We start from the raw sequence: 57671 nt of genomic DNA on the forward strand, positions 1-57671 counted from the left end.
CCTACTTCTATGTACGCAGCATTCACATTGACTTGCCTTTGCTGCTGTAAGGACTTCTCCGAAAGCAGAACCGTCTCCTTTTTCTCATAGATAAGAAGTGTTTGGAGATGAAACACCGCTACTTTATATTTATGGGTAAAAAGCACAGGCTCCAGTTTCCCTCGTACTGAGGCAGCCTGTGAGGCGACCGTTTTCATACCGTGAAGTTGTAACAGAGCATCCCGCTTCCTTCGATTCTGAGCGCGCATGATCGCTTTAATGGGCTGCAGAGCAAGCTTCTGGGGATATTCATCATGTGCAGCTCCCCAATGAATGATAAGCTGACCTTGCCAATCCACCGGAAGATTGGTTCCACTCGGAATACGGATTCGTTCAGCCAGTTCCCGTGCATCTTTCTCCTGTGCGTGCAGAAAGAAGGTTTCCATTCTTACACCTCCCGTTCACCTATTCCCACTGTTAATAGCACTTATATATGCGAATGCCCAATTGTGCGAATACAACAAAAAAGAGGGCAAATGCCCTCTGCCGAACCTCTTTAGCCCGCATATAATGGCGTATAAAGATCCCCTAATCCAGTTCATCCTCGAGCAGCTCGGCGTCCAGATCCTCAAAATCACCATCGCCACTGTCATCGAAATCCACGTGCTTGTCGTCGAAGTCATTGCAGCCGTTGGTGCAAACGACTACACAGACTTTCGTTTCGGCAATGAGCTCAACTTGAAACTCGCGTTCCACCCGAATGATGACGCTGTCGCCGCTTGAAGAGATGCTGGCCTCTACGCAGTTCGGCTCTTGCGTCGCGACAGCTGATACTTCGGCAGTCGTCGACTTATGTTTTTTGTCTAAGTAGCTTAGTCCAACGATTTCTACATACGATACGGTTTCTTTTGCTACGTCTGTTTTGGTGTTACGATCGTAAGAATACCAGATGTTGATATCGTAAGTACCAACTACCTCTACGCCCTCTCCAGATGAATGGACAGCCTCGAATTGGTTATTAATAATCCAAGCGCCCAAAATACTGGTTGGAGAATAAGGCGGAGTCACGGTATGACTTACATGAGAAAATTTGCGACCTTTACCGCAGACAGCCTTTGTAATGATCTCTCTGCATTGCAAATCTTTATCTAATGACATCCTTTCAACCTCCTCCATACAATCATTCATTACAAGTGTATGCAGGACAGTAGTCTAGAGTGACAATTATTTTATATTATTTTTGAGATTCGAAAATACTGATATCTGTCAGAGTCAACCCGCTTCAGGACGGTGTTTTTTTTGCTTTTTGGCAATATCTAAGTAGTGCATTAACTCTCTGTTAAGCTGTAAAATCGCTGATCTCACTTCGAATTCTTCCCGACTCTCGGGCAATGGCATTCCCTTGTAACGAGCGTTCAGCTCTTGTAATTCTTTCTCTGCTTCTCCTGTATAATAGTCTTCCTTCACAGATTGGCTAATATCTTCGAAGATCGCAGCGACTAACTCTCCTTGCGGTAATGTCTGATACACGCCGGCAACAAGATCAATCATCCGGTGTATGGATTCCAACTGTTCACCTCTCATGTAGAAATACACGCGCCAGTACGGATCCCAGCCAAACAACAACGTATTTTCCATCGACCGTTTCGCCAAGCTCGCCCCGCGTTCAATTTCCTCACTAACTTCGAGAAGCTCTTTTCCATCCCAAATCACCGTATTATCCCGAAGATGCTTTGCAATGTTGACAAAAATGTCGGAAAACAATCCCTCGATTTGTTGTTTATGTGCGATAAGTGTGGAATCAGCCTTCGGCATATAAGCAATATTGATCACCGTAGCTGAACCCAGACCAATGACCAGCAAGATTAGCTCATTAAGTACAGACGGCCAGTTCGCCGATTCATAAGCAAAAAGATGCAGCATCACAACCGCACCTGTTACAGCACCCTCGGTAATCCGCAGCCGAACTAGCACTGGAAACACGATCAGAATAAATATACAAACGACCCAAATATGGAACCCAAGCAAGTTAAATAAGACCGAACCGATGAGTAGTGCCAGAATGGATGCCGCGATACGATGCAAGGCACTTTGGATGCCTTTCTTCTTCGTCACTTCAATGCCCAGAATGGCAAGAAGTCCCGCTGCTCCAGGCGTATGAACCCCTAATATATACGCCAGATACATAGCGATTATGACCGCAACAGCTGTTTTGAGCACACGAAAGCCCATAGTATTTTCCCCTCTTTACAGGTTTTTCTATGGGCTTATTATTTCATTTTGCATAGGTGGTGGCAAGCCTTTCTCTATCGATTACCGATGCTTCGTTAATTTCTTCTCTAGTTTGGCTACAAGCTGATACATCACCGTTGCGACGATTGCGATTACGAACAGGGTAGATATCACTAAGGTGAAATTAAAGACTTGAAAGCCATATATGATTAAGTATCCCAGCCCCTTCTGGGACACTAGAAATTCGCCAACGATGACACCGATCCAGGCCAAGCCCACATTAACTTTCAGCGTAGAAACGATAGCAGGAAACGATGATGGCAGAATCGCTTTGAGAAATACTTTTCGCTGATTGCCTCCAAATAACTTAACGACCTTGATGTAGTTATGATCTACTTCCTTGAAGCTGCCATAAACAACAAGGGTCGTAATAATGACCGTGATCGACAGTGTTGTTGCAATAATAGACAGTAAGCCAGGCCCGAAACCGACAATAAATAAAGGTCCCAGTGCAACCTTAGGCATACTATTCAGCACGACAATGTAAGGATCCAGTACACGCGACAGAAATGGCGACCACCAAATCACAACCGCTAATGCTGTTCCCATAATCGTCCCCAAGAAAAATCCAATAATCGTCTCCTCTACTGTGACCGCTACATGTGGAAGCAGCGTACCGTCGAGAAGTTTCTCCCAGAGTAGTGCGAATACCTTGGTCGGATAGCTAAAAAGCAGGACATCAATCCATTTCAAGCGTGAGGCTAGCTCCCATAGGGATAAAAATAGAAGCAAAATAGCCGCTTGAAAAAGTCGGACCCACTTCGTCTCTCTCTTCCTCGCCTTCAGAAAACGCTGATGTACGTCCAGCTTTAATTTCTCATTGTGTTGATTGGTTTGGATGGACTGGTGGTCATCGTGATTATCCATGCTGCACACCCCCAAACTCCTGCCAAATTTGCCGAAATAGTGTGTGAAATTCAGGCAATTCTCTCGCTTCAAAAGGTATAGCTGCCCTTACCGCCTCTGGCATTAGGAAGGACCTGCGAATTCGCCCAGGATTCGGAGCCAGTACGATAATGCGATCACTCATCGCAATCGCTTCTGAAATATCATGTGTGACCAGAATAGCTGTTTTCTTCTTGGCGCGCAGCGTCTCTACAACCAAATCTTCCAACTGAAGCTTCGTTTGATAATCCAGCGCCGAGAAAGGCTCATCTAATAGAAGCAGCTCAGGTTCTGTTGCCAGCGTTCGAACAAGTGCGACGCGCTGTCGCATACCACCAGACAACTGTGCGGGATAATAATCTTTGAATGCCAGCAGACCCATTTCCTCCAATAAGTGAAGCGCCCCCTGCTTCTTCTCTTTCGTCAAAGTGCCTGCGATTTCCAATCCCATACAAGCATTAGCTTCAATCGTCCGCCAAGGAAATAAGTAGTCCTGCTGCAGCATGTAACCCACTTTGGGCGATGGTCCCTGAACGTGATGCCCTGCCACGATAATCCGACCTGATGTCGGTGGAAGGAGTCCCGCAATGATGGATAAGAGGGTTGTTTTACCACAACCACTAGGTCCAATCAGGCTGACGAACTCGCCACTGGCTATGTCAAACGATATTCCTTGCAGGGCAAGCGTTGCCCGCTCCTCAGTTACATAAACCTGTGTGACATCTCCGACCTGCACAGCTGTGTCCATGGCACCTAACCTCCTCTTATCTTCATCCTGCGGTGACTAGTTCGTTCATGTGTTTATTTCTTAACGGTTGATTTTGCTTTTTCTGCAAAAGAGTTATTCACGAGTTTACTCCATGCCACTCTTTCTTTCAGTTCTCCAGCTGATGTCATCACGTCAAGCAAGTTATTCCATTCTTTCTCATCCACTATGCCGTCCGTTGCGAAGGAGCCTTGATCTTTGTACCGTTTCACAACATTTTTCACAATCGCGACATCGATATCTTTAAAATAAGGCAGTACTGCTTCTGTAATTTCGTCTACGCTTTTCGCGGCAACCCATAGCTGCGCCCGTTGAATCGCATTCGTGAACTTCTGAATGGTCCCTGGGTTGGCTTTGATGAAGCTTTGCTTCGACATAAACACGGTATAAGGCAGCTGGCCGCTCTCTACACCGAATGATGCAAGTACGTAGCCCTTGCCCTCTTTCTCAATGATCGAGGCTTGCGGCTCGAAAAGCTGCACGTATTCACCTGTTCCCGAAGCATAGGCCGATACGATATTGGCAAAATCAATGTTTTGAATCAACTGCAAATCCTTTTGCGGGTCGATATTGTGCTTCTTCAGCGTGAACTCGCCAGCCATTTGCGGCATGCCGCCTTTACGTTGCCCAAGGAACACTTTCCCTTTGAGTGCATTCCAATCCAGCTTATCGACTTTTGTTCGAGCAACTAGGAAAGTGCCGTCCGTTTGAGTCAATTGTGCAAAATTAATGACGGGATCATCCGAGCCTTGTTGTGATACATAAATCGATGTTTCTGATCCAACAAGCGCAACATCGATGGCATTCGAGAGCAGCGCAGTCATCGTTTTGTCTCCACCGGGTGTTGTTGTCAGTTCCACATCGAGCCCTTCATCTTTGAAAAACCCCTGCGATAACGCGACATACTGCGGTGCATAGAACAAGGAACGCGTCACCTCACCAATGCGCACCTTCGTTGTTTCTTCCGTCTTGGTTCCACACGCTGAAGCGATTAAGCTTAAGAGCAGAACGACGGATAATGTGAATCCCCATCTTTTCCGATTATTCATAGGACGTCCCCCCGAATTGAATTGTAATGTATCCTATGCAGGAGCCCAGACGTCGGTTAATGGTTCTTCTAGAAAAGCTAATGGAGTTGATAAGATTTGGGATTAATGACGAAGATGCAGCAGTGTTTGTGCGTGTGCACGAAGACATGTCGAGGGATTGAATGAGATGTTTAAGCGTCTCTCAATCCTAACGCGAGGCGAATCGTCGAAGTCGTGACTTCTCCGGTGGCAAAAGTGCAAATGAGCAACCTTTTGATGCTTTTCGAGGAGCAGATGCGAAATAAGTGCGAAAGTGCAACTATTTTTCATGATTTCTCCCTAAAAGGGTAGGAATCACAAAAATAAGTGCCTATTTGCATCAATTTTGCTCAAACGTTCTAATGGAGCAAATCAAAGATGCCTATTTGCAACTTTGATGCGGAGGGGATGCTTGGTGGCGGTTGGAAACGTTAATTGTGAGCGGGCAGTTGATCGATGGAGTAACTGATGATGGTCGGAAGGAAAGTTAATCGTGAGCGGGCAGTTGATCGAGGGAGTAACTGTTGATAGTCGGAAGGAAAGTTAATCGAGGGAGTAACTGTTGATAGTCGGAAGGAAAGTTAATCGAGGGAGTAACTGATGATGGCGGGATAGTTGATGGGACAGTTGAGGGTAAGATAGTTGGTGAATTAGGTGTGAGACAAATAAGTGTCATGGCGAGGAGGAGCAATTTAGTTGCGAGTCAACTGAATTTCATCAGTGTTATGGTAATTTGGGAGATGGAAGACAAGTAGCGACACGAAAAAACAGCTTCCCCCGACGAAAAAATCGTCAGGAAAAGCTGTTTTATCTCACACTCTTATGGATTAGAACATTGAGCTCTGTAATTACTAAATGCCGTAGACTTCCGAATATTTCTCTTCCAGATACGCGACCAAGTACTCCGGATTCAATGGCTCGCCCGTTACTTGTTGAATGATTTCGTTCGGTGTCAACAGCTTGCCGTGCTGGTACACCTTCTCTGTTAACCAGGCTTTGATCGGTGCTAGGTTGCCTTCAGCAATTAAGCTATCAAAGTTAGGCAATTCTTTGCGAAGTGTGTTCGTGAATTGCGCCGCGTACATATTCCCTAGTGCATACGATGGGAAATAGCCGAACGCACCGCCAGACCAGTGTACATCCTGTAGGACACCTTCGCCATCGTTCGGAGGCGTAACACCCAAATACTCCTCGTATTTGGCATTCCACGCAGCAGGTAAATCCGCTACAGCGATCGTACCGCTGAATAACCCCTTTTCGAGTTCATAGCGAATCATAATATGTAAGTTGTACGTAAGCTCATCCGCTTCAATTCGGATCAAGGAAGGCTCGATATGGTTAATCGCACGATAGAAATCGTCTACGCCAACTTCATCAATTTGTCCGCTAAAAGTCGTCTGAAGTTCACCGTAATAGCGATCCCAGAACTGTTTGCTGCGGCCAATGACGTTCTCCCAGAAGCGGGACTGCGACTCGTGTATCCCCATCGATGTGCCTGAGCAGAGATTCGTTCCGACGAGGTCAGTAGAAATATTTTGCTCATACAGCGCGTGTCCGCCTTCATGAATCGTTCCGAATAAAGCTGATGTGATGTCATTAGGCAAGTAACGTGTCGTAATCCGCACATCGCCTGGGTTCAACGCTGTCGCAAATGGGTGTACCGTCTCGTCCAGACGGCCAGCGTCGAAGTCATATTGCATCTGTTTCAAAATGGCGAGCGAGAATTGCTTCTGCTTCCCAATATCAAATTGTTGATCTAAGAAGGAACGATTCGGCTGATTCGCCGATCCACTAATCCGCGCAAGAAGCGGTACTGCTTTTTCTCGCAGGGTACCGAATACTTCATCCAGCTTCTCAACGGTCATCCCTGGCTCGTACATATCCAGCAAGGTGTTATATTTATGCCCTTCATAGCCCCACAGCTCAATAAACTCCTGTGTAGCCGCCACGATTTTCTCCAAATATGGCTGAAAAGACGCCCAATCCGAATTATGCTTCGCGCCTTCCCATGCGGATTCCGCTTGTGAGGTTAACACGACATAAGCTTGATATTTGTCAGCTGGAATCTTTTTGCTGCGATCGTATTCTTTTTTGCACTCCTGCACCATTTTGCGGGAAATCGGATCTAACTGCTCCAGCTCAGCCGGCTGCATGAAGAAGTTCACATAGTCGCCCATCTCTTCCGATGTAGACATGCGAAATACCTCGGTGGAGAGCTCACCGACAACCTCAGAACGCGTTTCAATCCCTTTTTTCGGAGCACCTGTCCGCATGTCCCAATAGATCAAAGAGATCGCCTCTTCGTACTGCTTCATTTTACGAACATAAGCTTTGAACGATGCCAACTTGGCATTTACAACACTAACACTCATGTGCTCATCTCCTTAAAGTTTTCGATAGAAAACTAACATCGGGAGCTATCGCTCCCAAATGTTTCATAAATATCATACTTCCAACGAGGGTTAGAATCAAATTCCAATCTGAATGTGGTAGAATAAGGACTAGCCTTCATGTAACAGGCTGTTTGTTGTGCAACTAAGTGAGGAGATGACCTTATGAATATTAGATTTACCGATACAGCTAGACAACGATTAACGCCTTGGATGGAGCAAAATAACACCTTACTAAAGCTTGTTTTTGATACCGAAGGCTGTGGCTGCTCCGTGAATGGTGTACCTACTTTGTGGTTGGTTTCTGTGGCAAATGCTGATGATATTTCCGCTGTAACCGATACGTTTCCTTTGATATATAAAGCGAAGGATGAGATCTTTTTCGAGGACAACATGAAAATCGACTTCCATGAAGGCAATAAATCCTATATACTGAAGAGTAATAATCAGATTTACAATGCGGGTATGAGCTTAGTCGATAAACGATAAAGCTGCACAAACATAGACATGCAGCACATCAACTTACCTGGAGGGAATACCATGTCTTTAGTCAATGAGATTTTAAGCTACAACAAGGATTTCGTAGAAACCAAGCAATATCAAGAGTTCCTGACCACGAAATTTCCAGACAAACGTATGGTTGTCATCACTTGTATGGATACGCGGCTTGTCGAATTACTTCCTAAGGCGATGAATCTTCATAATGGAGATGCCAAAATTATTAAAAATGCTGGCGCCATCGTCTCTCACCCCTTCGGCAGTCTTATGCGCAGTATTATTGTCGCTGTCTATCAACTGGAGGCTGATGAAGTATTCGTCATCGGGCATTATGATTGCGGTATGACAGGACTCAATTCGGAAGCCGTTATTGCCAATGCGAAGGCCAGAGGCATCTCCGACGATGTCTTTGAAACACTGGGACATGCTGGTATTGACTTGAAGCGATGGCTGACCGGCTTCAATCATGTTCGAGAGGGCATTGAGAAAAGCGTTAATATTATTCGAAATCATCCATTACTTCCCAAAAACTTACCCGTGCACGGGATGATCATCGACCCAGAAACAGGTCGCTTAGATCTCGTTGATGCGGCATATCCGCCTGCACCAGAGTTGTTGTAGCCTACCAAAAAGAGTAGATCCAGTTCTAAACTGGACCTACTCTTTTTATTTTGGTAACCGTTATGGCTTAATCGTACGGATCAAGCGTTTGGCTTCACCATTCGGAGTAGAGGTAACCTCATAAATGTTGAAGTAGGAGCCTGTATTCAGCTGCTCAGATTTAATATTGGTAAATTCGAGGAACTGAACGCCGGACATTATTCTTTGCTGACCTGTGAAGGTCATTGGTTTGGAGCTCAGTAAGCGTCCTTCCGTATCTACAACCTCAAACACAAGTGAAGAGAAATTCGCATCCGTGATAACTTGAGCTTGTCGCTGAACATCTAGATCCAATCGTAAACGATAACTATACGACCCATCTTTACTATAGGTAGCGCTAAGTGAGTAATCGTCGAAATCGATCGTAAATGGATACACAGAAATTGGTCCCGTTGCTGGGATTGGCTGCACTTCCGTTTTGTAAGAACCGACGGCCATACGATTCGTATCATAGAGATTTAGTGCAAGTTTATCTGCATCCTCACTATCTGGCACCATATAGGAGTAATTCAACACATAGCTCGTGTTTGGTGCAATGTTTTTGGCCACATTGGTTTGACGCACACCTGTATAGGTGTAGCCATCTTCATTCGTCAGATCGGTTTGGAAATCCGGCAAAGCCAATGTTGTCGTGCTTTTATTCGTTAATTTATATTTCGCAACAACCGTCTTATACCCGAAGTCTGTGTTCACACTCATTCCTAGCTCAACGAGCGACATGTCCATATTCGAATCAATGCTATTCGTCGAGGCTAGCTTAAATGGATCACCGATCTTATAGGCTGACGCAGCAGCATAAGTTGTCGCTTTCCCAGCAACACCTGCACCTGCAAGTGAAGTCACGGAAACGGGCAGCGATGCAACTTGCTTCGAATTATCGGTGTTACCTGCAGCACCAGCTCCAGCGCCTCCAGTACCCGTACCCGTTCCGTTTGTTGTCGAAGCAACCGCGCTTTGCTTCTCCAGCACGACCAGTTGTAACGCGTCTGCATTTAGCGAAGCGGGTACAACACCTTGGAAATGGAACGTCGTCGACTCATTCGGAGACAAGTAGGCAGAACGAACTGTATTATCGCTCGATGTCACACCTACATTACTGCGACTCGCCTGGAATTCTCCAGTCAAGTTAGGAACTGTAACAATGCCATCACTTTCGTTCGTCAAGGTCACATTCGCTTGCACATGTAACCCATCGGTTTGCTGAACAGCTGATGCCCATGAGGTCGACATAACTAGTCCGTTTAAAGCATCACTCTCATCTTTATTCGGGTAGGCAATTTTATCATTAAGACGGCCTACTGAGAAAGTTTTCGCAGCATTCAAAGTACCCAGAAGTGTCGTTTTCACTTTTCCTTTTGGGGAGAAAAGCAATGACAAGTGATTCGTATCCAGTGAAGCAGGAACAGCTGCTTGGAGCGTTACTGTCACAGGCTGTTCAGGTAGCAGGGCGCCTACGTTAGCAACAAATTGAGCGCCATACGTCAACCCTTTGCTATCTTGGAAATTGAGTTCTAGACCGTCAGGCAGCTTCACGCTGGCATTGCTTTCATTGGACAACGTCAGATTCGTGTATACCATCCACACGCCATCTTTGTACGCCTTATAGCTTTGTCCTAATTTAGCGGTAACTAATGTTTCCTCAGCAAGGGTCGTATCAATCTCTTTTAAATTAATAACGGCTTGTTGTTCCAACGTTTGACCTGTTTCGACCATCGCTGATTCGACAGAAAGCGCACCGATATCGGATGTCGAGTTATTATTCCATCGGAAAATATCAACTTTCAATTCGGAAGGTGTCAGATTGTTCGGGACTTCCGACGTAAATTTAAAGGTCCCCGTCTCTCCTGCTTTCACACGCGCAACAACCTTCTCATTTAGCTTCGCTGTATACGTAATGCCATTTCCATCAATGACTTTTACGCCATAGTTATTGAAATCGACGATGCCGTCACTATGATTGTTCAAGCCTAATGAGAAACGAAGCGAGCCATCCTCGGCGCCAACCGATAACGACACTTTATCCAAAGTAAAATAGACGGAATCACTGAGAAATACACCTTCCTTGCCTGCGAAAGCTGATGTTGCCAGAGGAAGAGTTAAGAAGCTTGCAGCGGTTAGCAATAAAGCCGAACGGCTGAGCAGTCGTTTCATCTTGCGTTGTTGGATCACTGAGAGTCCTCCTTGTAGTTACATTTAGTCAGAACGCAATGCGTCAATCGGACGCAGTTTAGATGCTTTGTTTGCCGGATATAAACCAAAAATCACTCCGACTAATACCGAGAATAAGAAAGAATAAAGGCCTACATCAAAGGAAAGACTTGTCGATTGCTTCGGACTAAAATATGGCAAGGCATACGAGAATCCGATACCTAGCAGCAGTCCAATTAATCCACCCATACCACTAATAACGACCGCTTCCACTAGGAATTGAAGCAAAATATTACGACGCTTAGCCCCAATTGATTTGCGAATCCCAATTTCACGTGTTCGTTCACTTACCGTAACTAACATAATATTCATGATTCCAATTCCACCGACGAGTAAGGAAATCAAGGCAACCGCCACTAATTGATTCGTAAGGGTGTTCGTTGCTTCAGTCCGTGCTTTCAACAGCTCGTCCTGATTCGTAAGTACAAATCCAGTATCGCTCTTGAATTTATACGTCAGGTACTGCTTCATCGTCTCTTGCGCTGTATATATATCGTCCTTCGTAGGTGCTTCCACATACGTTGTTCGAATTTGACCCAGCTTGAATTGACGTCTAGCAGATTCTAACGGCACGATCACAGAGCTATCTACAGAAGCACCACCAATATTGGAGCCCTTTTCCTTGAGTGTACCGATCACGTTGAAAACAACACCATCAATGTTGATATTTTCACCAACTGGATTCAATGTCCCAAAAAATTTCTTCGTGACCTCACTGCCCAAAATGGCTACATTCGAACGAAATTCAAGGTCTGTAGGCGACAAATTTCGACCCTTGTCGATTGTAGCTTTGATGATGTCGAAATAGCGGTCATTCGTTCCCAATACATTATATTTTTCTTGCGTACGATCATATTTGACATTCGAACCATTCTTGGACATCGTTGGCGCTATGGATTTGAATTCTGGGAAATTCTCAAAATTCATCAAATCCTCGTAACCGAGCTGTGTCGCACGCCCATTCCCCGTCGCCGTTACAACGAGCAAATTTGTTCCCATGTTCTCGTATTGCTTCGCAATAGCTTCCGAAGTTCCCTGTCCGATGGAAACGAGTGTGACAACTGAGCTTACGCCAATAATTACGCCAAGCATGGTCAGAAATGTACGCAGCGGACTTGAAATGATCGTCCGAAGCGACATCCGGATCAGTTCACTTACCTTCATACGCTCACCTCTTGCTGCAACAGAGCCTTCTTCGCGTCATTCCGGTAGTCATCGACAATGACGCCGTCGCGAAGGGCGACGACACGTTTCGCATTATTCGCGATATGATGATCATGCGTGATGAGAACAATGGTGTTACCTTGTGCATTCAGCTGCAGGATAAGCTCCAGTACTTCCTCACCTGTCCGCGAGTCCAAAGCACCTGTCGGCTCATCCGCTAGAATCAGCGAAGGTGAAATGGCCAACGCACGTGCAATGGCTACCCGCTGCTGTTGACCGCCTGACAGCTCACTTGGCCGGTGATGACCACGTTCGCCCATGCCGAGCATTTTCAACATCGCATTCGCACGTTCCTTGCGCTCTTTCTTTGAAATGCCAGCATAGATCATCGGGAGCTCAACATTTTCCATCGCGGTTAGTCTAGGAAGCAGATTAAATTGCTGGAAAATAAAGCCGATTTTCTGATTTCTAAGCTCAGCCAATTCATTATCACTCATACGCTCCGTAACGACACCGTCCAGGGTATAGCTGCCTGATGTTGGCACATCCAACAAGCCGATCGTATTCATTAATGTCGATTTGCCGGATCCACTGGGACCGATAATGGCAACGAAATCGCCATCGGCAACTGTTAACGATATGTTACGCAGAATGGGAAGATCTTCCTCACCGCGCCTATAAGTTTTCGTTATATCTTTCAGTTCAATGATATTCTTCAAAGCAATAGCTCCTTTCAGGGGCAGCCTTATCTGTTACCGCCACCGGCATTACCGCCAACTTGCGTACGCTGTGCAGCTCCGCCTCCGGCATTGCCACCACCGGCAGCGCCGCCTGCACCGCCTGCACCACCTTGTTGGAAGCCACCAGCTCCACCACCGCCAAAGCCACCTGCTCCGCCGGCACCGCCGCCTTGCTGGAATTGCTGTCTTAAGCGATTAATCTCGTCTTGGCTTAAATTTTGCTGTCTTTTAACAGCCGCAGGCAATACGACTTTATCGCCTTCTTTAAGACCATCCGTGATTTCGATTTGTGTTGTCGAACGAATACCAATTTTCACTTCATGTTCTGGTTCTGACGTTCCATCTGCTTTCTTCACCGTTACAACACGTTTACCACGTTGCAGCTGAAGCGCTTCTGGCGGGATATAAAGGACATCTTTCTTATCTTGGATCAGAATTTCGCCAGTTGCCGTCATCCCATATTTCAACACATTATCTTTATTTTCTGTGGCTAAGATAACATCGTAGAACGTTACACCGTTCGTCGTTGTACCTACCGTAGAAACTTGTGTCACTTCTGCTGGGAATGTGCGACCTGGGAAGGAGTCAACTTTAATTTCCGCCTTCATTCCAACTTTAATGTTCGGCAAATCAAGCTCATCCACTTGGACAGGAAGCTGCATTTTGGCAAAACTTGCTACTGTACCAAACTGAGTTCCGCTTGTAACCCTTGTTCCTGGTCGGAAGTTGCTAAGAATATCCACTTTTTTATTCACGAAATCTGTGGAGAATACACCATCGAAAGGAGCGAGAATTTTCAGAGCAGTTACGCGATCTTGTGCCGCATCCACCTTCAACTTCTGACGTTCTAGTGCAGCTTGCGCCGTCGTTATATCATCGTCTAAGGTGTCATTCAGGAAGGAGGCTAGCAGATCACCCTGATGTACAATTACCCCGGTTTTGAAAGGCATTGTGGAGATACTGCCTGTCGTACCTGCCAGTATTGTAGCAACCTGCACGTACTGAAGTGCGGCTTTCCCTTGAGAGTCAACCGTACGTCCGCCAATCGTTGCAGATCCCATGGCATTCAATCCTGCATCCATGGAATTGTCATTCTTAATTTGAATATCGATATCGACAAGCTTGCCACCCTTACCATCCGATTTCGGGTCTTTGGAAATGGCCGCTATCGTTCCTGTTTTGGTTATCATGAAACCATCTACGGTTATGTCTATGATATCGCCTTTATGTAGTTGTGCAGCATCCTCCACAAAAAATGGCAAGCTTACTGTTAGCGTACTTGCATCGCCAATCGTAGCGATTTTCGTAGATTTATTAATCGTTGCGCCAACATCAATATTGGCATACGTTAATTTGCCGCTAATTGGCGCCTTTACGCCTGTTATTCCTCTTTGTTGCTGCTTCGTGTTCAAATCTTTCTCCAATTGCTCATAAGTCACTTTGGCATCTTGAAGATCGTTTTCCAAGTTTGAACTTGTCAACTCGATCAGCACGTCTCCCGCTTTAACTGCTTGATTACGTGTCAGGTTAATCGATTTAATGCTAGCATTTTCCGTCGACGAAATGGTTTGGGTATCTTTCGGCTCAAATTGAGCTGTTCCCGAAACGGAGGAGCGAATGTTCCCTTTTTTAACATCAACCGTAACTTCTTTGGTCTCTGCTGCTTTCGTTTTCTTCCCTTTGGCTAGATACGCATAGGAACCACCAGCGCAAACGAGAATTGCCACAATCAAAATGAACCATTTACTGCGAAAAAATTTCATTCTGTTACTTCCCCCTTAGCATTTGTGCGCTTGTACATGACCTTACAACTTCGAGATCAGCAAATCGATTAATTGCTGTTCAATACTGGTCCCCATTCCTCGTGTATCCAGAGATGGCACAACATTGTTTACATGCTCTGTCACACCAGCTTCAACCCGCTGCTCAGACTTCCTCCTTTTTTCGAAAGCGTTTACAAATCGTTCCCTCTCCGCCGCCGTTAACGCTTCCTTGTGAGTTTTCACTCGTTCCGCGATACGTTGCCTCAATAGTTTCGATTGTTCATCCAKGTAATCTTTCTGTTCATTCGTTAACACTTGGATGATTGCTTTACGTTCGGATTCGTCGATGCTGCCTTCTTCTTCACTTTTGCGTACGATGGGCAAAATGGATCGAGATTGCTCTGCAGTCAATGCTAATAACGGTTGTCGATCCATCACGATTAACCCTTGAAATAGCATAACCAGCCGCTGTTCTGTTGCATTCTGTACATCTTCAGCCATAGGGAGCTCTTGCGAGACTTGGGTGGAAGCAGGCATAGTCGGGTTCCCAGTTGCAGAGGATTCGGCTTGTCCAATATCCTGTTTGGTACATCCGACTAACAAGAAGGTCGTGAGGATCAAACACAGCAAACTACTGCGAGTACGAATGATCAACTAACATACACCTCCACAAAAAAACCTATCCATCAGCAACAGGATAGGCGATAAATGTGTATGAAGTATGATACTATTGTGACGATTTTGTGAACATTTCTTTTTTCCTTGGAAAAACGATGCGAAACTCCGTACCTTCACCAATTCGGGAGCGAACGGAAACGTTGCCTTTCATCCCCGTGACCAGATGTTTGACAATGGTGAGTCCTAACCCAGTTCCCGAAATAGCATCCGAATCGGATGTTCTAGCTTCATCCGCTTTATAGAATCGATCCCAGATTCGTGATAATTCGGTTTCCGTCATCCCAGTCCCTGTATCTCTAATATACAAATGAACCTCTTTCTCAAGCTCTTCTAATGCGACAGTTAAAGTCCCCCCTTCTGGGGTGAATTTCAACGAATTATACATTAAATTACGAATGATTTGGGCAAATCGATCGGGGTCTAACTGCACGAAACAACCATCCGTATTTTCATCAGGCAAAATGAGATGCAATGAAATGTTCTTTTCCGCAATAGCAGGCTTCAATAACTCGAGTGAGTCCTCTACGGATTCGATGATGTCAACAGGGCGTAATCGAAATACATCCACCCCATTTTGTATCTGAGCAAGGTCCAGAAGATCTGTGACAAGTCGTTGCAGCCGCTGTACCTCTTGATCACATATATGTAAATAATGCGGATACTTCTCTTGCGGAATAATATGATCATTCATGGCAACGATGAAACCACGTAAGGATGTCAAAGGTGATCTGAGCTCATGAGAGACATTAGCCAGAAACTCTTGCCTCGTCTCCTCCCACTCCTCTAATTTCTCCACCATAAAGTTAAAGCTTCTAGCCAGCTGCCCAACTTCATCCTGTGAATTGACAGGTACACGCGTCTTGAAATCTCCATGAGCCAATTCTAAAGCTGCACGATTCATTTGTTGCAGCGGCCCTGCAAGTTTCCTGGAAACAACGAACAGGATAATGCCAACTGCGATGAGAGAAAACAGTAAAGGTAACCAGAGGTTCAGACGTACTGCAGAGATAACCTCACGAATATCACCTGCAGGGAAATGAAGAATGATGACCATCGGTTGTTCGTTCAATTGATAGGGCGCATAGTAAGCAAATAAATTTCGCGTCCCATCCGGCGTTACTAAACTTATCATGCTATGTCCTGAACGGCCGTGCAAACCATCAATGAACAAAGCATCCATCTGCTTCGGAATCGCTCTTCCTTCACTATCCGAAGAACCATTAGAAATGTTCCCTTTCTCATCTACGAGCCAGACTTGTCCATTAATGCTTCTGGCTAAAATCCGAACCGTATATTTCAACTCACGTGTAGAAATCGTGCCATCCTGAACCGAATCCAATAATCGGATAATTTCCGTATTTCTTTTGTCAAGAAGTTCGATTTTATCCTTATAAAAAAGATCGGTAAAATAAGAATTCCAAAACACGAATAGCGCAATAAAAAAAAGCACACAGGTCGCGAGAAAAGAAAGGAATAGTTTAATATATAAGCTATTGTACTTCCCCATGACCCAACGCTTAAACATGCTGAACAACCTCAAATGAGTATCCAATCCCCCATAGTGTTTGAATATTCCAAGTCTCATGCTGGCCTAACTTCTTCCTAAGGTTTTTCACATGTGCATCTACAGTACGCGTGCCTCCTGTAAAGTCAAAATTCCACACATACCCCAGTAAATCCTCACGAGTAAATACTCGACCAGGGTTRCTCATTAAGAAAAACAATAGTTCAATCTCCTTAGGCGTTAATTCAATACGATTGCCTCCAACCGTAACACGATATTGCTCTAAGTCGATCATAATATTACCCATTTCCAACCATTTACGCGGAGAGCTTTGAGGACCTGTCATCTCAGCAGGCGGTTGCATCGTTCTCCGAAGTACGGCCTTAATCCGCGCAATGAGCTCGTTCGGGTCAAAAGGCTTCACTAAATAATCATCTACACCCAAATTAAAACCTCTCAGCTTGTCCAAGGACTCCCCTTTCGCAGTTAAGAAAATAATCGGTGTATGATGAAAAGGAGCGTCCATTTTTCGAATTTCCTCACACAACTCGTAGCCTGAAATATCCGGCAGCATAATGTCAAGCAGCACCAAGCTAGGTCTCTCATTTATGATGGTCTTCAGTACATTACCGCCGCGAAACAATTGAATAGCTTCAAAATTCGAATGCTCCAAATATAACTTAACAACTTCAGAAATATTAGGTTCATCTTCAACGACTAAAATTTTACCTTCCGAATTCATCGGTTTTCACCTAATTCCTTTCGAATAACTTGTTGTCTCGCTCGCTCTTCAATCACTTCGGATCGATCTCTTCGCGTGTGCTTATGAATAATCATCTCATCAGACATCAGGCTTGGAGTTTGCCAGTTCCACCCTTTGAGCTGACATAATTCTAAACATAAGTGCAACAGCTCAGGATCCGCTATAGGCAAATTCATATCTACAAATTGATAGTTCTCGGTTCCGATCGCTTGCCAAGCATGCTCAATTCTTGCCTGGAGTTCCACTTCGTCTAGTCCCAACGTGCGAACTTCCTCCGCTTGGAGGTTATTTGCTGCACTTTGCAGCATTTTCACAGCACCCGCATAATTCCCTCTTCGGCTATGATACATCCCCACGGCTATTTGAATAAGCCCAACATACGTTAATCTTGCTGGATCCTTGGGATGCTCTTTCCAATACTCTTCCATCACTTCATGACATTCGAAATAATCCCGCGCTCCGTGAAAATAACATAAATAATCGGTGTATGCCTCTGGATATTGCGTCATTTGTATTCCCCTCACCTTAAGTTCATCACGGTAAACCAATATCTCTCATGTTACTAAAAAGTCAGGTCATCGTCCAATTTCGCGCGGACACCCATGAACTTCCAGCTAGTCGGAAGCGCAACCAATCTACTAGTTCATGCGTCCAATAGAGTAGCTTACTAGAAAGAGGCGAAAGAATGAAAATCGGAAAATGGTTACTTAGCGGTACTTTACTTCTCTCCATGACGTTACCTTCAACCGTTCTTGCAGCTAGCAATAGTCCTTCCAGCATAGACAAAACGACGAAATACCGCGTCTACCAGTACAATCAAGTCCTTATGGAATTTGCAACGTATGCACAGGCAGAAGCGTATGCCAAATGGTTTTCGAACAGCCACGTAGAAGAAATAGGCTCACGGACTTGGGTTTGGAGCAATCTCCCTCGTTATCAGGTTTATCAGCAAGATATTACCCTGCCGGAGTGGCAATTCGCCACACTGAATGAGGCTATCGCAGAAGCCAAGAAATGGACAAACGCAAGTGTTCGGGATTTACAATCCACGGGCTGGGTGTGGAACAATTATGCGCGATATCAACTCTATCAAAATGAAATTACGCAGGATTCGTGGAAGTTTACGAGTCTCACAGACGCCATTGCGGAAGCCAAAAAGTGGGGAAATGCGCATATTATCGATTTGAACTCGAACGGATGGATTTGGGATAACATCTCCCAAGATGTGAAAGAGGCAAATCGTTCAGGCAGCCTAGTATATAAGGTATATCAAGGTACATTTTCAGCTTCAAATTGGGAATTTGCTTCCTTAGAGGATGCGATTCAAGAGGCTCTCAAATGGGGGAATTCCACTGTCGTAAATAGCAACTCCAAACAAACGGTGTACAGCAATCTTAAACCATATAAAGTTTTTCAAAATGACGCTTTTCTTCAGGAATTTACATCCATTGATGAAGCCATTAGTTATGCAAAGTTATGGGGACACAGCACCATTTACCGCGAAGGCCGTAAGATTTGGAACAATTATGCCTCTTATCAAGTGTATCAGAGCGCCAATCTAATTGGTGAGTTCCGAACCCTTCCAGAAGCCCTTTCCTATGGGAAACTGTACAGTAATGCTTCCATTCAAACGTTGGAAAATCGTACACTTTGGGATAATTTCAAAAAGCTGCAAGTCTGGGGATGGAACGGCAGCTCAGGTGCAGAGGTTGTTAAAGCTCATGTCTCCAATACGATTGGACTTGATGTCGATTCTCCTTCCTATTTCGAGTTGGCAGATAACACAGGTAATCTGAAAGATACGTCGAATGCTGATACGGTCAAATGGTTGCAAAAAAGCGGTTACACCGTATATCCATTGGTTAGCAATCAATTCAGCTCTACCTTAACAACACAATTCCTTGCAAACAGTGCTGCCCAAGACAAGTTTATTACGACTTTGATTAATCGTTCTGTGCAATTGGGAGTTCCAGGGATCAATGTTGATTTCGAAAGCTTAGCGGGTTCTGATCGCAATGCCTTTACGGCGTTTATTTCCAAATTGACAGACGCTGCGCATGCGAAAGGTTTAGTCATTTCTATTGACTTACCGCGCGGCAGCGTGAAATGGAATCATCTTTCCGCTTTCGATCATGAGAAGCTTGGTGGAATCGTCGATTACATGGTGATCATGGCCTACGATCAGTTCTGGAAAGGAAGCACCTCACCTGGTTCGGTTGCTGGTATTCCTTGGGCTGATGGCGGAGTTCAAGAGTTCCTCTCCTACGGTATTCCGCGGGATAAAATCATTCTAGGCATCCMGTATTATGTACGCGAATGGCAGTTGGATGCCAAAGGAGCTTTAGTCGGGAATCGCACTGTTCTCATGAAAGACATTCCTGCGCTGATGGCTTCCAAATCGACCACGCAAACGTGGGACAACGAATTCGGGCAATATAAGGTTGAGTACAAAGAAAATGGTTACACATTCGTATTCTGGTTGGAGAATCAAGCAACCGTCACGGCTCGTATGGATATCGCTAAAAAGTATGATATCGCTGGTGTCGCGGCTTGGCGCTTAGGTTATGATACACCGGATCTATGGCAGGCTGTGTTGCAGAAGAAGTAAGTGAGGGGAAAAAGAGCGATAGGTAAGAAGACAAATTAACCTGTCAGGTAAGAAGACAACAATACTGATGGGTAAGAAGACAAATTAACCTGAGTTGAGGACTTCGTCCTTGTCTCAGGTTTTTTATTGGGTAAACCCCCTACTCCAACTAGATGAGTCCCAGCTGGCTGAACGTCGTTTCCGTACCGCAATCCGCACAGTACTTGGCATCCGCCTTATTAACTTTATAGCATCCCTTGTGCATAAGGGATTTCTCTTTGGTGCATTTGTTCTTGAGCGGCGCCCCACAACGTATGCAATACCTGTCTTCCTTCACGGCAACGTATTTGCATCTGACACAGGTTTGTAACTCATTCTTCTCGGCCATCTCTTCATCCCCTTGAAGTTCGTTGATGCGCTACTTCAAGTATATTCGGACTGCCGGGACATTTGTTCCTATTCCTTGCGCTAACTTACATCACACAATTTCCGCCAGCCCATCGGCATCACTCTAGATCCTGCTCCAACAAATTTATATGTCTGAGGGAACGTCAGTGCTCTATTTTCGGATAAACGGGAGTTTTGGCGGTGAAGGGGAACGTGGTTCCGCTATTCGTTGGATTTGAGTGGGTTAGACGTGTTTGAGGAAAAATAAGGGAATAACGTTCCCCTTTAGGTTTGAAATTGGCCCTTTTTGCATAAATAAGGGATCTACGTTCCCTATCCTGAAGTATTTTTAGTGCTATGTATAAAAAGAGGCCTCTTTCGCCCACCCTAAGACGTAAGGGAGGTGAAAGAGACATGGCAAAAGATGTAATGTGTGAAGTGAATTCCTGCAAATATTGGGCCAATGAAAACAAATGCAAAGCTAGCTCGATTTCGATCGTGAGCCACCACGGTAGTGATCAAGCGCGCAATTCGGAAGAAACGGATTGTAAAACATTTGAATCCAAGGTTTAGTTCATCTTTGAGATGACTAAAGATTGAAAGAGAGTTTGAAAAGAGGCCTTCGGGCCTCTTTTTATGTTTCTAACACTATTGTAACCAATAATGATAATTATTATCAGCCGTCTGAGAAGAGATTTTCAATGGAGACATTTCGAGTACGGATAAATTATCAAGAAAAGAGATTCTAGAGTCAAGAGAGATTTTCAATCTCCTCTACAGCTTGTGTTGGGGCTTGGCAGGCAAAATTCTCGCAGACATACGCTGTTGCTCGGCCGCCGAGCGGCAGTTTATCTTGTACCAGCGGAATCAGCTGGCGCACCTCTTCGCCTGCCGCGCCCGGCGGATGAAGCACCAGCAGTGCATTCGGCAGGTACTGCCGCTGCACCGTGCGCAGCATGTGCTGTGTCTCGGGCTTAGCCGGGTCGCCGGCGATCACGATTTCGCTGGCTGCGCCATAAGCGAAATCAAGCGCGGCCAGCGTTAGCGCGTGGCCCGGCGGGTACTTGCTGACAGCTCCAGCGAACGCCTGGAGCTGATCTTCCGCTGCCTGCGACAGCTTCGCGTCGTAGGTCAGCTTAGACAGCCGCAGCATGTTGAGCGCGGCTGCACCATTCCCCGACGGCATTGCGCCGTCGTAGATCTCTTTGGGGCGGGTGAGCAGCTGCTCGGCATCGCTGCCGTAGAAGAAGAGCCCGCCCCTCTCTTCGTCGCCGAAGAGACGAAGCATCTCTGCGTTCAGCTGGACCGCTTCACGGAGAAAGCGCAGCTCGAACGTGGTCTCGTACAGCTCGATCAGTCCCCATACGAGGAACGCGTAGTCGTCCACGTAGCCCAGGAACGCCGCTTCGCCATCGCGATAGCGAGCGAGCAGGCGCCCATCTTCGCGGCGCAGCTCGCGAAGCAGGAAGTCCGCTGCCTTCATCGCGGCGGCCGCGTAGGAAGGCTTGTCCAAGGCGCGTGCCGCCTTGGACAGCGCAGCGATCATCAGACCGTTCCACGCGGTCAGAATCTTATCATCCTTGCCCGGATGAATCCGTTGTTCGCGATGCGCGAACAGCTTGACACGGGCAGCCTCCAACCACTGCTTCAGCTCATCCAGAGGGATTTGCTTCCGCCTTGCCACAGACGCCAGCGTCGTGTCGCGTAAATTCGGGATATTTTTCCCCTCAAAATTCCCCGACTCCGTCAAACCATAGATCTCGCTATAGAGATCTCCCTCGTCAATGCCTAACACGTCCTCAACTTCGTCCATCGTCCAGACGTAGAACTTGCCTTCCTCGCCTTCCGAATCGGCATCCTCCGCGGAATAGAATGCGCCGCTTTCGTCCGTCATATCACGTAGAACATACGTAATAATTTGCTCTGCGACCTCGGCGTATTGATCTCTCCCTGTCACCTGATAAGCTTCAATATACGTCATCACCAGTAGTGCGTTATCATACAGCATTTTCTCAAAATGCGGCACTAACCAATGGGCATCAACAGAATATCTGGCGAATCCGAACCCAATATGATCATATACTCCCCCACGGTGCATAGCGTCTAGCGTTTTTTCAACCATTTCAAGCGCCTGCTCATTCCCCGTTTTCTTATAATACCTGAGTAGGAATGACAAATTATGGGAGGTTGGAAACTTCGGAAACGTACCAAAGCCACCATGTTCTGCATCAAAATTGGACACATATAAGCGAAATGCCTCATGTAGCGTTTCTTCTGCCAACATGCCTCCGGATTGATTCTCTAGCAACCGTTGTGTCGTTTCCGTAGTCACTTGCTCCCCAAGCTCGCGAACTCGCTCAGGATCCTCCGTCCACTTATTTGCAAGTTGGGCGATGATCTCTACCATGCCTGCTCGATTATATTTGCGGCTGCGTGGAAAATAAGTCCCCGCAAAGAATGGCTTCTTCTCAGGTGTTAGGAACACCGTCAGCGGCCAGCCACCTTGTCCAGTCATCGCCTGACAAACCGCCATATAGATGTGATCGATATCGGGACGCTCTTCCCGATCTACTTTGATCGAGATGAAATCCTTGTTTAACATATTGGCGATGGTTTGGTCCTCGAAAGATTCATGTGCCATGACGTGACACCAATGACAAGTACTATACCCAATAGATAAGAACACAGGCTTATTTTCCTGCTTCGCTTTTTCAAAAGCTTCTTCCGACCAAGGGTACCAGTCCACTGGGTTATATGCGTGTTGCAACAAGTAAGGTGACTTTTCCTTGGCTAATCTATTGGGTTTGATGTGAGTTGTCATGAGGCAACACCTCCTTGGTTGTTAAATACTATTACTACTCTCAGCACTTATCATTCCCTTTGCTCGTCTACGGAAACGAAATCCAGGCACGTTGGTTCTGCCGTTTCACTTCTACTGAGGTCTCAAAGAAGGACGACAAACTTTCACTTGTCAGCACTTCGCGCGTATCACCTTTGGCAAACACACCACCACGACGAATGAGTACCGTTTGACCAAACATCGGGAGGATCTCCTCAATATGATGGGTGACAAATATCAAAGTCGGAGCATCCGGCCCCACGGCCAGCTCGCTTATACTAGATAATAACGCTTCTCTTGAAAGAAAATCCAGACCGTTCCCCGTATTTCGAATCGATGTCGCAACTTCCAAATCAATCTTTAATTGTCTGCACCTGATATTTAGACATCAAATTCCAATTGCTTCTTCGCCAGCGTAATAAACTCCAACGGGTTGGGAACTTCCTTCGCATCATATTCAATCGCGCCCATCTTCAAGATAAGCTCAACTCGGTATTTCTCCCTGTACTCATCCCGGTTTCGCTCCTCCACGCTATTTCTCAATCGATCAATTACGATAGAAGCACCCGGTCGATCGGTGAATAACAGCATGCCCCACATTGGATTTTCCTTATTGAGCAAATAGAGTGAATCATTCGTACGGATGCTGGTCTGACTCATTTGTGACAGATCAAGTACGGCCTCCATTAGTTGCTCTTCTCCAATAATACGCCGAATTTCATCCCAGTATTTCACACTGAAAACCAGAAGTGTTAATGGGATGTGATAACGAACTGACAGGGCCATGAAGATCGTTGCATCGGATTGGAACGAAAATGTATTCTTTAAGCTCGTTTTGGCATCTACTGTTGCGAGTGATTTGTTCGCCTTCTGCAATTGTTCATTTTCCAACTGAAGCTGGCGATTACCATAAGTAAGCAGCCACGTTGTGATCGTAAATAGTGGCGTCATGATGAGCCAGAAATAGTTCTGAGGTCCGACAACCCCGCCCACTACCACCGTTTGATACAGCGTGAATGTGCCGTACCCGAAGATGAAAAGGATATTTAAAATCAATCCCGTTGTCACGTTTGTAAAGTAGGTAACGATTGAAATTAACAACGCGAGGTTCAAGAAAATAATATTTTGGATATAGAGATTGGGGTTACCCGCGGTAAATACGATACATACGAAACAGACAATAATCAGGAAAATAAATGCGCCATCCGAAACCATACTGCTTTGTAACCGCCTCATCTACGATCCCTCCGCTTCTTTCGGTATTTACGAATAAGCAGGATAAGCGAGAGAATAACCAATAAGGCAACAAGGACAACAGCAACCATGAAACCCAGAACATCTTTGCGATTCATGACATCGTTCAATACTGTAGATGGTTCAGTCGTCGCTATTTTTTTAAAACGAAACGCATGAATTTGCCCGTCAATGTCTGTAACGGCTCCATCGCCGAATACTTTCCACAACGTCCCTTCCGAGCCGATAAGTTTAGAGGCCAAATAAGCGTACTCTGAACTAGCCCCTGTGACGGCGAGCAGCCCGAAGCCATTCCCATAAGGTGAATCGATCAATTGAAGCGAGCCTATACGAGTGCCATAGTTAGCATCGATACTCATTTTTTCATTGGAGACGAAGCCTGTGCCGCTTTTATCATATTGAAAATATAGCTTGTCATTATTCGTACGGATAACTTGATTATTTAAATAACTACCGATAGCGATGATCTCGCGGTTCTTCAGTTGTGAAGCCGCGAYATTATCTTGGTAAAAGAGAACTTCCCCGGTATTGGTCTGCGCGTAACGCCCTAGCAAATTAAAAATGTTCGAAATCGTTTGGTATAAGTAGGTATCATGCTCTTTGGGCAGAACGACTGCCAACTGATTGTAGCTGCCATCTCGCAGAAATGGATAAGGGTAATTGTTAAACAGCATGTCCGCTTTATCTTTGGTATTAAGCTGTAACATAGAATCCTTATCTACAAATGCCCATGGCATTTGATCCTGATTCTCAATACAGCCTGCATTTTTGAGTTCCAAATCGAAAGCAACTTTCACTGTGAAATTCCCGCTAATATTCAATGTTTTGGGGATTGTAATATCAATATGATCATTGTCTGCGAGCTCCGTAGACAAGCGCTTGCTGCCAATTGGTGTATCATTGATGAGGATCGTAACCATAGATCGATCGAAATCTAGATTTTTCGCGTAACGATACTTAATGCTCAATTTGCTCGCATCCGCGATTGAACGGTTACCTGGAAGTGAGACGAAATAAAATTTCTCACGATGACGGTCACCAAGAATCTTATCGCCTGTTTCCGTTAACGTTATGTTTCGGCTAATACTCATTGTCGGGGACTCTACCTCTGTTGTGGCATCGACTACTTTCGTATCCGTGTCAAGCTGACTAAGCAACGACTGATTGCCTAGTAATCGACCTGCTTTCACCAGTAAAGCAGTATCCAAAGAAGTGACCACTAACGTCGGTTTTCCCGCAAAAGTAACCAACTTAATGTAGGCTTTATTATCTAAATCATCGCTTGGAATCGTTGACTTCACTTCTTGAGGCAGATCATTATAGAAGGAGATGAGAATAAGGGCTTGCTTTGTTTTCATACTATCCGCACTGTATGCGACAATAGGAATCCCTTTATCCGAAAGAGGATTCACCTTAGCGAATCCAGAAAGCGCGTAGGTAGCCGCTTCAAGTACAGCCAAATTACTTTCCCCTTCTGTGACCAGAATCGCATTCAGACCTTCTTTGATCGTATCCAACCCGATAAAATGATCATTGAAATTCCGGATATTCTTCTGAATAGCCGTGTTTGCATAATTCACTGAGATACGGGAGGTTTTGGATATTTGCAACCAATTATCTCGCGTGGCTGTCGGCAAACAAGCATTCACAGCGAGTGGCGCGGTTGTTTCGAAATTTCCTTGAACAGTTAGCGTATTTACGTCTTTCACGAGATACGAAACAGGTACAAGGACAGTCAACTGCTGTTGTTTCGTTTCTTGAATGACCGGACGAAATGAGTGAAACGGCTTTCCATTTATTGATAACGTTACACTAGATCGGTCATTCTGCAGAAGGCGCGAAATCTCATAATCGAGATGAACTTCTACACTAGCTACATTCCAATAATCCTCAATCTGAAAGTACTGCGATGTATAGGTTACGCCGCCAAGTAACGACGTATCTGCAAAATTAGTTTGGTATTGTTTATTCCCAGTTGGTGAAAGCTCTTCCGCCCCTGCTGTTGAACTTAACGAAGTAAACAGGGATAAAAGACAAACGGTCGTAATCAACAGCCATCGTTTCTTCATAAATTCTCCCCAATCTAATACCTTTCGGTTTTATACCATTTGGCTTCACGCTTGAATACCAAATCCTTCAAAAACGCGTACATACCATATGCTGCAACAACCATCCACATCTGGCAGTAAGAAACGTACATGAGCATTATAATCCAAACATTCGAAAGCTTCATTTCACCCTTTTCTGTTACTAACGTAATGAATGTCCCAAGAATAAATAAGATAATGGCAAGCCCCCACAAGAAAGAGCTAAAACTAGCAATAGTAGTACTTACATAACCCAAAGCATGCAATATGAGAAGTAAATCGGACATGACTAACGAGGTTAGCAACAATACATATATCGAGAGATAGTATAAAATATCAAAATGAATGTTTCGAGCCGAACGTTTGAATAATAAGGGGATGTTTTTGACGATGACGTAAATATTTCCCTTCGCCCATCGCGTTCGCTGCTTAAACCATACCTTAACTGTTTGTGGCTCTTGCTCCCATGTGACTGACTTAGGCTGGAACTTAATCTTGTATCCCATTAAGTAAATGCGAAAACTAATTTCCGTATCCTCTGCTATTGCCTTCACATCCCAACCACCCATTTGCTCGATGATCGAACGCCGAACAATAAAATTCGTACCGGGAATGGTACACAGCTTGAATAACTTCCATCTCCCCGCTTGTGCCATCCATTGAAATGATAAGGTTTCAACATTAATAAAACGAGTCAAGAGGCTTGCATCACGATTGCGTGTTCGAAATTTCCCGATTACGGCTCCTAGGCTAGCATCATGCGTTATTTCGGAAACTAGATACGTCAAAGCCGTTTTCTCCGGGGTATTGTCTGCATCATAGATGGCAATAAGTTCTCCTTTGCTTCGTTTAAAACCCAAATTCAAAGCATTGGACTTCCCTTTCCCACCTATCACATTATCCGTGTTTAAGATGATCAAATTGCGGTTTGGGTACTTCGTTTGGAGATTTCCTAATAGGACACTGCTATTATCAGAGGAATTGTCATTGATGACGATAATCTCATATCGATCATGAGGATACGATAGCGCGAGTAAGGATTCCACCGTTTTGGTTATTACCTTTGCCTCATTGTGTGCCGGAACCATGATGCTAACGAATGGTGGCTCACCTTCTATAGGTGCAACCGGTTTGTTCTCAATTTGAATATAGTACAAGTAGCCTGCTACGATTAGAATCACATTAACCAATAACAGTGACCAAATACAGAAGACGGAAATTAGCATCAAAATATCTGCAACTGTCATAATGACCTCTCCTGATGGGTGAATTTTCGTTTGTACATGCGATACCCAATGATGAGAAATACCATAAAAATAAGAAGTGTCGTTAAGATAAGTACAATAAAGATATTATTTTGCACGGAAAACAAGGTCGCAAAGCTCTTCTTCACTTCTCGCACATAGGTGTGATCAGAGTCGATCTCAGTTATCGCATTGTTTAGTGCAATAGCCTGTCCATTGATTAGCAGGTGACCGCTATGTGAGGTTAATTCGTTCTTTTCCGTGCGGACACTATGCTCATCATTCTTATAATCGTCAAATGTTGTCCAACTTGTTAATAAAGTGTCCAGTGTTTCTTCCATTTCTTGGTGATTTATGGGGAAGGGATAGACAAACGCGGTATTCATAGGCAAAGGATCTATCGTTTTAGAAGAAATGACATAATTGCTAATTTCCTTTGATTGTATGGTATACATAGCTGATGTAAATGCACTTGACGTTGAAGTTTGTGCTCGATACATGATGCGCTGATTAGGGAAGATAATACCTGATTGAAAAAAAGATAATCCATTTCCACTATAATGTTGGTCATAAGTCCAATAAAGCTCAGTACCAACACCCAAGGGAACAATTCCATACGCAGCCAACGCATCTAGAAAGGAGCTCATTTGTGATTTTAATATCGTTATGTCCTGACTAATTGTCGAATTTACAACGGGTGCATTTACAACAATACTTCCGTTTCGCGACTGTATATGCTTAATGGCTTCCAAATATCGCTGCATAGCGGGGAAATCTAAATTGTTTAGAACTGGCTGTACACTGACGATAAAAGGAATCCCTGCTTCATATAGGCGCTCCGCCATTTCACTGAGCATTTCAAGATCAGAAAAGGGATAAATCTCATTCAATAATACATAACTATGACTAACCGTCTTGACAGACAACCAGTCTTTTAGGACAAAAGCTGCTGCTTGCTCACTTAAATTTCCATTTACCATGTAAGGGATATAGGCGTATTTACCATGTAGAACACCGTAAGGTGAAGTTGTCTTCTTCCTCTCGGAAGTTATTTGTCCATATGAGGTCCCGTTAAATTTCGTTATAAAAGTAATGTTACTGGCTGTAATTGAGCTTTGGGAGAACTGTCCGATTGCAAGACGTATGTTATCTTGATCTAACAGTTGATCTTCCAGGTTCAAATCCTGTCGAATATTAGCAGGAAGCCCATTCCCTATATGCATATATTCCCCTACGTACTCATTCATATCCTGCTTAAATAATTCTAACGTTTGTATCACATCATCTGCATTGCGAATCGTAATAACTTTACTGAACTTAAGGAGCATTCCTTTTTCATAACTCTCATAAGATGTCACCGTCACTTGAACTCCAAATGAAGCCAGTAATCGCTGAACAGCCTCAACATTCCCCTCTTTTGGCGTGCCTTTAGCTAGGCTATCATAGACGAGGAGGACAGAAGTCTTCTCGGTTTGATTCGCAGAAGTAGCGCTCGGATAGCAAAACATAAGTAGCAGGCAAGATAGAATAAAAAGAATTGATCGTTGGAATCGCTGCTTATGCACGATGTTCACCTCCTTGCAAAGCTCCAATGTCCGTGTCTTCTTCAACTTCCTGAATCCATAATCTCTTTGCAATTAAATCACATATCGTAATTAATGAAACGAGATCGAATACTAAAGTGAATAAAAATTCATGCTTGGCAATGTCAGCATCCCCAGCCCCGACAATGGAAACGAAAATCCCAGATAGACCAATCACGATCATCATCAGAATCAAAGGTAGTCTCACAGCATTCCTACGTTGTCGTGACTTAATGGCTTTCACAAAAGACGGTACATATAACCCCATAATAATGAGAGTCCAGAGGATTACGAATCCAAAGGTTTTAGGAGCTAGCCAATCTTTCAACAAGCTGTAACTTGAGAAAAATATTGTTTGTGAACCAAATGATTTGCCTGTCGATGCCTCATAATTCCCAAGCGCATGCGGCCTAATGCTAAAACCATCTTGTGCAGCTAAATTGAGCATTTTTCCAGCTTGATCAGGATGTAAGAAATAGTAACCGAGTATCGAGGCCATACTATATTTATTATAAAATTTTTCCTGCATAAGCTCTGAATCCACTGCAGCTGACGAGTAGGGATCATAATATAAGGTCTCATCAAGGACTGCAAATTGTTTATCAATACCGAAACTTTCGAGCGTCTTCTCAGGATTCACTGAGCCCATGATCACACCGCGTGTCATCGCATGGTATTTATTGATATTCAAAAATTCCTGAGGAATTAGCACATAGCTGCCAATACCAACACCTAAAATAGCAATTAGTACCGTTGCCGTAATGACGCGAAACGACCTCGCCTTACGAATATATATGAAGAAAACGCCAAAAACTGCAATAATCATACCCACAGGAGCATTCTGCTGCTTACTTGTAGTCAAAAAGATGGCACTGACAACAAATATCGCTAGCATCAAATAATCGTTATATCGTTTCCGATAGAGCAATATACCTGCGGCAAACATGAAAATCGTCATAATAAGCACGACGCTCTCACTATAAAAGGAATTAAAATAAGCTGTATATCCCGTATCACCTAAAATAAAAATGGTAAGGAGCGCAACAAGATAGCCTCTTTGCTTGGACATTTTCCAAGTAAGCGCCTCTACGAGTAAGTAAATGGCTGCTGCATATAAAACGAGGTACATCCCCGCTTGAAAACGAATATCAAAAATATGAGAGTCATGAATGAGTAGATTGACTAAAAGGGATGCTTTAATAAACATGGACTGTGAAGAAAACAATGTAGCACCATTCTCATTATAAAATTGATACACACCGTAATCTTTAACGAAATAACCGAGGTAATKATTCGTATAATTAGGATCATTGAAATACAACCCGTTACTGTACAAAATCCGAAAATAATCCCCATTATCAGCCATCCCGATATAGGGAGGCGTAAATAGTGCGATCACTGTGATCAAGAACACCACGATGGCAGCGAACGCAGCTGGGGACATCTTGCTAAGCACCACTTGGATGAAACGATTGTTCCACATGTGATCGCACTCCTTTCTGATCAGTACGTGTAGGCTAGAAGTGCCATCAAATTATCGAAGGAGTAGGCCTGCGCGGCATTGACATCTCCGAAGCCGCCATTCAGCGGACTCTGTGGATTATGGATTTGAAATTCATTCATTTTGTGAATACTATCGGCATAAAGCTCATGATCCTTAACAACCGATCCAATCATGGCTGATATCGCATAGATTGCAGTTGACCTTACTTCGTTCAGTGGTTTCCCATCCCGATCATATTGACCATATAAGGTTCCTGCTTTAACCTGATCTTTGATATAACGGATACTGGCTGGCTGTTCCAGCTTAACTTCTGCTAGGTTTAAAATAGTTAGTAACGATTCTACGGTGTTTATGCTTTCAGATTGATAACCCTTCTTATCAAAATCATAGCGAGTTTGGTAAAATGGAAACGAATCCGACAAATATCCATCTTGGACAATTTGCAGCATACTAGCTTCAAGTGCCGCCTTCTTTTTCCGTGAGAGCGGTACAAGCTCCAACGAGGCAGCGTCGATATAGCACAAGGTTAGGAATGAATTTGTCATTCGATATGTTGGATCGTAGAAGTCTCGCAATTGTCCATTCACAACATTGTATTGATAGAGTCGCTTGCCGTAAGTTTCCGCTTCTTCTCTGTAATTCTTTATTTCAAAAGCGACGGTAGCTTCATCKAGTGCCCGAATGATACGTAAATCATCTACAATGGCATTCATTGGATACTGTTTATTCCTATTGGGACTATACCGATAGCTGAATCCAAATGGTGTATCAAATACTTGCTTGGCTTGCTGCCACTGCTCATCAAACTTATCTTTCTGACCGGTGAGTGCGTAATAACGCATGTAGAGACCCGCGGATTCACTCAGAACTTCATGACCAGAAGCAGCAGCACCCAATTGATCTGTATCCTTCAGATTCGTATAAATACCATGCTTGCTTGTAAGATTGTCCTGTATAAATTCCACTAATAAGTTGCGATTTTCCGTCACTTGCATGGTCTGACTATATTGACTGCTTGATTGCCGCTGCAGTCTTGGGGTGTCTCCCAGCATAAAGTTTATCCAATAAAAAATCACATAGATGCCTATTAATCCGAGGATGATCAGTCCTATATTCCTGAAAATTTTCATGTATTCCGGCAGCTCCTAACACAATCATTTCCAGAAAAAACGTCGAATGGTATGATAAAAAGACTACACACTACATCTGAGGTGGAATCTTTATCTAGAAGTCGTATTTTGCGCTCGAGTGGGCTTAGTTAGTTGTAGTTTATCACAAGAAACTATTCGATCAAAAGGTAAATCCTCCCTAAATCAAGTAAAATGTCGTAATAATAAGAAGGATGTCATGAACTTTTCAATTTTATCAGAAGAATTAGAACCAGCCAATCTTGTAAGTTGCCTCATCAGTCAAAGAGGTCAAATTACTTACGAGCAATACCGAGAACCGCACTTTGCTGAAACTGTAGCAAAAATCAATTCCTGTACCAAAAGCATCCTCTCTGCACTCTGTTGTATCGCTATGGATCAAGGTTTGTTGCCTTCCCCGGCAACACCTGCATCCGTTTTTTTCCCGCAGCTTGCGAAAGATCCAGCATCACATAAAAGTGAAATAACGCTGCTCCATTTATTAACGATGACATCAGGCCTCGATTGGACAGAATTTGGTGGACAGAATTCGTTTCCACGCATGACAAGAACATCGAATTGGGTAGATTTCGTGTTGGATCAACCCTTATCCGATTTGCCTGGGACGAAAATGTCTTATAATTCTGGTGGCTCTCAATTATTATCTGCGATCCTGGTCCAAGCAACAGGCATGTCAGTGGCTCGTTATGCTGAGATGACTTTATTCGAACCGCTTGGCATTGAATCGTATAGTTGGGAACAGGACCCTCAAGGTATCCATACGGGTGGTTTCGGATTGTCACTTCGTCCCATAGATATGCTCAAATATGGTCAGCTCTATCTCCAACAAGGGAAATGGGGAAATTCTCAGCTTATTTCCCAAGAGCTTGTCGCTCTTTCCACGCAACCCGCGATACGAGCGGAGGCACCTCGCCGCGGCAGCTATGGCTGGCATTGGTGGACAGATACTTACCCAGATCGTGCGGAGAACGACGACTCACCTATTCAATCGTTACATTACTTTAATGCGTATGGATTCGGAGGCCAGTGCATTTATATCCTGCCTTCTATTGAAACCGTTGTTGTATTGACCAATGACCAACGAAAAAAGAGCAAAATTCCTCTCCATGTGTTCCGCCAAACCGTTGCACCCTATCTGTTGGAACTAGTTGAATAAGAACTCTGGAATGGCTGGTGTTTGGGGGGCTAGATACGTTTGATTAAGGAGTTCACAGAGGATGATGGGATTAGTTTGACGATGAGTTCCCAGAGGATGATGAGTTTAACTAGTTTCCTTGGCTTGATAAAATAAATAACTGGAAATTGTACAGCTAATCTAACGATATCCACCCTAAATTTCATTTTAGATGGAAAATATGTAGTTATTTCTCCCTCATTCGGTCATTTCGTCAAAAATGCTTGTATTTAAATGGATAAAATCCATTTATTCGGAATAAATAAGGAAATTCGCACAAATTAACTGGAGGAAATACATCTATTTGCCTCCGAGATAGTGGAAGAGGCTTCTATCGCCAAATAGTCAAAAGCTTGCCACCTCTGGCAAGCTCTCCTACTACTTTTTACATGATAATAGAATAGACTAAGAAACCGCCTAGAGGCACGATCCAGAGAAGCGGGATACAATTCCAGATCAATGATGCCCTGTAACGCCGACGTGAAAAGGTTACCCATCCGCCGATAATTGCTGCGAGTAGTCCAACTGGATATAGCAAGATAGCGATAAAAATAAGCCATGTTGTTGCGTGGCTGATCGCATCGGGATCGTCAAACATCATGACAGACATCCCCGCGATAAACATCCAAACAAGAACAAATATGACGTAAACGAGTTGTGACATAATTAATGTCCACAACATTTTGTTCCGATTCAATAAAATCCCCCACTTCCATTCAGTACGTATGTATGATGAATGCAACTCCTCAAACAGCCTTTATTTTAACATAATCCAAGTATGATATCTCTATGATTCTGCCAAGTTTCGTTATTTCACCCAAACTCTGACTCTGATCAAATGCGAAAGGGTCTGGAGCAGTCATCCCTGCATCCAAACCCTTTTAATCATCAATTAAATACCATATTTTTCCCATAGAAGATCTCATCCATCTCCCATTTGACGCTTTTCTCGATTTCCAGCTGCTCTTCCTTGCTGAGCGTGTCTTTCGTGTATCCGAACAAATAGTTATTCAGATCAAACTCGCGAAGCTTGCATTTCGTGTGGAAAATATTTTCCTGATACACGTTCACATCGATCATCTGATATAAATCTTGAATTTCCTCCGGAATATAATTTTGAATGGAACTGATCTCGTGATCGATGAAAAGCTTGTGCCMGCTGATGTCGCGGGTGAACCCTCTGACTCTGTAATCCATCGTCAGGATGTCGTTATCGAAAGAACGAATAAGAAAATTCAATGCTTTAAGCGGCGATATTTCTCCACACGTTGATACGTCAATATCTGCTCGGAAGGTGCTTATTCCCTCATCARGGTGATATTCTGGATACGTATGGACAGTAATGTGACTTGTGTTGAGATGCATGACCACCGCGTCTGGCAAGGGTCCTGGCGACTCTTCGAACGATTCGTTCGGTTCCTGCTCGATAGGGCCTTCAGAAACCAACATGGTTACGCTAGATCCTTGTGGGACATAATCCTGCTTCGCGATATTCAAGACGTGAGCACCGATAATATCGGCAACTGTATTCAATAAAGCTGTCAAACGATCGGCATTATATTGCTTATCAATATACGCTATGTAGGCTTCGCGCTCTTCTCTTGTTTTGGTGAAACAGATATCGTACATATTAAAACTTAGCGATTTGGTTAAATTATTAAAACCATGCAGAGTAATCATCTGCTCCGAAGTTAATTTCAAGTAAATCCCCCCTATGTCTATACTGTAAACTGCTTACACAAATATTAAACAGCTACACATAGGATGGTATGTCGGAGTCGCTTTTATTCCATGTTAACAAATACATCAACTACGAGCATCGTTATATTCCTGATACATTTGACCCCAATAAGCCTCATTTAACTCGTCTCTCGACAGTTCCAGACTCGTCGATTTGCCTAATTGTAAAGCATGATACCGATAAGCATTGAAAAAATTTCTTTCCGCTGTGCTAATCCGACTTCCGTTATAGATGGCAGATTGCGTCGTAAACCCTATGCTAACAAGTAGGGAAACAACTGACGCTAAGATGCGAGAGACCATGTAGGAGGCAACACCAGCCCAACCGGTCAAAACGAATCCAATCACAACGGCAATGAACGTCGGGAGAAAGAGTCCATATATATGCGAAAACATAGCACCTAACTGAATAAACGGGAACCAGACGATGCCACTAAATGTGAGTAGAATGCCAATCGTCATAGCAAACAATGTACATATGGCAATATTCGAAGGACTTAATTGCAGCGCAAAGCACAGGATCCCTGTGACAAAACCTAATGATGAAGTCATCACACTGATGGATTCCGTGGTTTTGAGAATGCTATACGGTTTAATATCTGGATACAATCTCGCCATAAGACCAAAGCTTGTTGGAACGTCCAGACTTATTTTAAGCCCCTGTGGCGTGTAGATAGCCATACCTTGTCTCTCCTTTGCGCCGCCATCCATTAAGCTCTCTTCTTCCTCGTTACGACATCGAAAATAACGGCAATTGCGAGTACCGCTCCACGAATCATGTACTGATACGAAATGCCTATTCCCATGAGATTCATCCCACTCGATAGGGAAGCCATTACAATCGCGCCGATAATGGAGCCTGTCACTTTACCAACGCCGCCTGCTGCGGAAACACCGCCAACATAAGCCGCAGCGATTGCATCGAGCTCGAACAAAGTACCTGCCGTCGTTGTAGCGGATTGCAACCGCGCCGTAAAGAGGATCCCGGAAAGTGCTGATAGCATACCCATCGATCCAAATACGATATACGTGATCTTTTTCACACTAATTCCGCTCAAATTCGCTGCCTCTGGATTACTGCCAACGGCATAGATATGTCTGCCTAATACCGTTGAAGTCGTCAAGAAGTGGTACACAGCCACCACAATCATGACTACGATAACCGTCCAGGAAAAGCCGTTATACCCAGCTAGAATCCATGTAATATAAGCGATGATCGCTGAGACGAAAATAACCTTCACGGTGAAAATATTGGCAGAAACAACTTCGAAATTGTATTTCAGTTTGTTATTTCGTTTTGAAAATTCACTGTAAATGTAAAGAACGATCATGACCGCTCCCAAAATTAAGGAGAGCAGATTCAATCCCCCTACCTTCGTAATCGCGGGGATGAAGCCGTTTCCGATCGCATTGAAGTTCTCATCTTTTACGATAATTGTGCCAGTTTTCTCGGTTACACGCAGCAGCGCGCCTCTGAAAATCAACATGCCCGCAAGGGAAGCCACAAAGGACGGAATACCGAACTGAGCGACCAACAACCCATTGAATAATCCTACGATGATACCTAGCACGAGAATGATTGGAATGGTGATATAGAACGGAACTCCTGCTTGTGAGAGAAGTACAGCAGCAATTGCACCTAGGAACCCTGCCGCAAATCCGACGGATAAATCAATATGTCGAATGACAATGACGAGCGTCATGCCCACGGCTAGAACCGCAATATACCCCGTTGCGTCAATCAGATTACTTATATTTCGCGATGACATGAACAAGCCATCTGTCATGATGGAGAACGTCAGCATGATGATGAATAGGGCGATATACATCCCATATTCTCGGATATTCACTTTAATTAGCGATTTCGCTTCACTATAAAATTGCACGGGTCTTCCTCCTATTGCGTCGCAAGCTTCATAATTATTTCTTGATCCGCATCCTCGATGGATAGCTCGCCTTTTATTTGACCTTCAGCCATGACATACACCCGGTCACTCATACCCAAAACTTCACTAAGCTCTGATGAGATCATGATAATGCTCATTCCTTCACTAATCAGCTTGTTCATAATCGTATAAATTTCATATTTGGCCCCGACATCAATGCCGCGCGTAGGTTCATCTAAGATGAGCAGGCTCGGATTCACAAATAACCATTTGCCGAGTGAGACTTTCTGTTGATTTCCCCCGCTCAAATTACCTACAATTTGTTCCACGGAAGGTGCTTTAATATTTAATGATTGCTTGTAATGATTCGAAATTTTCACTTCTTCATTATGATTAATGATGCCGTTCTCCGAAATCTCATGCAGGTTGGCAACAGCAATGTTTTGCTTGATATCTTGGATAAGGAACAATCCGTCTCCTTTACGATCTTCCGTTACATAGGCAATACCCGCCTTGATGGCATCCTTCGGATGGACGAAAGTTTGTTTAGTACCTTCCATAAGGAGGTCTCCGCGAAGCTTATACGCTTTGGGATTTCCAAAAATACTTTGCGCTAGCTCCGTTCGACCTGAACCCATCAACCCAGCAATGCCGACAATTTCACCCTTTTTAATATGCAAATTCACATCTTTCACGACGTCTCGACCCAACTGAGGATCATACGCCGTCCAGTTTTGAATCTCGAGTATGTCCCTACCGAATGACTTCGTCATTCTTTTCGGATAAATATCGTCGATCTCGCGACCTACCATGTTTTTGATAATGACACTTTCCGAAATCTCACCTTTTGCAGCATCCAGCGTACATATCGTCCTGCCATCTCGTAAAACCGTGATATGATCGGCAATCGCCGTCACTTCTTTGAGCTTATGAGAAATCATAATGCTCGTAATGCCTTGTTTTTTCAACTCTCGCAAGAGTTCAAGTAGGTTCTCGCTTTCTTTCTCATTAAGCGCAGCTGTCGGCTCATCCAGAATGAGCAGCTTCACATCCTTGCTTAAGGCTTTAGCAATTTCAACGAGCTGTTGCTTTCCGACGCCCAAATCTTTAACAAGAACCTCTGGGTTCACATCCAGCTTCACTTTATGAAGCATTTCTTTGGCCTGACGAATCGTCTGATTCCAATCGACCATCATGCCTTTTCTTACTTCGTTGCCTGCATAAATGTTCTCGTACACTGTAAGATCCGGAAATAGCGCTAACTCTTGATAAATAATGGCGATGCCCGTCTTCACACTGTCACTGATCCTCGAAAATTGCTGAACCTTGCCCTCGAACACAATATCTCCTGCGTAAGTGCCGCTTGGGTATACACCACTAAGTACTTTCATTAAGGTCGACTTGCCAGCGCCATTTTCACCCACCAAACAATGAATTTCGCCTGTATTCACTTTAAAATTAACGTTCGCAAGTGCTTTCACACCTGTAAATTCTTTGGATATATTGTTCATTTCTAAGATATATTCACTCATCATCAAGCGCTCCTTAGCCAACCGACTCTCGGAATAGAGGAATAGTGATAGACGCATCTATCACTATTCCTTCCAAGCTATGTGATCTTACACCTACAAGCCTTTGAAATCGGATGCTTGATAGTACGCAGAATCCACAAGTGCAGATTTTACATTTGCTTTGTCAACGACAATTACATTCGTTTGTTTTGCTTTCACGTCAATTTTGCCATTGTTATACGATCCTGTAGTTTCAGGTGTTTTACCATCMAAAATAGCTACAGCCATACCCATTGCATCTTTAACGAGTGTACGAACATCTTTGAACACGGTCATGGATTGTTTGCCGTCGATTACGTATTGAATCGATGCTTTCTCCGCATCTTGACCTGTAACTAGGAACTTCGTAACCGCTTTATCTGAAGCAAATACATCCGCGATGGAGCGAGCTGTTCCATCATTTGGAGCTAGAATGGCAACATCGCCCTTCATGTCTGCTGCAGCTGCTGTCAAATGGGTTTGTGCTTTATTTTTCGCTTCGTTCGCATCCCAGTTCGTCGTGACTTGCCCGATAATTTTACTCATTTGCTCACGAGTTAATTTGGCAGTTCCTTTCAAAGCAGCAGCCTCACTGGAGTTTGCAATTTTGAATGTGCCATCGGCAATTTTCGGTTGAAGCACTTGCCATGCACCTTCGAAGAACAAGAACGCATTGTTATCAGATGCAGCACCTGCGTACAAGTACAATGGCTGACCTGGTTTCGCTTTATCCACTAAGTATTGTGCTTGTGCTTTACCAACAGCAATACTGTCGAAAGTCACATAGTAGTTAACCGCATCTGTTTTGGTAATCAAGCGGTCATAGGAGATAACTTGAATACCGGCTTTCTTAGCAGACTCAACAGCAGCTGCTGCTGCATCACCGTCTTGCGGACAAATGATTAACACTTTGATTCCTTTAGCGATCAAAGCATCAACGTTTTCTTTTTCTTTCGCTGAGGAGCCTTGGCTGAATAAGATTTCCGTTGTATATTTCGAACCTTTCAAAGCGTCTTTGAAACGTTGCTCATCTTGAACCCATCTTGGCTCGTCTTTGGTAGGCAATACAATTCCAACGCTTACTTTCGAGCTGCTGGAGTTCCCACATGCTGCAACCATCACGGCTAGAAACATAACCACTAACATCAAAGAAATCGCTTTCACACTTCGTTTCATTTGTAATACCCCTCTCATTTGTTTTGGCTGTGCGCCAACTACAAACTGAGTATATCACCGGGATTTTCCAATGTAACCGCTTTATATTAGCACTTTTTTTAACAATGCTATACTATTTTGTCATTTGACTTTGATTCACATTTTTATATACGTCTTCTCTCAAGTGGAAGCCATCTGCGATGATCGTGGCATCCATATTTGACTGATCCACGGCAATCGGTTCGAGTAAAATGGACGGAACATCAATTTTCTTATTGTTTACTTTTTTATCCGCATGAACATTTCCGCCTTTCGCCATCTTCACAGCAAGCTCAGCAGCTGTTTCTGCAAGCTTCTTAATGGGCTTATACACCGTCATTGTCTGTGTCCCTTCGACGATTCGCTGCGCAGCTGCAAGCTCCGCATCTTGCCCCGAAACGGGTATGCGACCTGCCATCTTCTGGGCTGTTAAAGCTTGAATCACGCCACCTGCTGTCGCGTCATTCGCGGCAACAACCGCGTCTACTCGATTCTGATTGGCAATCAAAGCCCGCTCCATGTTCGCAAACGCATTCGCAGGCTTCCACTCTTTCGTTGCTTGATCAAAAACGATAGTAATGTCCCCCTTCTCTACGAGAGGCTTTAAAATGTTCATTTGACCTTTTTTGAACATATGCGCATTGTTGTCTGTATCCGCGCCTTCGATTAAGACATAGTTGCCTTTAGGTGCTTTCTTCACGATCGCTTTCGCTTGCAATTCGCCAGCTTTCTCATTATCGAAGGAAATATATAAATCGACATCCGAATTGACTATCAAACGATCATACGAAATAACCTTGATGCCCGATTTGTGTGCCTTCTCCACAATCGCTGCGGATACCTCTGCGTTGTGAGGCACAACGACAAGTACATCTACGCCGCGTGATATCAAGTTCTCTGCTTGCGCAAGCTGCAAGGCATCGTCGCCATTCGCTGCTTGAACCTCAATACGCGCACCGAGCTTTTCAACAGCAGCTTTGAATAAATCCCGATCCTTCTGCCATCGTTCTTCCAACAGCGTATCGATCGATAAACCCACGACCACTTTGTTGTCAGTTTGCATAATCCGATTGGGGCTTGGCTTACTATCCATTTGCGGGCTAGCTTTATCCGTTGGCGCACTGTTCGTTCCGATGAACGAGCAAGCCGATAGCACGAAGGCCATAATCACGGTGACGCCAACCAATTTACTACTCTTTCTGACATGTTTCAGCGCAAACCCCTCCTAAAAGTTTTCGTCAGAAAACAAACTTCGTAAGCATTCTTTCAACTATGCTTCTTGTTGGTTGGTCGAATCAGCATCTTCCGATAATCCGTCGGTGAATGTCCAACTAGCTTTTTAAAAACGCGGCTGAAATAATTCGGATCGTTATATCCCACTTCAAATGTAATTTCTTTGAGACTTTTATCCGTTTCCTGCATCAATTGCTTGGCCGTTTCGATCCGATATTCCGTAAGAAAGTCAATATAATTCATTCCGAAATGCTCTTTAAACAGCTTACTGACATAGAAAGGATTCCGATCAACCGTAGCTGCAATYCGCTCCAAGGACAATTCCTCATGAGCATGTTTCTGGATATATAACTTCATCGTTTGGAGTAAATCTGTCTCAACGACATCTCCAACCTGAACTAAGTTTTGAATTAATAGCCGGGATTCCGCTTTCAATTGCATATAGCTTGTCGTTGCATAAGGAAAATAGGGTGTATGGACATCCATCCCCATTTCCTGCAACATGCGGGTCACAACGATTAACACTTCAAAAATTCGTTGCTGCGATAATCCAACGCCTTGCTGAGCACCTTCGAAAATATCAATTATTTTGGCAATCTGATCGCCAGCTGCTTCAAGATTTCCGCGTCGAATCTCTTCGAGCACACGCTTCTCCATCTCAATGGTACGACTGCCAATTGCCCGGATATCATCTCGTGTGAGATTCTCAAATAAACTATAACGAGCAGGCAGTGTGTTATCCATCGACGCCAACAACGCTTCATGATAGGATTTGCGCATGTCCTTCAGGTCCTTGCATAAACCGCCTATGCCAATAAAAAGACGAAATCCACCCTTCGTATCCAACGCTTGGATCCATTTCTTCGCTACGCTAATAGCCTGTGCGCGATAGGAGAATTCACCATCCATAAATACAATTGCTGGTACTTGATTGCCTGACATTTTCCCTAGCCAGATCGGATTGGATACATCCAGGTGCAACTCACTTACTTGCAGATACATATCATCATAATCCCGTAGATGTGAAGGTTCCGCCATATCATGCGAGAATTGCAAGGTCATCACAAAACCGTCTCGCCCAGATGGAAGCCCAATTATGTCAATCATCTCAGCAAGTGATGCCGATTGCACATAATCAAATAGCAGCTGCTCCACAATATCAGCCTCCACTAGAGGCGTCATCTTCTGCAGCCTTACTTGCTCTAAACTTCTACTCGCCAACTCCTGTTGAATCATTTTAATCTCATTGGCTACCCGGCCGATCGTCTCCAGCACGACAGAAATTCGGCTTGGTTTCAACATATAGTCATAGACGCCTAACTTAATGGCTTGTTGAGCAAATTCAAACGTGTCAAATGCAGTGACAACAATAAACTTAACCGCTTTATTAGTCGCTCTAATCTGCTCTATCGCTTGAAGTCCATTGATGCCGGGCATCTTAATATCCATCGTGATCAAGTCTGGTTGTAACCGCTCTGCAGCTTCAATAGCTTCTCTGCCATTCGCGGCTTGGCCTACGACCTCTACATCTGGAGAACCTTCTTCGATAATTCGTTGCAACGCAATCCGCTCAATTGGTTCATCATCCACAATTAACATACGAATCATACGACATGCCCCCTCGGCAGCTTCAATGTAATACAAGTGCCAGCTCCTAGATGGGATTCAATCTCTATGATCTCCTCAACCCCATAAAATAGCTGTAAGCGATGAATCACATTCCATATGCCTATCCCCGTAGAATGACCTTTATATATAGAATTTTCCGTATGAGATAATAATCGATTTAGCTGCTCTTCATCCATGCCCTGTCCTGTATCTTGTACCTGTACTAGGATGTGTTTCTCTTCCTGCCTGACTCGAATCGTAAGCGTGCCACCTTCTTCAGCTGGTTCAATCGCATAAATAAACGCGTTCTCTGCAAGCGGTTGCAAAATAAGAATTGGTAGTTCAATGCCTAATGCATCCTCATCAATTTCACGAACGACTTGCAGACGATCACCAAAGCGAGCCTTCTGAATCGTTAAATACTCCTCAAGCACTTCGAGCTCGTCTTTTAAAGACACTCGGCTATCCAACTTGCGGAGATTATATCTAAGCATACCGGCAACAGAGCTAATTAATTCGCTCGTTTTTCCCGCGCCTGCCAAATAAGCTTCCTTCGACAACATATTTAACGTATTGAAAAGAAAATGGGGATTAATCTGACTTTGTAAGCTCTTCAACTCGCTTTCTTTCAGCATGAGCTTATGTCGATGAAGATCATATTCCAATTGGGCTTTACTTTGAATATCATCGATAAAATGACCGATCTTAAGTCGCATACTGTCCAGCGTTTTAGCCAAAAAGGATATTTCATCGTTATTGCCCAAATCAATGGGATTTTTAAAATTCMCCCGTGACAATTCTCGCGCAGACAGCGTTAATTTCAGCAATGGCTGTGTCACACTATCCACAAATCGATAGGAAAACAGCAAAAGCAGCAAAGAAACGAGCGCTAACGTCCAGAGTCCCATCTTCTTAATATTTTCACTTCGCTTAATAATTTTTCTATAGAAAGCATCGTAGGTGTTCTGTTCACCACTAATTAAGGTGAGTGTCGCTTCTGATATATATTTGGAGATATTGGATGCTTCGTCAAATTGTTTCGCTGCGTTTTCTTCATCATTATCTTTCTGGAAGCGAACGGCCAAATCCATCGCCTCTGCCTGACTCTCCAGCATGTTCTGTAAATTATCGAGCAGCATCATGTTGCTTGCATTTCGCAACCAACTCATCTCAGTCTTGGTTCGAAGAAGACTGCTGTTATCCGTGACATATTGATTCAAGCTTTCTAACGTAGGTGACATGCGATACTTATTCAGAGTGGTTAACGATTGTTGGCTTAATTGCGAGGCTTGATTCATTTGCATATAGCGCTGAAGAATTTCATTATACTTTTCGACGGTTCGCTGATTATAAATGCTCATGGAGAGCCAAATAATCGCCATAATTACCCAGATCAAGATCGACAGCATCATCATTTTACTACGAATAGTTTTCAGGGCGCTTTCTCCTCTTCTCCAGATGAAGTCACCACGCTAATTGGCGTGAAGTAGCTGTTCTCAAGCGGCAGCTGCGCAGCATCTAACCAACGTTTCATCAAATTAACACTGAGAATACCCATATCTTCATAATGCTGCGAGAGCCCAGCTTTCACCTGCCCATTTTTAATAAGCATCATGGTTTGGGGAGAATCATCGAATTGGAAAATCGGATATTCTTTGGTCCGCGAGCGTGAATGCGCCGCTTGAACGATACTCTCTCCCGTTTCGGACGACAGTCCGATAAAGGCCTTCACATTCGGATAGTAATTCAAAATATCGTTCGTTTGCATCTTCGGTTGTGTCATATCAGGATCATTAGCTGCAATTACGACCCTTAGTCCTTCGTATTTTTTAAAAACTTCAGTCAAACCTTTCAAACGCAAGTCATCCGTTGATGGTGAGGATATACTCTTAATGACACCGACTTCGCCTTTTCCATTCAACTGGGTCGCAATATACTCCCCCATAATAATCCCTTCTTGATAATGATCGGAACCGATATAGGACTTGCGCAAGCTGCTCGGAGCATCGGAATTAATCGTAATGATCGGTATTCCTTTCTCCGTCGCCTTCTTCACCATTAGATTAAAATCTGGATGATCCACACCTTCCACAACAATCCCGCTCGCTTTGGAAGCGATTGCAATATCGATCTGCTTAATTAACCCTTCCAAGTTCGAACGGTAAACACCCCAGAAATCAATTTGGATATGATGTTCTTCTGCGGCCTCTCGTGCCCCTTTTTGAATGGCATTCATCATAAAGCTGCCTTGCTCCTGTGAGATGATCACGATGCGTTCGGCATGTTCATGCACCATAGGTTCCMCAGCAGTCGACATACTCAAATCGCTTTGATAAATCTTGAGCATATAGTAGAACGAAAATGACAGCGTGACAAAACTACTGGCTATGATCGCAATCAAAATCAATTTTTTCATACTTTCACCCACAGACTCTTCCAATTTCCAGTAATTCTATCATGATTTCGGAGATTCGAATAGAATCAAAATAAAATCCAGCAACAATTACGTTGCTGGAAGTAGGATTTGTGCAATCTGCTGTAAGACACGCTCATGATTGAAAGCCGTATGTTCATTCCAAGGTGATTCCCAGCCAGCATACCCAGGAGTTAGATGAACCTGCCCCTTTTGGACTGCCGCTAAACCGCGCCAATCCCCCTGTTTAGATAGGTTAGCCCAAGTCGCTTGGGAAATTGGATCCTTACAAATATTCACAATCAGATGATCAGCCTCAAAACCTGCCAACTCCGTTACTTGAACGGGTTTCGTCCAATGAATATCACGCAATTGACTCGCTGGGTTTAGTTCCAAATCATCATACAGTACCGTACCGGCAAGACTCCCCCACACCAATAAGTCATTGTGATGGACAATTACGACTACTACTTTATCCTCTTTCATCGTCAGCTTGACCTTCTCTCTTACATCAGCAGCTTTCAAATTGTAGCTTTGAAGCCACTTCACTGCCTCCTTCGATTTACCAACGAAATCACCGATAATGACTAAATGCTCACGCCAATTTCGATCCCATGGTAAAAATAATGTCGGGGCTGTTTCCGATAACTTCACTTGCTCAGCTTTGGGAATCCATGCGTCAATCCCAATAATGTAATCTGGTGACGACTGTTGTAAGGCTGTAAGATTGAACTCATAATGATGACTCAATGGAACAGTCACATCAAAGGCATATTTATTCCGATAAAAATCAGTCCAATAATGATCCATAGGTGCGGCATAGGGAATAATTTGAAGCGCCAGCAACTGTCCAATATTCACCCAACTATAAGCGGCTACCTTCATCTTCGTATTCTTCAAATAAACAGCAGGCGCCATCCCCATATGCTTCTTGAAATTATTGCTGAAATAAATTTCATTCTTATACCCAACCTTGAAAGCTATTTCTCGAATTGAGGCATTCGGGAGCTCACGCATGAGTTCCTTTGATTTACTTAAACGTAATTCTGTCACATATTCAATGACGCCTTTACCAAATTTCTCTTTAAATAAGCGCATAAAATGGAAACGACTTAAACCTGCCATTGCCGCCAGCGCTTCAATCGTAATTTCTTCCGTATAATCCCGCTCCAGCATGAACTTCGCATAATCCAATGCGATCGACGTTTTGTGTTCCTCATTTTGCAAGACTAAACTGAGCAGTTCATAGAATCCCGCCTCTGCCCGGAAGCGGTCCGCAATTGTACTATTTTCCCAATGCGTCACGATCATTCTAACGAGAGGAATGACGGTCGACACGGCAAGATGTATCGCCTCACCTTCACCTGGGAATGTGTTGACAGGCTGAATATTAGCTTCTGTGGCTTCTTTTTGCAGAACCGCTGCTGCTTGAAACCTGAGCACATAAACGCCATGATCCTCGTCTTTAGGCAAACCTACTTCAATAAGCTGTCCCGGCTTACAAATAAATACCGTGCCTAATCGCAGCGGGTAATACTGACCATTAATGACCAAACGGCCATCCGACGTATCTGAGACGACAAGCATGAGCGAGTCCGCCTGAATGAAATCTCGTTCAACCGGCCATTGCAGATCCTTTATCACGATTCGTTCAATGGTTGTCAGCTTATACCACATCGAGTTCAATGAATTCTCGTCCTCTACTTCCGGCGGAGTAACCTCTTGTTTCATATTTTTCCGCTCCTATGTATCTGATTGAAACACGGAAAAGACAAGAGAATCCCCCGTCTTCACTCGAGCTATTTAACTAAATTACGTAGTACATCATCGATAATTAATTGATTGGCCACTACGTTTTGATTGAACCAATGACCTGAATCCACCTCATACACATGACCTTGCTTCACCGCGGGCAGTTGTTGCCATAATGGATTATCCACAGGAGGCTTCGCACGACCTTTGCCAGAGAGGAAGAAAATGTAATCAACATCATCCAGTTGTGCTAATGTTTCCAAGGAATACGTATCATAGTCACCCTTTAGCAATTTCGGCTGTTTGAATCCAAAGCCTTGGTACAATAACTTCCCACTATAGAAATTCGCGCCGAACAATTTAAAGCCTTTTTCATTTGCTGATTGGAATAATACGGCTGATTTGTCCCCTACAGCTGTTCGAATCTTATCTTTGGAAGCAGCTAGCTTCTCATCATATTTTTTAATGGCTTGTTCAGCTTCCTTTGATTTGCCCAACACTTCACCTAGCTTGGCAACATTTCCACGCCAGTCCGTCTCATCATTAGACAAGACGAAAGTAGGAGCAATTTTGGAGAAATCTTCATACGTGCCATTCTTCATATAAGTAGGAGCGGCAAGAATTATGAGATCTGGATTATGACTTAACGTTTGCTCGGGTTTGAGTCCACCTTCCATGGCCAGAACAGGAACACCGTTCAACACATTTTGCAAATATTGCTGCGGTTCACCAGCCGCGGACCATTGCGCAACTGGCTTGATGCCGATAGCCGTTAATCCATCTTCTAGGAAAGGTGCAATCACACGCTTAACCTCGCCAGGGATTTTCACTTCATGTCCCATTGCATCCTTCAGGACACGCTCTTGCGGTGCTTTGGCAGCCGGAGTCGCTGTGGCTTGGGTCGTACTTGCAGGCGCGGCTCCATTTTTCGTATCTGTACTGGCACCACAGCCGGCTAGAAATAAAGAAGACACGAGTAGAACTGCTGTGAAATTAACTAATTTTCTTGCTTGAATCATAATACATCCCCCTAGATGATACTGATAATCATTATCGATAATTAGGAGTATATAGGACAATTCCTTATTTGTGAATACGTAAAAATGCTGACTTTTCTTGTTGCAACCGCACGATTGCATAGTTTTGGAGTAAGATGTGCGCTAGCAGGCGATGGTCGACCGAGGTTCTTYTCTTGCGCACAATTTTTGTGCGCTAGCGGGCGATGGTCGACCGAGGTTCTTCTCTTGCGCACAATTTTTGTGCGCTAGCGGGCGATGGTCGACCGAGGTTCTTYTCTTGCGCACAATTTTTGTGCGCTAGCRGGCGATGGTCGACCGWGGTTCTTCTCTTGCGCACAATTTTTGTGCGCGAGCGTGCGATGGTCGACCATGGTTCTTCTCTTGCGCACAATTTTTGTGCGCTAGCGGGCGATGGTCAACCATGGTTCTTCTCTTGCGCACAATTTTTGTGCGCGAGCGTGCGATGGTCGACCGGGGAACCTCTAACTGAGCTCTTCTAGTGCGTTAAAGTGGCGTATTAGTGAGGTCGTTAAGGTTTGACGGCAGGTCCTTTGTTACGCATTCATGAAAAGAGCTCAATCGATCATCCGCAGCACAATACGACCTCGTCCGTGCCCCGTCTCGCTCTTCTCATGTGCTTGACGCACATCTTCCATTGCAAAGCTTTGCTCGATGTGAATCGTTTTTAGCTTTCCCTCATCGATTAGCTCAGCAATGGCTTTCAAATCTCCCTTCGTGGCGATGCCCGGACGAATCAAGGTAATACCGTGCTGCTTGGCTTTCATCAGCGGCGGTTGGCCCGCGATCGAGGCCAATCTGCCTCCATGCTTCATAACAGACCATGTACGTGCAAGTGTGTCCCCACCCACCATATCCAATACGAAATCGACATTCTGTACGATCTCTTCGAATCGTTCAGACGAATAGTCAAACACCATGTCTGCGACTAATGATGCCACATAAGACACATTCGTCGGCCCTGATGTACCAATGACTTCAGCACTGATCCCTTTCGCGAACTGTATCGCGAACATCCCAACGCCTCCCGCAGCGCCATGAATCAGAATACGCTCGTTCGGCTTCACTTGACCTTCCGAAACAATGGCACACCACGCAGTTGTGGCTCCTCCTGATAATGTTGCAGCTTCTTCATAGGATATCGAAGCAGGCTTACGAGCAATCACATCCTCAGGCGCTGTCGTATACTCCGCGTATGTGCCCTTCGTACTGCGGCCGAATACAGGATCTCCAATCTTCCAGGTGGACACCMCTGTTCCAACTGCCTCAATTACACCCGTGAAAGCTGTTCCCGGAATATGTGGGAATTGGACCGGCATCGGGAATAATCCACGGCGTATTTTCCAATCCACAGGTAGAACACCAGCGGCATGTATGCGAACAAGCACTTTCCCTTCTTGTGGCTGTGGAATAGGGACTGTTTCTACTTGCAGGACCTCAGCCTCACCAAAAGCATGATAACGCACAGCACGCATGGGATTAGCCTCTTTCTTATCCATATGATCGCTCATCTTGGCTCTCTCCTCTTTTCTTCGCATGTATGGTATATTTAATGTGTTGACGGATGAAGCACCTCCCTTACTTGCCAAAGCTCGTGCCGCGATGAGCCAAGCCTCCGATCAGGTACTCCAATCTTTATCCGCCGTAGGCAAAAGCCAACTCCAGACATTGTTATTCCGCTTATAGGTCTGGTGGATTTTCTATGTAACCAGTGGTAGAATATAGGAGATTGTCCCAATTTCACAATTAGAGGAGAATGGTCATGTCAATTAATGCTTATTTAAATTTCCAAGGAAACACTCGCGAAGTTGTGACTTTCTATGCAGAAGTATTTAATCTGCCCACTCCCAAAATCATTACTTTTGGCGATATGCCAGCTCACCCCGACTATCCGCTTCCTGAAGAAGCCAAAAATGGCGTTATGCACGCTCGTCTAGATATTAACGGAAGCCCGCTTATGTTCTCTGACGTATTCCCAGGTATGCCTTACGTTGTAGGAAATAACATCAGTCTTTCCTACGTTAGCGCAAACGCCGATGAAATCCAAAACGTATTCCATAAGCTCAAAGAGGGCGGAAAAATTGCCATGGAGCTTCAAGCGACGGACTGGAGTAAATTGTACGGTCAAATTGAGGACAAGTTTGGCATTCTTTGGCAGTTCAATCTTGATAGTGGCGAAAGCTTCTAGACATTACAAATAGTTCTCTCTAACGAAAAAGGATTCCAAAGCTCACTTCCTTCAAGTGAGTTTACGGAATCCTTTTTATTTGCACTATAAGATTGGTGATATCAGCTTCGAAATCGACTCCAGGAAACGGATGCGAAGTGAGCGCTTCTCATATTCCTCCAGCGTTAACTCCATACACCCCTCCATATCCTTCCAGAAGGTGTTTTCCAGCTTTGCTGCTGTCTCTTCATGAAACATCAGCGCATTCGTCTCAAAATTAAGCCTTAAGCTGCGAATATCGAAATTCGCGGTACCAACTGAGGCCACTTTGCCGTCTACGATAATTGTTTTGGCATGTAGGAAGCCGTAATCATACAGATAGCATTTCACACCTGCACGCAGCAGTTCACCCACATAATACAACGAAGCCCAATGGACGAATAAATGATCCGCCTTCTCAGGTATCATAATCCTTACATCAATCCCCGACAGAGCCGCAATTCGCAAAGCATTCAGCATACTTTCTTCAGGAATAAAATAGGGTGTTTGCAACAAAATTCGGCTTTTGGCCAAATGAATCAACTTCAAGAACGTATATACGAAATGCGGCCAAGTTTCATTCGGGCCACTTGCGACAATTTGCATCGGGACCCTACCTTGCACGGCATTCTCCAAGATTGCCGGGAAATACGTCGTATTTACTTCCAATGATTCTGTTGATGCAAGGTTCCAATCCAGTATGAACCGAGATTGCAACGCTCGCACGACGCTGCCCGTCAATCGAAGGTGTGTATCCCGCCAGTAACCAAATTTTGGATTTAATCCCAGGTATTCATTGCCAATATTAAATCCGCCAATATAGCCGATCTGCCCGTCAATAATTACGAGCTTGCGATGATTCCGATAGTTAACACGATAATTAAGAAAAGGAATACGTGAGGGAAAGAATGCCGCTTTGTGTCCACCTGCCAGTAGAAAATCCTTGAAAAACGAATCTTTCAACGTACGTGAGCCGATATCATCATATAGAAAACGAACAGTCACCCCTTGTTTAGCTTTCCGTGTGAGCACTTCCATGATCCGCTGACCTAAGTTATCATTTTTGACAATATAATATTGCATGTGGATATGATGCTCGGCAGCCTCAATTCGACTAATCAAATCATTAAATTTCTCGACCCCATCTGTGAAAATATGTACATCGTTATCCTGTGACAAATATGAATCATTCGTAGCGACATTCAAATAAATTAAATACCGATACTCCATCACCATTGGATCGATATAGGGAAAAGTCCCGTCCATGAGCTGCTGCCGCTGCTCACTAATCACAGTCTGCATCCGTTCCTGCATGCGCTTATTCCATTTATACAGCTTGCGCCGGCTCAAGTTTTGACCCAACATCACGTACAATAGAAAGCCTAGAATAGGAATGAATAGCAGCACCATTAACCATGACCATGTTGCAGCCACATTACGTCTTTCTAAGAAAACCACCGTGAGCGCCAATAAAATATTTACAACAAACAACACGGTCAACATATGAGAAATCCAATCCATGCCCATTGTACCACTCCAACCCTCTTTACTCATCTGTATCTATTATACCTGAATTTTCAAAATAACGAAAAAAGCCCCCTCATTCTTTCGAATCAAGAGGCTTTCTCCCAGTATTTAAGAGGTCATTTCATTGTAAATTGTAATATATTGCTGCGCAGATTTGCGCCAGCTAAAGTCACCTTTTTTCATATTTTGCTGAATCTTCATCCAACTGTCACGGTCATTCTTATAAAAGAAAACCGCTCGCCTGATGATATGAAGCATATCATGGGCATTGTAATGCGTKAAGGAGAAACCTGTACCCTCTCCTGTAAACTCATTATACGGCTGCACCGTATCCTTCAGACCGCCCGTTTCACGAACGATGGGTACGGAACGATAGCGTAGCGCAATCAACTGCCCAATGCCACATGGCTCGAACTGTGATGGCATTAAGAAGAGATCTGAAGCTGCGTAGAACTGGTGTGCTAACGCTTCATCAAAGTAAATGTGCGCCGACACCTTGGTCGGATGTGTGACTGCAGCGTTCCGAAACATTTGCTCATAGACAGGCTCGCCCGTACCAAGAACAATTAGCTGGATGTCCAAGCTTAAGATTTCGCGAAGCACGTGCTGAATCAGATCTAAACCCTTCTGCTGTACAAGACGAGTAACCAGTACAATCATTGGGATATCACCGTTCACAGGAAGTCCTAGACGCTCCTGAAGCGCCGTCTTATTCTGCGTCTTCTTCGGTAAAGAGTCCCGATAATTCACAACCAGATTCTTATCCGTCATAGGGTCGAACACGTCGTAATCAATTCCGTTCACGATGCCCGTTAATTGATCCTTGCGGTGACGCAACAGGCTGTCCAAGAATTCACCGTAATACGGTGTTTGAATCTCCTCCGCATACGTCTGACTAACCGTTGTAATCTGATCTGAATACAACAGTCCACCCTTCAGGAAGCTTGCGCCACCATGAAGCTCTAGCGCTGTTCCTGAGAAGTGGTCATCTGACAAACCAAACAAATCCTTAAACACTTGTTGGCCAAAAACACCTTGGTATTTCAAATTATGAACGGTTGTCATCGTCTTGATCTCGCTAAAGAAAGGCAAATGCTGATAATGAGCCTTCAGCAACACAGGAATCATACCTGCTTGCCAATCGTGACAATGAATCACATCCGGCTGGAAATCCAGATAAGGCAGGGCTTCAATGACACCTCGACAAAAGAAGCCAAATCGCTCCGCCTCATCCCCAAAGCCATAAATACCAGATCGCTTGTAATAAAACTCATTATCGACGAAATAATAGGTAACCCCTTCATGCACCAACATATCAATTCCGATATATTGCTTGCGCCAGCCGAGCTGCACATCAAATGATGTCACATGTGTCATCAGATCTCTAAACTTAGCCGGGATATCACCATATTTGGGCAAAATAACACGTACATCAAGTCCCTGACGCGTCAGCTCCTTAGGTAAGGAGCCGATCACATCCGCCAATCCGCCTGTCTTTATAAAAGGAACGGCCTCCGAAGCCGCGAACAGTATTTTCATCTTGCCACTCCTCCAACTTTGCTAGAACCTGACCTATCACACGAACTTGCGATTAGATCACTTTGGTTTTCGCTGCAATGAATGGTGCTTTATTGTCACCTGTTAATACACGGCCGCGACTAATGAAGACGTCCTTATCCAGAATCGCATTCTCGATAATTACGTTTTCCTCAATCTCGCAGTTTTGCAAAATGATACTGTTTTTCACGTAGGCGCCTTTGCGGATCTTCACCCCGCGGAACAGAATGCTGTTCTCCACTTTTCCTTCAATCTGGCAGCCATTTGCGATAAGTGCGTTCTTAGCGGAAGCGGAGTCCAAATATTTGGCAGGCGGCTCATCCTTAACCTTGGTATAGATCAGATTATTCTTCTGGAAGAACAGCTCGCGCCAAATCGCAGGATTCAACAGCTGCATGCTGTGTTTGTAGTAGCCTTGAATCGAGTTCACAATTCCCAGATGCCCTTCAAACTTATAGCCATACACGCTAAGCTTATCAATGTTTTTCATAATGCCGTCACGCACCAAATGATCATATCCTTGCGCTAAGCAGGATTCGACCATATCCAGCAGTAAAGCCTTGCTCATAATATACATTTCCATGGAAATGTTATTTGTCCGCAGTCGGCCCGTGTGATCTTCCATCAATGTTACTTGACCTGTGTCTTTCACTGCCATTCGGCGGAATTTCCCATGGACTTCTTCATCGGTTTGCTTATATATCACGGTAATATCCGCTTGCATATCTTCGTGATAACGCACTGCATCGTTCAAATCCAGATTGCACACCATGTGGCTGCGGGAAATAATGACGAACTCTTCTTTACCGCGGTAGAAATAGTCACGATGGCTATAGAACTGATACAAATCACCGCGCGAGATGCCCGTCGGTTCATCCAGTACGGAAGGTAGGACGAAAAGTCCCCCACGCTTACGATCCAAATCCCACTCTTTTCCAGATCCCAGATGGTCCATGAGCGAACGGTATTTGTGTTGAGTGAATACAGCTACATTGTCAATCCCTGAATTCACCATATTCGAGAGTGCAAAATCGATTAACCGATAACGACCACCAAAAGGCACAGATGCCGGGCAGCGGAAATAAGTCAGTTCCTCCAAATCATCCGGTTCATTGACTAAATTAATGACTCCCATCACATGTTTCATCTGACATCATCCCTTCTGATTAGCGTAGCCTGTTACCCGTTCGTTACCGCCAATAAGTACAATTTCACCATCGCCATCGACAACCGCACCATCTTCAACGACCGTATTCTCACCAATAATCGCTTTGATAATCGTTACGTTATTACCAATCTTAGCATTCGGCATAATGACAGAATCTTTAATTTGGCTGCCTTCACCTACTTGAACACCGAAAAAGAGAACGGAATGATCAACATCTCCAAATATCGCACAGCCCTCATTCACCAATGAACGTTTAATATTTGCCGTAGGCGCCACGTATTGTGCAGGTTGGTACGGATTCTGTGAATATACACGCCAGTCTTTATCATTTAAGTTTAACTCATTATTGTCATCTAAAAGGTCCATATTCGCTTCCCATAAACTATCAATGGTTCCGACGTCCTTCCAATAGCCTTCGAATGGATAAGCAAACATTCTCGCTTCATCCTTCAGCATCATCGGAATGATATCTTTCCCAAAGTCTTTACTAGACTCAGGATTCGCTTCATCCTCAAGCAAATACGATTTCAATGCTTTCCAGTTAAAAATGTAAATCCCCATAGAAGCCAGGTTGGAGTTTGCTTCCTTCGGCTTTTCAGCGAATTCAGTAATCTCCTGCTTCTCATTTACGCTCATGATGCCGAATCGGCTAGTCTCTTCCCATTTCACTTCGATTACAGCGATCGTTGCGTCCGCTTTTTTCTCTTTGTGATAAGAAAGCATGAGATCGTAATCCATTTTATAAATATGGTCACCCGAGATGACCAAGACGTATTCTGGATCATACTGTTCGATAAAGCCGATGTTGCGATAAATCGCGTTTGCAGTTCCTTTGTACCAATCTCCGCCTTTTTGCTCCATGAACGGTGGCAGTACAGTTACACCGCCATGCTTGCGGTCAAGATCCCAAGAGCTTCCAATACCAATGTACGTATTGAGAACAAGAGGCTGATACTGCGTAAGAACGCCTACGGTATCAATCCCAGAATTCGTACAATTGCTGAGAGTAAAATCAATGATGCGGTATTTGCCGCCAAAGTGAACAGCTGGCTTAGCTAAATTGTTCGTCAGTACGCCTAATCTTCGCCCTTCTCCTCCAGCGAGGAGCATAGCAACACATTCTTTACTGCGCATATTTGATTTCCCCCTTCACCTTCATCAATCTCTGATTGGAATTCACTCACACACTTGATATAGACAGCCGCAAGCGGCGGAATACATAACGATAAACTGTATGGCATACCATGCATGGGACTTGCCTTGCTTGTGATTGGCAGCGTATTTCCTTGTCCGGAACCGCCAAATTCTGTAGCATCGCTATTAAATACAATTTCGTAGAGACCTAATTTCGGAACGCCGATCCGATAATCCGGATGAACAACAGGTGTGAAATTACACACAAGAATAAGTTCATCCTCCGGCGATTTCCCTTTTCTCATATATGTGACAACACTTTGGCTCTCGTCATGGGGATTAATCCATGCAAAGCCTTCTGGATCATGATCCAGCTGCCACAAGGCTGATTCGTTCAAATAAAATTGATTGAGCGACTTCACGTAGTGATGCATCTGCTCATGCTTCTCGTAACCGTCTAATAGAAACCAATCCAGCTCCTCGAGATCCTTCCATTCGTCGAATTGACCGAATTCACTTCCCATGAAGAGCAGTTTTTTCCCTGGATGCCCCGACATATAGCCATATAATACACGGAGATTAGCAAATTTCTGCCAATAGTCTCCTGGCATCTTATGCAGGAGTGAACGCTTACCATGCACGACTTCATCATGTGACAAAGGCAGTACATAATTTTCGCTCCATGCATACATGAACGAGAAGGTAATCAACTTGTGATTATATCTGCGGTGGATGGGATCCAGTTTCATATATTTTAGCATATCGTTCATCCAACCCATATTCCACTTGTAGTTAAATCCAAGTCCACCTTCGTGCACAGGTGCCGTAACAAGCGGCCAATCCGTCGAATCTTCCGCCATCATCAGCGCGTCTGGATAATAGGAGAATACAACTTGATTCAGCTTGCGGATGAACGCAACGGCCTCCAAATTCTCCTCGCCACCGAGTTGATTTCGAATGGGCTCCTCATTCCATCTGCCGAAATTAAGGTGCAGCATAGAAGCAACAGCATCTACTCTGATCCCATCCATATGATACATGTCCATCCAAAATAAGGCATTTGAGATTAAGAAACTCTGAACCTCCGGCCTGCCGAAATCGAAGGTAAGTGTCCCCCACTCCAGCTTCTCTGCTTTGCGAGGGTCTTCATATTCATACAAAGGCTTGCCATCAAACTGACGAAGACCGTGACTGTCCTTGCAAAAATGACCTGGGACCCAGTCCATAATGACCCCAATTCCCTTCTGATGACAGCGATCTACGAATCGCATGAAATCCTTAGGGGCACCGTGACGACTAGTTACCGAAAAGTACCCTGTTGCTTGATAACCCCACGAACGATCGAAAGGATGCTCCGCTAGCGGCATGACTTCAATATGCGTATACCCCATATCAGCCGCATAATCCACCAATTCAGTCGTTAATTGTTCGTACGTGTACTGCTCTTCGCTTGTACGATCTTTTTTACGCCAAGTGCCTAAATGCACTTCGTAAATGGACAGCGGCTTGTTATAAGCGGGGACTTCTTTCTTCTGCTGCTGCCAGGCTTGATCCTGCCAATCATAACCATCTAAATCTACCACCCGCGATGCCGTACCGGGCCTTAATTCAGAATAGAAGGCATAGGGATCAGCTTTTAACAAAATCTGCCCTGTCTGACTATGAATTTCGAACTTGTAGTAGTCGCCTTCACGTGCTTCGGGAATAAAGATCATCCAGAGTCCTAATGAACTAATTTTTTCCATCCTATGCTCGCCGGATTGCCATTCATTGAAATCTCCAAGTACAAACACGGTTCTTGCATGCGGTGCCCATACGGCGAATCGAACACCTTCATGCCCTTTTTCTTTGCTAACATGTGCCCCTAAGATACGATAACTGTGGAACAGGGATCCTTCATGAAGCAGAAACAAATCCTCGGAGCTGGGTATACCAACGTTTGCTCCCACATTATCCCTCCCTATTTCGACATGTCTATACTCTAAGATGCGTGTAACAAATCGTCTCTACCTCTACAAATACAACAAACAGGTAAGGAATTCCTTCAATTCGATTCGAATAAAAAAAAGGAAATCTCTCAACCTTCGGTGAATTATTGATAGGACTAGAAATGAAAGGTGGAACACTCATAATGAAAGATAAAGTAAAAGGACTTATCGTAGGTTTAACTATTGGTTCTGTTTTAAGTGGAACTGTAGCATTTGCAGCTGGGACACAAATCGAAGTAGCTTTCCGTAATCTGACGTATATGTTTGATGGTGTGGAAAAAGCGCCAACGGACGCCAAAGGATTCATCTATGAAGGAAATACGTATGTACCCCTGCGCTTTATGAGCGACTCACTTGGCAAGAAAGTTACGTGGGATGATGCAACAAGTACAATTTGGGTTGGAAATAATCCGAATCAAGTCGTTGCAACATACACAGGCGGAACGGTAACGAAGGGAGAATTCGATACGTTCTTTAATCTCAAAGCCCTGTTCAATAGTTCGCATGCGGCTTC

The 57671-nt window shown here is 44.3% G+C and carries 48 protein-coding genes and 1 pseudogene (2 of these 49 cut by a window edge); 7 read left to right on the forward strand and 42 right to left on the reverse strand.

Translation table 11 applies throughout. The features are described 5' to 3' along the window. The 7 genes from AB4114_RS00540 to AB4114_RS00570 all read right to left on the reverse strand — a co-directional run. Positions 1–425, reverse strand: partial view of a putative amidoligase domain-containing protein gene (locus tag AB4114_RS00540; RefSeq protein ID WP_441986649.1) — the 5' end (the start) only. Its footprint begins 1045 nt before the window's first position; the window shows 425 of its 1470 coding nt (coding positions 1–425); its start codon is at positions 423–425; its stop codon lies off the left edge, out of view. A 142-nt stretch (positions 426–567) separates the two neighbouring features. Then, on the reverse strand, positions 568–1137 hold the full coding sequence (gene cotE / locus AB4114_RS00545) for an outer spore coat protein CotE (protein ID WP_171630877.1): 570 nt from the start codon (positions 1135–1137) through the stop codon (positions 568–570). Positions 1138–1251: 114 nt separating this feature from the next. Then, positions 1252–2211 (reverse strand): aromatic acid exporter family protein, encoded by a 960-nt coding sequence (locus AB4114_RS00550; protein WP_441986650.1) that lies wholly within the window; start codon positions 2209–2211, stop codon positions 1252–1254. 81 nt (positions 2212–2292) lie between these two features. Next, the gene (locus tag AB4114_RS00555; RefSeq protein WP_441986651.1) at positions 2293–3138 is read right to left on the reverse strand and encodes an ABC transporter permease; all 846 of its coding nucleotides are present in this window, start codon (positions 3136–3138) and stop codon (positions 2293–2295) included. Next, entirely contained in the window at positions 3131–3904 is a 774-nt protein-coding gene (locus tag AB4114_RS00560; RefSeq protein WP_441986652.1) for an ABC transporter ATP-binding protein, read from the reverse strand. The genes AB4114_RS00555 and AB4114_RS00560 overlap by 8 nt, the downstream gene beginning before the upstream one ends. Positions 3905–3957: 53 nt before the next feature. Further along, entirely contained in the window at positions 3958–4971 is a 1014-nt protein-coding gene (locus AB4114_RS00565; protein WP_441986653.1) for an ABC transporter substrate-binding protein, read from the reverse strand. A gap of 869 nt (positions 4972–5840) precedes the next feature. After that, on the reverse strand, positions 5841–7361 hold the full coding sequence (locus tag AB4114_RS00570) for a carboxypeptidase M32 (protein WP_441986654.1): 1521 nt from the start codon (positions 7359–7361) through the stop codon (positions 5841–5843). Between the two features lie 183 nt (positions 7362–7544). Between AB4114_RS00570 and AB4114_RS00575 the strand changes: the two genes are divergently transcribed. Both AB4114_RS00575 and AB4114_RS00580 read left to right on the forward strand, forming a co-directional pair. After that, positions 7545–7868, forward strand: coding sequence for an iron-sulfur cluster biosynthesis family protein (locus AB4114_RS00575; protein WP_441986655.1), 324 nt, complete (start codon positions 7545–7547; stop codon positions 7866–7868). 51 nt (positions 7869–7919) lie between these two features. After that, a complete protein-coding gene (locus AB4114_RS00580; RefSeq protein WP_441986656.1) occupies positions 7920–8498 on the forward strand; it encodes a beta-class carbonic anhydrase in 579 nt (192 codons plus the stop codon). A gap of 60 nt (positions 8499–8558) precedes the next feature. Here AB4114_RS00580 and AB4114_RS00585 read toward each other — a convergent pair whose 3' ends face one another. The 8 genes from AB4114_RS00585 to AB4114_RS00620 form a co-directional block, all read right to left on the reverse strand. After that, complete coding sequence (locus AB4114_RS00585) at positions 8559–10706, reverse strand: hypothetical protein (protein ID WP_441986657.1); 2148 nt, start codon at positions 10704–10706, stop codon at positions 8559–8561. Positions 10707–10730: 24 nt separating this feature from the next. Continuing rightward, positions 10731–11909 (reverse strand): ABC transporter permease, encoded by a 1179-nt coding sequence (locus AB4114_RS00590; RefSeq protein ID WP_441986658.1) that lies wholly within the window; start codon positions 11907–11909, stop codon positions 10731–10733. Continuing rightward, positions 11906–12628: an ABC transporter ATP-binding protein gene (locus AB4114_RS00595; RefSeq protein WP_441986659.1), complete on the reverse strand. Its 723-nt coding sequence runs from the start codon at positions 12626–12628 to the stop codon at positions 11906–11908. The genes AB4114_RS00590 and AB4114_RS00595 overlap by 4 nt, the downstream gene beginning before the upstream one ends. A 26-nt stretch (positions 12629–12654) precedes the next feature. After that, positions 12655–14412, reverse strand: a complete 1758-nt coding sequence (locus AB4114_RS00600; RefSeq protein ID WP_441986660.1) for an efflux RND transporter periplasmic adaptor subunit — start codon at positions 14410–14412, stop codon at positions 12655–12657. A 42-nt stretch (positions 14413–14454) separates the two neighbouring features. Beyond that, positions 14455–15066 (reverse strand): hypothetical protein, encoded by a 612-nt coding sequence (locus AB4114_RS00605; RefSeq protein WP_441986661.1) that lies wholly within the window; start codon positions 15064–15066, stop codon positions 14455–14457. A gap of 73 nt (positions 15067–15139) precedes the next feature. Beyond that, on the reverse strand, positions 15140–16615 hold the full coding sequence (locus tag AB4114_RS00610; protein WP_441986662.1) for an ATP-binding protein: 1476 nt from the start codon (positions 16613–16615) through the stop codon (positions 15140–15142). Next, positions 16608–17336: a response regulator transcription factor gene (locus tag AB4114_RS00615; RefSeq protein ID WP_441986663.1), complete on the reverse strand. Its 729-nt coding sequence runs from the start codon at positions 17334–17336 to the stop codon at positions 16608–16610. Before AB4114_RS00615 ends, AB4114_RS00610 begins: the two co-directional genes overlap by 8 nt. Next, positions 17333–17866 carry a DUF309 domain-containing protein gene (locus AB4114_RS00620; RefSeq protein ID WP_441986664.1) on the reverse strand — a complete coding sequence of 178 codons (534 nt, stop codon included), beginning with the start codon at positions 17864–17866 and terminating at the stop codon, positions 17333–17335. Before AB4114_RS00620 ends, AB4114_RS00615 begins: the two co-directional genes overlap by 4 nt. Before the next feature lie 176 nt (positions 17867–18042). Between AB4114_RS00620 and AB4114_RS00625 the strand changes: the two genes are divergently transcribed. Then, the gene (locus AB4114_RS00625) at positions 18043–19965 is read left to right on the forward strand and encodes a glycosyl hydrolase family 18 protein (protein ID WP_441986665.1); all 1923 of its coding nucleotides are present in this window, start codon (positions 18043–18045) and stop codon (positions 19963–19965) included. A 148-nt stretch (positions 19966–20113) separates the two neighbouring features. On the opposite strand, the gene AB4114_RS00630 is transcribed toward AB4114_RS00625, so the two are convergent. Continuing rightward, positions 20114–20332 carry a hypothetical protein gene (locus tag AB4114_RS00630; RefSeq protein ID WP_056620823.1) on the reverse strand — a complete coding sequence of 73 codons (219 nt, stop codon included), beginning with the start codon at positions 20330–20332 and terminating at the stop codon, positions 20114–20116. 413 nt (positions 20333–20745) lie between these two features. Between AB4114_RS00630 and AB4114_RS00635 the strand changes: the two genes are divergently transcribed. Continuing rightward, positions 20746–20904 (forward strand): DUF1540 domain-containing protein, encoded by a 159-nt coding sequence (locus AB4114_RS00635; protein WP_082593545.1) that lies wholly within the window; start codon positions 20746–20748, stop codon positions 20902–20904. A 178-nt stretch (positions 20905–21082) separates the two neighbouring features. Here AB4114_RS00635 and AB4114_RS00640 read toward each other — a convergent pair whose 3' ends face one another. The 8 genes and pseudogenes from AB4114_RS00640 to AB4114_RS00675 all read right to left on the reverse strand — a co-directional run bounded on the left by AB4114_RS00640 (position 21083) and on the right by AB4114_RS00675 (position 31972). Continuing rightward, complete coding sequence (locus tag AB4114_RS00640; RefSeq protein ID WP_441986666.1) at positions 21083–23152, reverse strand: thioredoxin domain-containing protein; 2070 nt, start codon at positions 23150–23152, stop codon at positions 21083–21085. Between the two features lie 67 nt (positions 23153–23219). Next, a pseudogene (locus tag AB4114_RS00645) lies at positions 23220–23489 on the reverse strand (molybdenum ABC transporter ATP-binding protein); the annotation flags it as partial. A 62-nt stretch (positions 23490–23551) separates the two neighbouring features. Next, positions 23552–24406, reverse strand: coding sequence for a diguanylate cyclase domain-containing protein (locus tag AB4114_RS00650; RefSeq protein ID WP_441986667.1), 855 nt, complete (start codon positions 24404–24406; stop codon positions 23552–23554). After that, complete coding sequence (locus tag AB4114_RS00655; protein ID WP_441986668.1) at positions 24403–26493, reverse strand: cellulose biosynthesis cyclic di-GMP-binding regulatory protein BcsB; 2091 nt, start codon at positions 26491–26493, stop codon at positions 24403–24405. The genes AB4114_RS00650 and AB4114_RS00655 overlap by 4 nt, the downstream gene beginning before the upstream one ends. Positions 26494–26507: 14 nt before the next feature. Next, on the reverse strand, positions 26508–27758 hold the full coding sequence (locus AB4114_RS00660; protein ID WP_441986669.1) for a glycosyltransferase: 1251 nt from the start codon (positions 27756–27758) through the stop codon (positions 26508–26510). After that, positions 27755–29320: a hypothetical protein gene (locus AB4114_RS00665; protein ID WP_441986670.1), complete on the reverse strand. Its 1566-nt coding sequence runs from the start codon at positions 29318–29320 to the stop codon at positions 27755–27757. Before AB4114_RS00665 ends, AB4114_RS00660 begins: the two co-directional genes overlap by 4 nt. Next, positions 29313–30821, reverse strand: coding sequence for a glycan biosynthesis hexose transferase WsfD (gene wsfD / locus AB4114_RS00670; protein WP_441986671.1), 1509 nt, complete (start codon positions 30819–30821; stop codon positions 29313–29315). The genes AB4114_RS00665 and wsfD overlap by 8 nt, the downstream gene beginning before the upstream one ends. 20 nt (positions 30822–30841) lie before the next feature. Next, on the reverse strand, positions 30842–31972 hold the full coding sequence (locus tag AB4114_RS00675) for a hypothetical protein (protein WP_441986672.1): 1131 nt from the start codon (positions 31970–31972) through the stop codon (positions 30842–30844). Between the two features lie 217 nt (positions 31973–32189). On the opposite strand from AB4114_RS00675, the gene AB4114_RS00680 reads away from it, so the two are divergent. After that, positions 32190–33146 carry a serine hydrolase domain-containing protein gene (locus tag AB4114_RS00680; protein ID WP_441986673.1) on the forward strand — a complete coding sequence of 319 codons (957 nt, stop codon included), beginning with the start codon at positions 32190–32192 and terminating at the stop codon, positions 33144–33146. A gap of 403 nt (positions 33147–33549) precedes the next feature. On the opposite strand, the gene AB4114_RS00685 is transcribed toward AB4114_RS00680, so the two are convergent. The 13 genes from AB4114_RS00685 to AB4114_RS00745 all read right to left on the reverse strand — a co-directional run bounded on the left by AB4114_RS00685 (position 33550) and on the right by AB4114_RS00745 (position 49088). Beyond that, positions 33550–33861 carry a hypothetical protein gene (locus tag AB4114_RS00685; protein WP_441986674.1) on the reverse strand — a complete coding sequence of 104 codons (312 nt, stop codon included), beginning with the start codon at positions 33859–33861 and terminating at the stop codon, positions 33550–33552. 191 nt (positions 33862–34052) lie between these two features. Beyond that, positions 34053–34865, reverse strand: a complete 813-nt coding sequence (speD, locus tag AB4114_RS00690; RefSeq protein WP_441986675.1) for an adenosylmethionine decarboxylase — start codon at positions 34863–34865, stop codon at positions 34053–34055. Positions 34866–34970: 105 nt separating this feature from the next. Next, the gene (locus AB4114_RS00695) at positions 34971–35585 is read right to left on the reverse strand and encodes a hypothetical protein (RefSeq protein ID WP_171630932.1); all 615 of its coding nucleotides are present in this window, start codon (positions 35583–35585) and stop codon (positions 34971–34973) included. 29 nt (positions 35586–35614) lie between these two features. Beyond that, the gene (locus AB4114_RS00700; protein WP_441986676.1) at positions 35615–36790 is read right to left on the reverse strand and encodes a sugar ABC transporter permease; all 1176 of its coding nucleotides are present in this window, start codon (positions 36788–36790) and stop codon (positions 35615–35617) included. A gap of 11 nt (positions 36791–36801) precedes the next feature. Then, positions 36802–38322, reverse strand: a complete 1521-nt coding sequence (locus tag AB4114_RS00705; protein WP_441987043.1) for an ATP-binding cassette domain-containing protein — start codon at positions 38320–38322, stop codon at positions 36802–36804. A gap of 93 nt (positions 38323–38415) precedes the next feature. Further along, positions 38416–39516, reverse strand: coding sequence for a sugar ABC transporter substrate-binding protein (locus tag AB4114_RS00710; RefSeq protein ID WP_441986677.1), 1101 nt, complete (start codon positions 39514–39516; stop codon positions 38416–38418). Between the two features lie 112 nt (positions 39517–39628). Then, positions 39629–40699: a D-xylose ABC transporter substrate-binding protein gene (gene xylF, locus AB4114_RS00715; RefSeq protein ID WP_441987044.1), complete on the reverse strand. Its 1071-nt coding sequence runs from the start codon at positions 40697–40699 to the stop codon at positions 39629–39631. A 101-nt stretch (positions 40700–40800) separates the two neighbouring features. Then, on the reverse strand, positions 40801–42375 hold the full coding sequence (locus AB4114_RS00720) for a response regulator (protein WP_441986678.1): 1575 nt from the start codon (positions 42373–42375) through the stop codon (positions 40801–40803). Then, complete coding sequence (locus AB4114_RS00725) at positions 42372–43772, reverse strand: sensor histidine kinase (protein ID WP_441986679.1); 1401 nt, start codon at positions 43770–43772, stop codon at positions 42372–42374. The genes AB4114_RS00720 and AB4114_RS00725 overlap by 4 nt, the downstream gene beginning before the upstream one ends. Before the next feature lie 35 nt (positions 43773–43807). After that, entirely contained in the window at positions 43808–44791 is a 984-nt protein-coding gene (locus tag AB4114_RS00730) for a sugar ABC transporter substrate-binding protein (protein ID WP_441986680.1), read from the reverse strand. A gap of 87 nt (positions 44792–44878) precedes the next feature. Then, positions 44879–46519, reverse strand: coding sequence for an AraC family transcriptional regulator (locus tag AB4114_RS00735; protein ID WP_441986681.1), 1641 nt, complete (start codon positions 46517–46519; stop codon positions 44879–44881). Positions 46520–46587: 68 nt separating this feature from the next. Further along, positions 46588–47559 carry an ABC transporter substrate-binding protein gene (locus AB4114_RS00740; RefSeq protein WP_441986682.1) on the reverse strand — a complete coding sequence of 324 codons (972 nt, stop codon included), beginning with the start codon at positions 47557–47559 and terminating at the stop codon, positions 46588–46590. Between the two features lie 575 nt (positions 47560–48134). Then, complete coding sequence (locus AB4114_RS00745; RefSeq protein ID WP_441986683.1) at positions 48135–49088, reverse strand: NADP-dependent oxidoreductase; 954 nt, start codon at positions 49086–49088, stop codon at positions 48135–48137. A 251-nt stretch (positions 49089–49339) separates the two neighbouring features. On the opposite strand from AB4114_RS00745, the gene AB4114_RS00750 reads away from it, so the two are divergent. Continuing rightward, positions 49340–49765 (forward strand): VOC family protein, encoded by a 426-nt coding sequence (locus AB4114_RS00750; RefSeq protein WP_441986684.1) that lies wholly within the window; start codon positions 49340–49342, stop codon positions 49763–49765. 84 nt (positions 49766–49849) lie between these two features. On the opposite strand, the gene cls is transcribed toward AB4114_RS00750, so the two are convergent. From cls to glgB, 5 genes are all read right to left on the reverse strand, one after another. Next, the gene (gene cls / locus AB4114_RS00755; protein ID WP_441986685.1) at positions 49850–51337 is read right to left on the reverse strand and encodes a cardiolipin synthase; all 1488 of its coding nucleotides are present in this window, start codon (positions 51335–51337) and stop codon (positions 49850–49852) included. An 81-nt stretch (positions 51338–51418) separates the two neighbouring features. After that, a complete protein-coding gene (glgA, locus tag AB4114_RS00760) occupies positions 51419–52849 on the reverse strand; it encodes a glycogen synthase GlgA (RefSeq protein ID WP_441986686.1) in 1431 nt (476 codons plus the stop codon). 52 nt (positions 52850–52901) lie between these two features. Continuing rightward, on the reverse strand, positions 52902–54014 hold the full coding sequence (gene glgD, locus AB4114_RS00765; protein WP_171628736.1) for a glucose-1-phosphate adenylyltransferase subunit GlgD: 1113 nt from the start codon (positions 54012–54014) through the stop codon (positions 52902–52904). Positions 54015–54020: 6 nt separating this feature from the next. Continuing rightward, positions 54021–55169: a glucose-1-phosphate adenylyltransferase gene (locus AB4114_RS00770; RefSeq protein ID WP_441986687.1), complete on the reverse strand. Its 1149-nt coding sequence runs from the start codon at positions 55167–55169 to the stop codon at positions 54021–54023. Then, a complete protein-coding gene (gene glgB, locus AB4114_RS00775) occupies positions 55112–57118 on the reverse strand; it encodes a 1,4-alpha-glucan branching protein GlgB (protein WP_441986688.1) in 2007 nt (668 codons plus the stop codon). The genes AB4114_RS00770 and glgB overlap by 58 nt, the downstream gene beginning before the upstream one ends. Before the next feature lie 182 nt (positions 57119–57300). Between glgB and AB4114_RS00780 the strand changes: the two genes are divergently transcribed. Further along, positions 57301–57671: the start of a peptidylprolyl isomerase gene (locus AB4114_RS00780; protein WP_441986689.1), read on the forward strand. 751 nt of this gene lie beyond the right edge of the window; only the first 371 of its 1122 coding nucleotides appear in the window; its start codon is at positions 57301–57303; its stop codon lies off the right edge, out of view.

Source organism: Paenibacillus sp. 2RAB27, assembly GCF_052115445.1.
Lineage (GTDB): Bacteria > Bacillota > Bacilli > Paenibacillales > NBRC-103111 > Paenibacillus_E.

What these genes read in the sequence shown, in the direction of transcription:
- AB4114_RS00565 (WP_441986653.1), bottom strand. Translation starts at nt 4,971, where the DNA reads ATGAATAATCGGAAAAGATGGGGATTCACATTATCCGTCGTTCTGCTC.
- AB4114_RS00705 (WP_441987043.1), bottom strand. Translation starts at nt 38,322, where the DNA reads ATGAGTGAATATATCTTAGAAATGAACAATATATCCAAAGAATTTACA.
- AB4114_RS00590 (WP_441986658.1), bottom strand. Translation starts at nt 11,909, where the DNA reads ATGAAGGTAAGTGAACTGATCCGGATGTCGCTTCGGACGATCATTTCA.
- AB4114_RS00600 (WP_441986660.1), bottom strand. Translation starts at nt 14,412, where the DNA reads ATGAAATTTTTTCGCAGTAAATGGTTCATTTTGATTGTGGCAATTCTC.
- AB4114_RS00620 (WP_441986664.1), bottom strand. Translation starts at nt 17,866, where the DNA reads ATGACGCAATATCCAGAGGCATACACCGATTATTTATGTTATTTTCAC.
- cotE (WP_171630877.1), bottom strand. Translation starts at nt 1,137, where the DNA reads ATGTCATTAGATAAAGATTTGCAATGCAGAGAGATCATTACAAAGGCT.
- AB4114_RS00560 (WP_441986652.1), bottom strand. Translation starts at nt 3,904, where the DNA reads ATGGACACAGCTGTGCAGGTCGGAGATGTCACACAGGTTTATGTAACT.
- AB4114_RS00580 (WP_441986656.1), top strand. Translation starts at nt 7,920, where the DNA reads ATGTCTTTAGTCAATGAGATTTTAAGCTACAACAAGGATTTCGTAGAA.
- glgD (WP_171628736.1), bottom strand. Translation starts at nt 54,014, where the DNA reads ATGAAACATGTGATGGGAGTCATTAATTTAGTCAATGAACCGGATGAT.
- AB4114_RS00575 (WP_441986655.1), top strand. Translation starts at nt 7,545, where the DNA reads ATGAATATTAGATTTACCGATACAGCTAGACAACGATTAACGCCTTGG.
- AB4114_RS00650 (WP_441986667.1), bottom strand. Translation starts at nt 24,406, where the DNA reads ATGAGGCGGTTACAAAGCAGTATGGTTTCGGATGGCGCATTTATTTTC.
- AB4114_RS00660 (WP_441986669.1), bottom strand. Translation starts at nt 27,758, where the DNA reads ATGACAGTTGCAGATATTTTGATGCTAATTTCCGTCTTCTGTATTTGG.
- AB4114_RS00740 (WP_441986682.1), bottom strand. Translation starts at nt 47,559, where the DNA reads ATGATTCAAGCAAGAAAATTAGTTAATTTCACAGCAGTTCTACTCGTG.
- AB4114_RS00770 (WP_441986687.1), bottom strand. Translation starts at nt 55,169, where the DNA reads ATGCGCAGTAAAGAATGTGTTGCTATGCTCCTCGCTGGAGGAGAAGGG.
- AB4114_RS00695 (WP_171630932.1), bottom strand. Translation starts at nt 35,585, where the DNA reads ATGGCTATCTACACGCCACAGGGGCTTAAAATAAGTCTGGACGTTCCA.
- AB4114_RS00735 (WP_441986681.1), bottom strand. Translation starts at nt 46,519, where the DNA reads ATGAAACAAGAGGTTACTCCGCCGGAAGTAGAGGACGAGAATTCATTG.
- xylF (WP_441987044.1), bottom strand. Translation starts at nt 40,699, where the DNA reads ATGGCCTTCGTGCTATCGGCTTGCTCGTTCATCGGAACGAACAGTGCG.
- AB4114_RS00750 (WP_441986684.1), top strand. Translation starts at nt 49,340, where the DNA reads ATGTCAATTAATGCTTATTTAAATTTCCAAGGAAACACTCGCGAAGTT.
- cls (WP_441986685.1), bottom strand. Translation starts at nt 51,337, where the DNA reads ATGAGTAAAGAGGGTTGGAGTGGTACAATGGGCATGGATTGGATTTCT.
- AB4114_RS00570 (WP_441986654.1), bottom strand. Translation starts at nt 7,361, where the DNA reads ATGAGTGTTAGTGTTGTAAATGCCAAGTTGGCATCGTTCAAAGCTTAT.
- AB4114_RS00555 (WP_441986651.1), bottom strand. Translation starts at nt 3,138, where the DNA reads ATGGATAATCACGATGACCACCAGTCCATCCAAACCAATCAACACAAT.
- AB4114_RS00550 (WP_441986650.1), bottom strand. Translation starts at nt 2,211, where the DNA reads ATGGGCTTTCGTGTGCTCAAAACAGCTGTTGCGGTCATAATCGCTATG.
- AB4114_RS00610 (WP_441986662.1), bottom strand. Translation starts at nt 16,615, where the DNA reads ATGTTTAAGCGTTGGGTCATGGGGAAGTACAATAGCTTATATATTAAA.
- AB4114_RS00635 (WP_082593545.1), top strand. Translation starts at nt 20,746, where the DNA reads ATGGCAAAAGATGTAATGTGTGAAGTGAATTCCTGCAAATATTGGGCC.
- AB4114_RS00630 (WP_056620823.1), bottom strand. Translation starts at nt 20,332, where the DNA reads ATGGCCGAGAAGAATGAGTTACAAACCTGTGTCAGATGCAAATACGTT.
- AB4114_RS00680 (WP_441986673.1), top strand. Translation starts at nt 32,190, where the DNA reads ATGAACTTTTCAATTTTATCAGAAGAATTAGAACCAGCCAATCTTGTA.
- AB4114_RS00640 (WP_441986666.1), bottom strand. Translation starts at nt 23,152, where the DNA reads ATGACAACTCACATCAAACCCAATAGATTAGCCAAGGAAAAGTCACCT.